Source organism: Enterobacillus tribolii (assembly GCF_003363015.1).
GTDB lineage: Bacteria > Pseudomonadota > Gammaproteobacteria > Enterobacterales > Enterobacteriaceae > Enterobacillus > Enterobacillus tribolii.
This window is the reverse complement of record NZ_QRAP01000011.1, coordinates 57,672-115,342: the sequence shown is the minus strand read 5'-3', so window position 1 is coordinate 115,342 and position 57,671 is coordinate 57,672. Positions and strand designations below refer to the sequence as shown.

Sequence of the window (57,671 nt, the reverse complement as noted above, 5' to 3'; positions counted from 1 at the left end):
CCCGCCAGCGCGCCGCAGCCCAGCGGGCTGACGTCAAGCCGCTTCAGTGTATCCTGCAAACGACTCTCATCACGGGCCAGCATTTCCACATAGGCCAGGCACCAGTGCGCGAACGTCACCGGCTGGGCGCGTTGCAGATGGGTATAGCCCGGCATAACGGCGTCCTGGTTCGCCTGCGCCGTTTCCACCAGCGCCTGCTGCAACTGCCGCACCGCCTGCAGCAGTTCACCAACCTGTTCTTTACACCACAGCTTGAGGTCCGTCGCCACCTGATCGTTACGGCTGCGCCCGGTATGCAGCTTTTTCCCCAGGTCGCCGACCTTATTGATCAGTTGCTGCTCCACCCAGCTATGGATATCTTCCGCATCACTGGCGAGAATAGCCTGTGGATTGGCGCGCACCTCTTCCAGCAACGCAGCCATCGCCTGCTCCAGTTGCTGCTGCTCGCCGGCGGTCAGCACCCCGACCGTCACCAGCGCCTTCGACCAGGCGACTGAACCCACGATATCCTGCTCGGCCAACCGATAGTCAAACCGCAGTGAGTCATTAAATTGTTTAAAACGCTGATCCGCCGCCTGACTGAACCGTCCGCCCCATAGTGCCATAGTGATGCTCCATTCTTTCTGTATGTTATTGCAGACGGGCCGCATAAGCGGCCCGTTTCAATGCTGGATGATACGACGCCTTACTTCTTCTGTTCGTTCAGCGCGCGGATGCGTGAAGAGAGAGAGAACAGGCGGATAAAGCCGCCGGCGTGGCTGTGATCGTACACTTCGTCTTCGCCGAAGGTAGCAAACTCTTCGTTATACAGGCTGTTGGCGGATTTCTTCTGAATCGCCGTTACCTGCCCTTTATACAGTTTCACCACCACTTCGCCGTTCACTTCCTGCGCTAGGGAATCTGCCGCCGCCTGCAAAGACTGACGCAGCGGCGCAAACCAACGGCCGTCATACACGACATAAGCCATTTCCAGACCCAACTGCTCACGCCATTTGAAGCTGTCACGGTCAAGCACCAGCTGCTCAATGCCGCGCAGGGCCGCGATCATAATGGTGCCCCCCGGCGTTTCATAACAACCCCGGGACTTGATGCCCACCAGACGGTTTTCCACGATGTCGATACGGCCGACGCCGTGCTTCGCGCCCAGCGCATTCAGCGTTTCCAGGCAGGCATACGGGCTCATGGTCTTGCCGTTAACGGCAACCACTTCGCCTTTTTCCACGCCGATGGTCACCAGTTCCGGCTCATCCGGCGCTTCCTGCGGGTCAACGGTCCACACCCAGCAATCTTTGTTGGAGGCATTCCACGGGCTTTCCAGCACGCCGCCTTCGGTGGAGATGTGCCAGGCATTGGCGTCACGGCTGTAGATTTTTTCCAGCGACGCGGTAGTCGGGATGTCGCGCGCTTTCAGGTAGTCCAGCAGGGCTTCACGGGAACGCAGATCCCATTCACGCCACGGCGCGACGACCTTCAGCTGCGGCGCCAGCGCGGTGTAGGTGGTTTCGAAACGAACCTGATCGTTGCCCTTGCCGGTCGCGCCGTGGCACAGCGCATCCGCGCCGAGCTTCAGCGCCAGTTCAACCTGCGCCTTGGCAATCAGCGGACGCGCCATCGACGTGCCCAGCAAATAGGTGCCTTCATACAACGCGCCGGTTTTCAGCACCGGATAAACATAGTCGCTGATAAACTCATCGCGCAGATCGGCGATGTAGCAGGCGGACGCGCCGGAACGCAGCGCCTTCTCTTCAATCCCTTCCAGATCTTCGCGCTCCTGACCGATATCGGCCACGAAGGCGATTACTTCGCAGTCGTTATAGTTTTCTTTCAGCCAGGGAATGATGGCGGAGGTGTCCAGACCGCCGGAGTAGGCCAATACAATTTTGCTGATGCCCGTCGTTTTCGTCGCCATAACAATACGTTTCCTTGATTACCGTTCTTAAAATTACGCCAGAATCCGCGTGCCGATCGCCACGCCGTTAAACAGCGCCGGCAGTTTCTCCGCATGGCGCCAGCTGGCTATATCCACCGGCCGGCCCAGCGAGCGGGCGGCCTCCAGGGCGGCATTGACCTTGACGATCATGCCATCGGTGATAATGCCCTGAGCAATAAGTTGTTCGGCCTTTTGCGCCGTCATTTCAGCAATGCGCTGGCCTTTGCCGTCCAGAATGCCGCTGACGTCCGACAGCAGAATCAGATCCGCGCCCAGCGTGGCCGCCAGCGCCGTCGCCGCCTGATCGGCATTGACGTTCATCAGTTCGCCATCGTTCGTGATGCCGATCGAGCTGACCACCGGCAGGTATCCCGCCGCCAGCAGGGTATCCAGCAACGCGGGCGATCCCGCCTTCGCCTGCCCGACATGACCAAGCTCTGCGGCGAGCGGCGTCACGCTGACCATATCGCCGTCGCCCAGCGACAGCCCCACCGCCGGAATGCCATGCGCCTTCGCACCGGCCAGCAGCGTTTTATTCGCCGTACCGGCCAGCGCGCCGGTGATGATGCCAATCTGATCCGCCGGCGTTACCCGCAGGCCGTTTTTCTTCACCACCGGCAGGTTAAGCTGCTTCATCAGCTCATCCACCAGGCACCCGCCGCCGTGCACAATCACCAACGGGCGCTGATGGCTCTGGCGATAGGTCACCAGTGCCTGAAACAGACGCTCCATCGCCTCTTCGCTGTCGAGCAGTACGCCGCCTAACTTGATGATTAACGGATTCATAACCTTCTCACTTCATCTGTTTAATTAAAAGAGTGATTGCGTTTCGTCAAAGCCAAAACGAATATTCATGCACTGTACCGCCTGCGCTGCGGCGCCTTTCAGCAGGTTATCCTCCGCAGCCACCACGATCAGATGATCGTCCTGCAACGCGAAGCCGATATCGCAGAACGGCGTTCCCGCCACAGCGCGGATAGACGGCATTTCCCGCCCGAATAACCGCACCAGCGGTTTGCCGTCGTAGGCCCGGGCGAACGCTTCCGCCACGCGCTCCGCCGTCACGCCCGTCTTCAGCCGGCAGGTGATGGTCGCCAGAATGCCGCGCGGGAAGTTCCCCAGATGCGGGGTAAAGATGACCTGCGCGCCCAGGTGCGCCGAGATTTCCGGCTGATGACGGTGCGTAAACACGCCGTAAGGCTGCAGGCTGACTTCGCAGAAACTGGTGGTCATACTGGCCTTGCGCCCGGCGCCGCTGACGCCGCTGACGGCGTTGATCACCGGCCACTGATTCAGGTCCAGCAGATCGCTTTCAATCAGCGGTTTCAGCGCCAGCTGCGACGCCGTCGGGTAGCATCCCGGCACGGCAATGAGCTGCGCCGTGCGGATATCTTCCGCCCGCCATTCCGCCAGCCCGTATACCGCTTTGTCGAGCCAGTCGGCATGCTGATGCGCAAACCCGTAATATTTTTGATAAAAATCACTCTGATTCACCCGGTAAGCGCCGGAGAGATCGAACACCGCGCATCCCGCCGCCAGAAACTGCGGCGCCAGATCGTGGCTGACCTCATGGGCCGTCGCCAGAAACACCACGTCCACGCCCTGCGCCAGCGCGGCAATGTCGTCCGTCATCGGCTGCAGCGGCAAATCAATGATGCCTTTCAGCACGGGATGCAGGTCGGAGAGCCGTTTTCCCGCATCATGACTTTGCGCGGAAACCATTAAACCGGTTATGTTCACATTGGGATGACGCTGTAAATACGCGGCGAGTTCCGCGCCGGTATAACCGCTGGCACCTATAATTAACCCGTTTAACGTCGACATAGACCTGCTTCACCTTCTTGGTTGGTGTGATAGGGTGGATTCATTCCACATGAAAATACACATTCGCGGCGGAAAGCGGTTCCGGTTTTATTCATTTTGCTCATAGTGTATTTTTATTCAAAAATAATGCATGAATATTGATACTATCCTAACCTGAGGCTGTCAACAGTGAATATGAAATTACCCCCATTTATTGAGCTGTACCGGGCGTTGATCGCCACGCCGTCCATCAGCGCCACCGACAGCGCCCTCGATCAGAGTAATGAGGCATTAATCAATTTGCTGGCAGGCTGGTTCAGCGATCTCGGCTTTCGCGTGGAAGTGCAGCCGGTGCCGGACACACGCAATAAATACAACCTGCTGGCAAGCCTGGGAGAAGGCAGCGGCGGCCTGCTGCTGGCCGGACACACCGATACCGTGCCATTCGACGATGGCCGCTGGACGCGCGATCCCTTCACGCTGACCGAACACGACAATAAGCTGTACGGCCTGGGCACCGCGGACATGAAAGGCTTCTTCGCCTTCATCCTGGACGCCGTACGCGATATAGAAGCAGGAAAGCTGACCCGCCCGCTTTACGTACTGGCTACTGCCGATGAAGAAACCACCATGGCCGGCGCACGTTATTTCTCCGCCACCACCCACCTGCGACCGGACTGCGCCATCATCGGCGAACCGACGTCGCTGAAACCGGTACGGGCGCATAAAGGACACATTTCCGAAGCCATCCGCATTACCGGGCAGTCCGGCCACTCCAGCGATCCCGCGCGCGGCATCAATGCCATTGAGCTGATGCACGACGCCACCGGCCGTCTGCTGGTGCTGCGCGATACCCTGAAAGAACGCTTCCATCACGATGCCTTTACCATTCCTTATCCCACCATGAACCTGGGGCATATCCACGGCGGCGACGCGGCCAACCGCATCTGCGCCTGCTGCGAACTGCACATGGACATCCGCCCGCTGCCGGGCATGACGCTGAGCGACGTGAACGAGCTGCTGCATCAGGCGCTGGAGCCGGTCAGCCGGAAATGGCCGGGGCGGCTGGAAATTACGCCGCTGCATGCGCCGATTCCGGGTTATGAGTGCCCGGTGCATGCGCCGCTGATTCAAACGGTGGAGAAGCTGCTGGGAGAACGCGCCGAAGTGGTCAACTATTGCACCGAAGCGCCGTTTATTCAGGATGTGTGCCCTACCCTGGTGCTTGGTCCGGGGTCGATCGAACAAGCCCACCAGCCTGACGAGTTCCTCGCTACGTCGTTTATTGCGCCTACGCGGCAGCTGATCGGGCAGGTCATCGAGCATTTTTGCCGCCGGTGACGGAGCATTATCCGGGATATGAAACACGTCGTACGCCGGCAGCTGAGGGTTATTAGTTCAGCTACTGATCGTACGGCATGTAATTAATTTTCAGATAAATAACAAAAAACAATATATTTCTATCCAAAAATGTGACATTTGACGTAGACAAGGGAACGTGGTTACTTAAAGAAAGCGCGCTACCCATTAAGGGTGAAAAAAATTTACATAATTTTGGAGAGACAGGGTCCTATGAACGAACAGTATTCAGCAATGCGAAGTAACGTCAGTATGCTGGGGAAGCTGCTTGGCGACACGATCAAAGATGCTCTTGGCGAACACATTCTGGAACGCGTGGAGACCATCCGTAAGTTGTCGAAATCTTCCCGCGCGGGAAATGATGCCAGTCGTCAGGAGCTGCTGAAAACCCTGCAAAATCTGTCCAACGATGAGCTGCTGCCGGTAGCTCGCGCCTTCAACCAGTTTCTTAATTTCGCCAATACCGCCGAGCAATATCACAGCATCTCCCCGCACGGCGAGGCGGTCAATAATCCGGAAGTCTTGTCGCGCCTGTTCACCCGGCTGAAAGACAACAAGCTGACCGACGAACAACTGCGCCAGGCGGTGGACGATCTGTCCATCGAGCTGGTGCTGACCGCGCACCCGACGGAAATCACCCGTCGTACCCTGATTCACAAGCTGGTTGAGGTGAACACCTGCCTGAGCCAGCTCGATCATGACGATCTGGCGGACTACGAGCGTAACAAGATCATGCGCCGCCTGCGTCAGTTGATTGCGCAGTCCTGGCATACCGATGAAATCCGCAAAAACCGTCCGACGCCGATCGACGAAGCCAAATGGGGCTTTGCGGTGGTGGAAAACAGCCTGTGGGAAGGGGTTCCGGCCTTTTTGCGCGAATTCAACGAACAGTTGGAAAGCTCGCTGGGCTACGAACTGCCGGTAGAAGCCGTACCGGTACGCTTCACCTCCTGGATGGGCGGCGACCGCGACGGTAACCCGAACGTCACTGCGGAAGTTACCCGCCACGCCCTGCTGCTGAGCCGCTGGAAAGCGGCCGATCTGTTCCTGCGCGATGTGCAGGTGCTGGTTTCCGAGCTGTCCATGTCGGAGTGTACGCCGGAGCTGCGCGCGCTGGCTGGCGGCGATGACGTCCCCGAGCCTTACCGTGAGCTGATGAAGCGCCTGCGCAGCCAGCTGATGGCGACGCAAAGCTACCTGGAAGCCAAGATTAAAGGCGAACGCGTTACCCGCCCCGATAACCTGCTGGTTCACAACGATCAGCTGTGGGCGCCGCTGTATGCCTGTTACCTGTCGCTGAAAGCCTGCGGCATGGGCATCATCGCCAACGGCCAACTGTTGGACACCCTGCGCCGCGTGCGCTGCTTCGGCGTGCCGCTGGTGCGCATCGACGTGCGTCAGGAAAGCACCCGCCACACCGAAGCGCTGGGCGAGCTGACCCGCTATCTGGGACTGGGTGACTATGAAAGCTGGTCAGAAGCCGACAAGCAGGCGTTCCTGATCCGCGAGCTGAACTCCAAGCGTCCGCTGGTGCCCCGTCACTGGGAACCCAGCCCGGACACGCAGGAAGTGCTGGAAACCTGCCAGGTGATCGCCGAAGCGCCGGAAGGCGCTATTGCCGCGTATGTGATTTCCATGGCGCGTACGCCGTCCGACGTGCTGGCCGTACATTTGCTGCTCAAAGAAGCGAACTGCCCGTACATCATCCCCGTCGCGCCGCTGTTCGAAACGCTGGATGACCTGAACAACGCGGAAGACGTGATGACCCAGTTGCTGAATATCGACTGGTATCGCGGCTTTATTCAGGGCAAACAGATGGTGATGATCGGTTACTCCGACTCCGCCAAAGACGCCGGCGTGATGGCCGCCTCCTGGGCGCAGTACCGTGCGCAGGAGGCGCTGGTGAAAGTGTGCGAAAACGCCGGCGTAGCCCTGACGCTGTTCCACGGACGCGGCGGTTCCATCGGCCGCGGCGGCGCACCGGCGCATGCGGCGCTGCTTTCCCAACCGCCGGGCAGCCTGAAAGGCGGCCTGCGCGTGACCGAACAGGGTGAGATGATCCGCTTTAAGCTGGGCCTGCCGGAAGTCACCATCAGCAGCCTGGCGCTGTACACCTCCGCCATTCTGGAAGCCAACCTGCTGCCGCCGCCGGAGCCGAAACAGGAATGGCGTCGCCTGATGGATCAACTGTCAGACATCTCCTGTGATATGTACCGTGGCTACGTACGGGAAAACAAAGACTTTGTTCCTTATTTCCGTTCCGCCACGCCGGAGCTGGAACTGGGCAAACTGCCGCTGGGTTCGCGCCCGGCCAAACGCCGCCCTAATGGCGGGGTAGAAAGCCTGCGCGCCATTCCGTGGATTTTCGCCTGGACCCAAAACCGCCTGATGCTGCCCGCCTGGCTGGGCGCCGGCGCGGCCCTGCAGGCTGCCGTTGATGAAGGTAATCAGGCCACGCTGGAAACCATGTGCCGCGACTGGCCGTTCTTCTCCACCCGCATCGGCATGCTGGAGATGGTATTCGCCAAAGCCGACCTGTGGCTGGCGGAATACTACGATCAGCGTCTGGTAGAGAAAGAGCTGTGGCCGCTGGGCGCGCAGTTGCGTGAACAGTTGGTGAAAGACATTAAGGTAGTGCTGACCATCGCCAATGACGATCACCTGATGGAGGACCTGCCGTGGATTGCGGAGTCTATCGCGCTGCGTAACGTCTACACCGATCCGCTCAACGTGTTGCAGGCGGAACTGTTACATCGTTCACGCTCGCAGGAGAAGCCGGACGCCAACGTAGAACAGGCGCTGATGGTCACGATTGCCGGGGTAGCGGCCGGAATGCGCAATACCGGCTAAACGCTTATCGGTACCGGGGTTTGAGGGCGAACGGAACGAATACATACGCTGAGAAGGCGATTTATTTCGTACGGTTGGCTCTCAAACCCCAGCCATATTCTGAATCAGAAGAAATATTTCGCGCCAATACGAATCTGGTTTTGTTCCCTGTGGTAAGGCTCCACGTTGCGATCCAACCAACGTAGCTCTAAATAAGGCAGCCAGTTTTGGTTAATCCGGTACCTGAACGTATTGGTGATCTCCCAGTGATAATCTTTGCCATTGCTGCTGTGAAAATCGTTTATCCGCATAAAATAGTGTGGTTCAAACGTATAGGAAAACTTGTCCGTAATAATAAAATTCCAGTAGTTGCCGATTTCATAGGTGTCATTATTATCCTGTTCGCCGTTCAGATCGGTTGAGCTGTAATTATGATGGTTATACCGGTTGCGTACGGTCAGATTAAACCAGGAGGTAAATTTATAATTAACGTCGAGATAAACGGCGCCACTGGAACCAATGCTTTTGTCGGTAATTAATCCTCCGGGCTGAATAGTTAATTTATCCGTCGGTTTGAATAACGGATACCAGCCCTCGATTTCGTTATAGCCATGTTTTAGCTCATCCTTACGTTGCAGAGTATAGGTGTTGGTGAGCATGAGGCCCGCCCCCATATCAAAATTGTAGCCAACGCGCAGCATGATCTCTTGCTGATCGGAGGCAAGGTTATAGGCCTCGCGATTTTCCACATAGGCGCCGGCAAAAACCGGGGCGGAGGCTATATAAGACAACAGCATGATGGCATTTAATTTTTTCATAACAAATCCATTTTTAACACGTAGGGAGCCGCTACCCATCAAAATGGATAGAGCGGCAATTGTTTTTATTTAATTTGTTTTAGTTAATTACAACACCTGGTTGCGTCGTTTGTTTTTTCCGTTGGCTGATTTCCTCAATAATAAAAGCAAAGCGCGTTTCATTAAGCTTATAAAAGAAACCCATGGTGAGTGCTGCAATAATGGCAAGCCCGCAGGGCCAGAGAAAAATAAGCTGACGCAGGCCAAGCAACGTGGCGTCGCTTTGGGCGATGTTGGGGACATAACCAATTTGCGTCAGCATAATGCCGGGCAGGAAACCAGCAAGCGCGGCGGAAATTTTCCGTGAAAAGGTATAACCCGTATAAACCGACCCTTCCGCACGAATTCCTGTTTTCCATTCCCCATAGTCAACCGTATCCGGGACCAGCGCCCAGTTCAGGCTGTTAACGAAGGCGGTCCCGAAGAATGCCATGCATGAGAAGCCGACAAATAAAAACGATGTTCCGCCCCAGAAAAAATTCAGCACATCGCCAATCGCCCATAACGTCAGGCCGCCGAGATAAACCTGTTTTTTACCAAAGCGTTTCACGGCGAGGGGAACCAGCAACACGCCGACCAGAATGCATCCCATGCTAAAGAACCCCATCCATGACAGCAGATGAATATCGTTGAGCACGTACTGGGTATAATAGACCTGGATTGCCAGCTTGATATTGAATGCCGCCAGCGTACACAGGTTGGCAATGCACAGCACCAGCAGGGGAGGGTTGTGGAAAATCGCGCGAAACGACTTGAGAATACTGGGTTTGTGATGATCCGGCACGATTTCAATATAACGCTCCCGTACCCCGCTAAAACACCACCACATGCTGAACACCCCGCAGGTAGAGAAAATCAGGGCGGCAATCAGGTAACCAAGCGAAGGTGAACTGCTAAAAAGCGCCTGAATCGGCATAAAACCCACGGTACACAACAGCAGGCCGATAGTCGCCCCACCCTGACGCCAGGCGGCGAGTTGCGCGCGCTCATGCGGGTTTTTGGTGATCGCGGGCACCATTGCGCCGTATGAACAATTCATCAGGCTGTAAAACAGGCCGAACAACATAAACAGTCCCGTCGCCAACGCCGTTTTGACCGTCAGCGTAAAATCTGTGGCTAAAAACTGCGCGGTAGCAACCAGCGCGACGGGAAACGACGCATAAAGAATAAAGGGTCTGAATTTCCCTTTTGCACCAATATTACGCCGTGAGTCCAGCAATACGCCGGTCAGCATATCGGTGAAGGCGGTGAAGAACTTCGCCACCAGAAAGATAACGCCGCCATAGTACGCGGGCATCCCCAGCTCATCGGTATAAAACTTAAGCAGATACAGTGTACCGATACACAGCATCAGATTTGAGCCAAAGTCACCCACGCCATAGGCACATTTTTCCCGCAGGCTCAGTTTTAGCGTCAGCGGATCATGGTCAGACATAATCGCCCTCAATAACGCCCCGCAGGGCGTTGTATGTTATTGTTATTAAGCAGTTTGTTTCCTGGCCTCTATCTCTTCTACAATACGCACGTACATCTTCTCATTGAGATTGTAGAAACAGCCCATCGCAATAATGGTGACAACGGCCAGGGCGCACGGATAAATAAAGATCAATTGACGCAGACCTTCGACGGTCCCCGCTGACTGCACCACATTAGGGACGTAGCCAATCTGGGTCAGCATCCAGCCGGGGAAAAAGCCCGCCAGCGCCTGCGACACTTTGCGGAAGAAGGTGAAGCCGGTGTACACCGTGCCTTCAGAACGCACGCCGGTACGCCATTCGCCATATTCCACCGTGTCGGAAACCAGCGCCCAGTTCAGGCTGTTTACGAACGCCGAGCCGAAGAAGGCCAGGCAAGAGAAAGCCACAAAGCTGACCGATCCACCGCCGAAGAAGTAGTTGAGCAGATCGCCTGCAACCCAAATCAGCAGGCCGCCGACGTAGACTTTTTTCTTGCCGAAGCGTCTGACCATGCCAGGCATTAAGAAAACGCCAATGAAAATACAGCCCATGCTGAAGAAGCCCATCCAGGAGAGGAGAATGGGGTCGTTCAGTACGTACTGGGTGTAATAGACCTGAATCGCCAGCTTGACGTTAAACGCGCCGAGCGTGCAGAGGTTGGCAATGCACAGAATAAACAGCGGGCGGTTGCCGGCAATGGCGCGGAAGGATTGCAGTAATCCCGGTTTCTGTGCCGCATCCGCTGGCTTAACGTCCACATAGCGTTCTTTAACCCCGGCATAACACCACCACATAAAGAACAGCCCGAACAGCGAAAACAGCGTAGCGGCGAAGATGTAGCCCAGTTGCGAATTTCCCTCAATCAGGTTCATCACCGGCACAAAACCGACGGTACACAGCAACAGGCCGAGGGTTGCGCCGCCCTGTCGCCAGGCGGCAAGCGACGCACGCTCGTCCGGGTTTTTGGTAATGGCGGGCACCATCGCGCCATAAGAGCAGTTCATCATGCTGAAAAACAGCCCGTACAACATAAACAGCACCGTTGCCATCACGGTTTTTCCGGTAATTTCAAACGGGGTGCCGATAAAGTTAGCAATGGCCAGCAGGGTGACCGGGAAAGCCGCATAAAGGACAAATGGCCGGAATTTACCTTTTGGTCCGATTTTACGCCGCGAGTCAAGCATAATGCCGGTTCCCATATCGGTAAACGCGGTGAAGAACTTGGCGATAAGGAAAATAATGCCGCCGTATGTACCCGGCAAACCAAGGACATCGGTATAAAACTTCAGTAAATAGAGCGTGCCAATGTCCAGCAGGATGTTAGAACCTAAATCCCCCATTCCATAGGCGAGTTTTTCTTTAAACGGTAAGCGCAAAGTTGCCGGATTGGCTGTATTTTGACTCATGATTATCCCTCATTTGCCCGTAAGTTTCCCTACGGGCGAGCCGTATTAGATGTTGCGTAACGAAGCAAACAGTGACGCCCACTCACTCTGCGCGCGATAAAAGACCGGAGGTTTGCCGATTGGCGCATCTACGGTAATTTCGCCACCCTGGTGAGCTTCCCCGGTCCAAACGTTGACCCAGTTATCTTCTGGCAAATACAACGTCCAGTCGTTGCGTCCCTGTTCGTGAACCGGCGCAACGAGCAGATCCTGCCCCAGCAGGTACTGATACTTCAGGGTGTAGGTTCGCGCATCACCTTCATAATGCAGGAACAGCGGACGCATGACCGGCAGCCCGGTGGCGGCATTCTGCGCTACCGCCTGCTTGAGATACGGTTTCAGGGAGGTGAAAACCGTCGTCATTCGGGCAAAGTGCGCGATAGTTTCGTTATCGCTGTCAAACTGCCAGTTATCGCCGGGCCGGTTGCCTTCGTGGGTACGCATCATCGGCGTGAAGGCGCTGAAATCACACCAGCGCAGCAGCAGTTCTTTGCTGCGTTTCATTCCATACAGCGTGGTGTAACCCCCGATGTCGCTGTGGTGCAGGCCGTGACCGGTCATCGCCAGCGATAGTGCGGCGGGGATAACAGAAGCAGGACCATCGTCCAGACTCCAGTCAACGTTCTGATCGCCCGCCCACATCATGGTGGAGTACTTCTGGCTGCCGGTATAACCGGCGCGCATAAAGAACAGGCTCTCGCCAAGCTTGCCGGTTTCCTGCAGCGCTTCGTAGTTACACTTTGCCCATAGTGCAGGCCAGGCGTTATGCATGATTTCGGCACTGACGCCGTTGTACAGGTAGGTATCGGTCGGCAGGTATTCGCCAAAGTCCGCCATCCAGCCGCCACAGCCGAGCGCAATCATGTTCTTTTTGATGACGTCTTTGAACCAGTCGTAAGCCTTCGGGTTTGTCAGATCGACCACACCGCCGTAAAACTCTCCGAATTCAACGAGATAGTCATTACCAGCAGCATCTTTTGCCAAATAGCCATGCTTTGCCGCCTCAGCGCAGAGTTCTTTATCACTGGCAACATACGGGTTGATATAAGAAAGGAACTGCACGCCCTCTTCGTTCCACTGCTTAATACGACTATCCAGCTGCGGGTAGTCGTCGCTGTTCCACTTCCAGTTCCACATTACGCGTTTGCCAAACGAGGTCATGCGGGTCCCGGACCAGTCTTGCGCCCAGATGCCGTTTACCTTCACACCGGCATTACGCATGATGTCCAGCTTCTTCTGGCAAACCTCGGTGCCGCCCTGAATACCCAGCGTAACGCCGTCGTAAACCCAGTCCGGTAACTCCGGCTGGCGGCCTAACAGCGCTGTCAGTTTTTCCAGCAGGGAGATGTAAGTGTCCGCACACTCAAAACGCAGCGTGGCGTTGTCTTCCCACAACGCCAGCTCGTGGTACGCCGGCGCGCTGAAGTCGAAATTCATGTAGCAACTGTTATCGACGTGGCAGTAATACTTTTGCGTGCTCACGAAGGTCGGCTGCGGGAAGAAGGTCCAGTAGTAGTCACCCCCTGCATTCTCTTTGCAGTCGGCCTGCCAGGTGACATAGGTGCTCTTGTTGCGGCCCACGCCCTGTTCGCTGGTCCACAGCGGGAAAGGTTTGCCGCGTAGGTCGAAATAGGAGAATTGTTCGCCGCAGCCGTAGATATGATCGTCCGGGTTGGCGGCCAGACGCAGCCAGATACGGTTGTGGTTGAGATTGTCGTTTTGCAGGTTCAGCGTCAGGCGTCCCATCTCATCGATTGAAATTTTCAGCGTCGCGTTGATGGCTGCGCCGCGGCTGAAATGCACCTGCCAGCCGTCCGGGAGTTCGCTGAGGGTTGCGTTTGTCAGCGCGATCTTTTCATTGAGTTTGTCTTTAATGCTGAAGTTGCCGCGGAACATATCAATATCGGCGACACCGGCGCCAATCCACAGGCAAGGGTTTTCTGTACTGTGACGTAATATCAGGCGCTGTTGATATGTCAGCGCGAATCCATCCTGTAACGTCGTAAGTTCTAAAGCGCTTGACCGTTGTTGTAGCGAATTCATTATAATCTCCGTAAATATAAGGTAATTCGGTAATCTGTCGGAACTCTGCTATTCACTGCCGATTAAAAAATGCAGCTGATGCGCCTCTCCTGGTGCGAGATGAATCAGGCCAACCCCGGAATTAAAGGCGTCAGGCGGGCAGGTCATTGGCTCCACCGCCAGACCGCGCCTGCCCAACTTTTCGCCCGTGTACACCTGTAACCAGGGTTGATTGCTGCGTAAAAACGTGGACATGTTTTGTGAAGGGCTGGTGATTCTGACCTCCCACGCCTCCCCGAGGGAAACGGCCTTAAGCGTATGATCGAGGGTCGTTTGCCCGATGATGCGCGGCGCAGCAAAATCCAGCCCGGCGCACGGGGTTTCACCGGACGGAAGCGTTAATTCGCAGATATCGATGCGTTGCCGGTCACAGGTCAAATAGGGATGCGCTCCTGCGCCATAAGGGGCCGCCCCGTCGCCCACATTCTGCGAGCGAATCAGCACGTGCAGCCCGCTGGCGGCGTCCAGCCGGTAAACCACGTCTGAAACCAGCGCAAAGGGATAGCCATAAGAAGGCGGCAAAAAAATCGTCAGCGACACTTCTGAAGCCGACTGATGGTTAATCTGCCAGTCGCGCCAGGCCAGAAGCCCATGTATGGCGGTATGCGAAACCGAGTCGTTAACGGCCAGTTGGAAGACCTGGCCGTTGTGCTGATAGCAGCCGTTTGCCACACGATTCGGCCAGGGAATTAACACCTTCCCCAGATGCGCCAGCGGCATCTCTTCCGGCTTGTGCGGGATAACGACATGACGGTTGCGATGTGTCAGTTCCGCCAGACCCGCGCCGACCGTCACGATTTTTGCCTGGTAGTGACCCGCCTGAAGCTGAATGGTTTTTCCGCCGCTATGCATGGCTGCTATCCTCATGGCCTATTTGGCGTTTACGTCCAGCAAACCGGCGGCAACCGCCGGAGCCAGTCCCGGAGCCAGCGGCAGACGGGGGATCACCAGACAATGCAACAGGTGGTAAATATCCTGCTTACCGTCCCAAACTTTGGTCGTCACCTGGTTGTTGGTGTCCAGCTCCTGCCACCATGAGCCGGTTTCGTAATCCATCAGATAGGTGATGCAGTAATCCCACCATTTCTGATACCAGGCTTCATACTGGCTATCGCCGGTGAGGGTATACAGGGCGTAGGCCGTGCCCATCGCTTCCACAATCGGCCAACGTACTCTTTCACGGACGATGGGCTTGCCATCCCAGTCCACCGAGTAGACAAAGCCGTCCGCGCCGTCCGGCGCCCAGGCATCGCGAATGGTGGCGTGGAACAGGCCTTTGGCATCCTCCAACAGCCAGGCGGGCGGGGTTTCAAAACGCGCTTCCAGAGCGGCATGCAGGTGCAGCATCAGACGCCCCCACTCAATCCAGTGGCCCGGCGTACCGCCGTAGGCGCGGAAGCGATGAGCGGGGTTATCTTTGTTGTAATCGCGGATGGGGTTCCACTGTGAGTCGAAGTGCTCATTGACACGATATTCGCCGCGGCGGGCAACATCGTGAATAATCACCGAAGCAATACGCAGCGCGCGATCGAGCCATTTGCGGTCATGGGTGACGTCATAAACAATCAAAAACGCTTCGACGGCATGCATATTGGCGTTACCGCCACGGTAATCTTCCGTCTGACTGAAGGCTTCGTCCCAGGATTCCAGGCACATCTGCTCGCCTTCGCTCCAGAAGTACTTTTCAATCACTTCGATAGCATCATCCAGTAACTGCCTGGCCTGCGGATGGCCGGTGGTGACCGCGCTGGCCGCACCGAGTAATACGAAGAAATGCTGATAGCCCTGCTTAGAGGCATCCTTGACGCCGTCATCGCTCACGCAGGCGTACCAGCCGCCGTAGCGTGTATCGCGTAATGCGCCATTCAGCGCCTTAATTCCGTGTTCAACCAACTGATACGCGCCGGGGCGGCCCATTGACGCAGCAACGGAATAGACGTGCAGCATGCGGGCGGTGATCCACAGATGCGTCCCCATCTCCTCCCTGACCTGACCATTGTTTCCCAGCCAGCCAAATCCGGTCGGCACTGCCGCGTTCTTGCCAAAATTGAAAATGCGGTCGGTTTCCTGCTCCAGCCAGCGATTGTGGCTCAATGTATTAAACCATTTCATTCTTTCATCCTTGTATTAACGGCGGCGGGCCATCATTTCATCGACGATATCGCCCAAACGCTGCAATTTAGGCGCGGAAACGTCGCGCAGCATCAGTTCGGTATCCGGCAAACCAATCACGGATGACCAAACGGCGCGGCCGGCCAGGAAGCCAGAGGCGCCGGCCGCCATCGCAACGCTGACTGCGCGGGGGAACAGCTTTTCATCGACGCCGGAAGAGAGAATGACCCACGGCATATTGATATGCGTATTCAGCCGTTGCGATGCGGCGAGCAGCTCTTGCTGTGTCCCCTTGCCGTAAAGCGGCATCTCGACTTTGTAGAGATCGGCGCCGCTGTCGCCCAGCTCTTTTGCCGCGTCGATAATGGCCTGTTCGCGATCGAACTTATCGCCACGACGCGGCGGACGGACTACCGGTTCGATGATGCTCACCAGCCCATTGGCATGACACATCTCATTGAACTCTTTCACCATGTCCAGACGCTGCTGGGCATCTTCATCGCTGCGCCAGAGCACCAACAGCTTGAGGGCTTTACCGCCGTCCTGCTTCACCGCCCGTGGATTGATTTTTTTATCAATAACGACGCTATCGACGGGAATACCGTTACCCGGAATAAATTCATCGGCGGCCACAATCATGGCGCAGTTTTTGGCCACAGCATTTTGTTCAACCACCTGGCGGTAGCAGAACTGCTGATCCACCAAAATGGCGGAAGCATACGGAGAGAGGATTTTCGCCGCATTCACTTTGAAGTCAGTCAAAACGCTGTCGGTAACCGGTGATTTTGCACCAGCAACAGCAAACATTAAGCGCATAGCTTCACGCTGATCGACGGCCAGCATGGCAAAACCGCCGGATGCGCGCGTAATGTCTTTGATGGTGTAGTTGTTCATTCAATTTTCCTTTATACAGTCGTTACATTTTTACTTTGGCAGTAAGCCCGGCGCTGTGACGCACCTGCTCCAAAATAGCGGTCCAGTCTTCCCGGCCCCGGCCCGCCGCGCGCGCCTGGTTATATACTTCACGGGAGGCAGCGCCGAGCGGCATCGGAACATGCAGTTGGTTCGCGACATCCAATGCAATGCCAAGATCTTTGTGAGCCAAATCGATCATGAAGGCGGGGGAAAGGTCGCCCTTCAGTACTTTATTCGGCCAGGACGTGGTGAAGTGGCCTTTGCCGGCAGGCGTGCCGCTCATTACTTTTAAGGCCACGTCGAAGGAGAGACCCAGCGCTTCACACAACGTGGCGGCCTCAGCGGAAAGGGCATTCAGGGCAATACTCATGTAATTGTTGATAAGCTTCACGCGGATCCCCATGCCCGGTCCGCCGGCGTTGATTAACTCGTTGCCCATCGCCATCAGCACCGGCGTAGCGCGCTCAACCTGTTCTGCCGATCCCCCGGCCAGCAGCAGCAACGTGCCTGCTATCGCGTGATCGGAGGTACGCCCAACCGGAACGTCCATCATGCTGAAGCCCTTATCACGCATGTCGGCAATCAGTTTGTCGGTCTGTAAGGGATGGATCGTCGACATATCGATCACCAGCGCCTGTGAAGAGAGGCTTTCGCAGACCCCCTGCTCCCCGAATAAAACGGTACGCACCAGATCGCCGTTTGGCAGCATGGTGATAACGAACTCAGCGCCTTCTGCCGCCTGCGCCGGGCTGCTGGCAGGTTGCGCTCCCTTTTCCGCCAGACGCTGAACGGCATCCGGGTTAACGTCAAAGACGCTGAGTTGGTGACCCTGCTTCAGCAAGTTACCCGCCATAGGTGACCCCATCTGACCCAATCCGATAAATGCTATCACTGCCATGACCTTCTCCTGAGATGTGGATGTCATTTCTTGTCATTAAAAATCGTTCGTTTATGTCGTTTTTTGATCGTATTTATAATTTATGGTCAAAAAATTGACAGCCGTCACTTTTTAAACATTTCGTGAAATTAAAATGATCACATCCCGAAACGCTTAAGGAATGACCATGATTCGTATTGCTTGTGTTGGTATTACCGTGATGGATCGCATCTACTACGTAGAAAATTTGCCGGCTGAAGGAGGTAAATATGTGGCGCAACGTTATACAGAAGTGGGCGGCGGGCCGGCAGCAACTGCGGCAGTGGCGGCGGCGAAGCTGGGTGCACAGGTGGACTTTATTGGCCGTGTGGGCGATGACGACACCGGAAACAGCCTGCTGGCGGAGCTGGAATCCCTGGGGGTAAATACCCGTTACACCCGGCGCTATACAAGGGCAAACTCCTCGCAGTCAGCGATCATGGTGGATGCGCACGGAGAGCGAATTATCATCAATTACCCCAGCCCGGATTTACTGCCGGATGCCGGGTGGCTGAATGCTATCGATTTTTCCCAGTGGGATGTGGTACTGGCGGATGTTCGTTGGCACGAAGGGGCAAAGCAGGCATTCACACTGGCGCGCCAGGCAGGGGTCATGACCGTGCTGGATGGAGATGTCACGCCGCAGGATATCAGCGAACTTGTGGCGCTAAGCGATCATGCCGCCTTCTCCGAACCGGGGCTGGCGCGTTTTACCAGCATCAAAGAAACCGAAAACGCCCTAAAAAAAGCACAATCGCTCACAAATGGACAAGTTTACGTAACGCGGGGCGGAGAAGGATGTGACTGGATAAAAAATAGTGTGTTACAACATCAGCCAGGATTTGCGGTGGATGTGGTTGATACTACCGGTGCCGGCGATGTCTTTCACGGCGCTCTGGCGTTCAGCCTGGCTTCAGGAAGTGTTACAGAGGAAGCTGTCAGGTTTGCCTGCGGCGTCGCGGCGCTGAAATGTACGCGTCCGGGAGGCCGCGCGGGTATCCCCGACTGTGATCAAACCCGATATTTTCTGTCACTTTTTGTATAAAATAGTAGCGCAATGGTTTTTCGAGGAAATTTCATGACTCTCACTGAGCTGACCGGCAATCCGCGACACGATCAGTTGCTTATACTGATTAACGAACGCGGTTACATGAATATCGACGAACTGGCCAGTCTGCTGGATGTTTCCACGCAGACCGTGCGCCGGGATATTCGTAAATTAAGCGAACAGGGACTAATTACACGCCACCATGGCGGAGCGGGTAAGGCATCCAGCTTGGTCAATACGGCGTTTGAGCAGCGTGAAATCTCCTGGACGGAAGAGAAAAAAGCCATCGCTGAAGCGGTGGCCGACTATATCCCGGACGGTTCAACGGTGTTTATTACCATTGGCACCACCGTTGAGCAGGTTGCCCATGCGCTGTTAAACCATAATCATTTGCGAATTATCACTAACAGCCTGCGCGTGGCGCATATCCTTTATAAAAATCCACGCTTTGAGGTGATGGTGCCCGGCGGAACGCTGCGCCCGCATAACAGCGGCATCATTGGGCCTTCCGCGACGGCATTTATTGAAAACTTCCGGGCGAATTACCTGGTAACCAGCGTGGGAGCCATCGAAAGCGACGGCGCGCTGCTGGAGTTTGATGTCAATGAAGCCAGCGTAGTAAAGACGATGATGGCCCACTCCCGGCACATCCTCCTCGCCGCCGACCATACGAAATACCATGCTTCCGCAGCGGTAGAGATTGGCAATATTTCGCAGGTGACAGCGCTGTTTACGGATGAATATCCAGGCTCAGCGCTGCACAACCTGCTTCAGTCACAGCAGGTAGAAATTGTTAAAGCCGCCGTTCCTGAATCGAATACATGAAATTTTAGCGTCATTCCCCCCGCAACCGCGGGGGAACCTGCGTAAACTCAGCCCTGCGCCGGCCGGACGCCCAGCGTGTGGCAGATCGCGTAGCTCATTTCCGCCCGGTTCAAGGTGTAGAAGTGGAAATCTTTCACGCCTTCGCGGCAAAGAATTTTCACCATGTCCATCGCAATGTTGGCCCCGACCATCTTGCGGGTTTCCGCATCATCGTCCAGCCCTTCGAACATGTTGCTCATCCAGGACGGCACGCGCACGTTGGTCATGGTGGCAAAGCGTTGCAATTGTTTGAAGTTGGACACTGGTAAGATGCCCGGTACGATTTCCGCCTCAATGCCCGCCGTGACGCAGCGATCGCGAAAACGCAGGTAGCTTTCCACGTCGAAGAAAAACTGGGTGATCGCCCGGCTGGCGCCGGCGTCGATTTTACGCTTGAGGTTAATCAGGTCTGCCTGCGCGCTTTTCGCCTCCGGGTGAACTTCCGGGTAGGCGGCGACGGAGATGTCGAAATCCCGCTCTTCACGCAGCAGGGCGACCAGATCGCTGGCATACATGTCCGGCTTGCCGCTGCCCGCCGGCAAATCGCCGCGTAGCGCCACAATATGGCGGATACCGTTTTCCCAATAGTCACGGGCGATGGTGCGCAACTCATCTTTGGTGGCGTCGATGCACGTCAGGTGCGGCGCCGCTTCCAGCCCGGTACGTTCCTTAATGTCTTTGATAATGCTGTGGGTACGATCGCGCTCGCCGGAGTTGGCGCCGTAGGTCACAGAAACGAATTTCGGCTTCAGGCCGCTCAGGCGATCGATGGACTGCCAGAGCGTTGTTTCCATCTCGCTGGTGCGCGGCGGGAAAAATTCAAACGAGACGTTAATCTGCCCGTGCAGTTCCGACAGACTTTGATTCAGCGCTTCCCGCTGGTTTGCGTGATAAAAACTCATACCCCATCTTCCTCGTGACCGTTGTGTTCGTCTTCGCCGCTTTTCGCTTTTATTTTAATGAGCGTCTATACGTTTAGACGTCTAGATAGAAATTGCCGGAAGTTGGAGGGGGAGTCAACTATAAAATGAAATTTCTGCATGATGAATGTTCATGGGGGGTGAAGGGGATTCATGTGAGGGGGATGTGTGCTGGGTGGGGGTTCCGTACGCCGGGAAGTTTGGGTGTTTATGAAGCTCCTCTGCGGGCGTACGGGCAAAGGGTGGCAGCGGCCACCCTCTGCACTCCCGCGCCTTGAGTGCGGGCCGCATCCCCCGCCCGCTTCGCGGGTCCCCTCCTTTCGCCATCGGGTCTTACGCACCGGCCCAGGAAGGGCATCCTGCCCCCTGGGCCTCGACCCGCCTCCCGGCGGGTCGTGCTAACCCGATGGCGAAAGGAGGCGGGGGATGAGGCCAAAGGCTTTCGTGCGATTATTTCTGTTTTAGATTATAAAAGCTGGGCTAAGCGGTTTAAATCTGACTGGATAGCGCCGGCGGTGACGTCGCGTCCGGCGCCGGGGCCGCGGATAACCAGCGGGTTGTCGCGGTACCAGCGGCTTTCGATAGCGAAGACGTTATCGCACGGCAGCAGCGCCGCCAGTGGATGTTCTTCGCGCACCGCTTCCACGCCGACGCGGGCTTTGCCGTTGGCGTCGAAGCGGGCTACGTAGCGCAGTACCAGTCCCATTTCCTTGGCCGCTTCCAGGCGTTGCAGCATTTGGTCGTTCAGGTCGTCGCCGTTTTCGAAGAAGTGATCGATGGAACCTTGTTCGGAACCCGGCGGTACCAGGGATTCGACGCGAACATGGCTTGGTTCGATGTCGTAGCCGGCTTCGCGCGCCAGAATCACTAACTTGCGCATGACGTCCTGGCCGGAGAGATCCACGCGCGGATCCGGCTCCGTTAATCCTTGCTGCCAGGCCTGATCCACCAGGTCGGTGAACGGTACGGTACCGTCAAACTGCAGGAACAGCCACGACAGGGTACCGGAGAAAATACCGCTGATCGCCAGAATGGTGTCGCCGCTGTCGCGCAGATCGCGCACCGTATAGTTGACGGGCAGCCCTGCGCCGACCGTAGCGTTGTATAACCAGTGGCTGCCGGTTTTTTCGAACGCATCGCGGATCTGGCGGTAATCATCGCTGCATGACGCCCCTGCCAGTTTGTTGGCGCTGATGACATGGAAGCCATAGCTGGCGAAATCGCGGTACTGCTGCGCCAGCGATTCACTGGCCGTGACGTCCAGCACGATCAAGTCATCGTACGGGTGCGCACGCATCCACAGGAACAGGTTTTCTTCTTCCATCTCCCGCGCTTCGTCGTCGAAGAACGCCAGAGCGCGGCTGGCATCCAGGCCATCGTAGTTCAGCAGGCTGCGGCGGCTGTCGACCACGCCGGCCAGCACGAATTCAAAACCGCTGCGGGCAGAAATGTTTTTTTGCTCGCGGGCGAACAGCTCCAGCCAGCGGGAACCGATATTGCCCTTGCCGAACAGAACCAGTCCGATGCGTTTTTCTGCGCGGAACAACGACTTATGCAGCCCCTGAACCAGGTTTTCCGTCGGGCCGCGACGCAGTACCGCCACCAGGCTGATGCTGTCTTCCGACTGGCAGATAAACTCTACCGGCTGATCGCTCAGTTGCTGATAGAAACGGTGGCTGTGCAGCGGATTCTTGCACACCCCGGCGCCCACCATCGCCACCAGCGCCAGCCCTTCGCGCAGTTGCAGCAGGCCGGGAAGCGCCGCTTCTTCCAGCAGTTTCAGCGCGCTGCCCACCACTTCGGCGGTATAGCAAAGCTGAATCAGGTTCCGGTCGCGGTGTGTGCCGATCGCCAGCGGGCGCAGTTGCATGCGCTTGAGTACGCGATCCACTTCCTGGCGCACCAGTGAGAAGTCATGACCGGCGGGAACGTTAAGCTCAATCAGGCAAACATCATCGTGACTGGTAACGATTTTCGCGCCAGTACCCGATGCCAGCACGCGCTCAATGCGCGTGGAGCCTTGCTCCGGCTGGTAGCTGCAGCGCAGCTGTAAATCGATGTCGCTGCCGGAAACCGGTTGCAGCGTACGGGCATGCAGCACCGGCGCCGCCAGGCGGGCCAGTTCGCTGGCCTCATCCAACCGTAACAACGGCAGCAGGCAGGCATCCTTAACTTTGCGCGGATCCGCGCTGTACACACCGGCTACGTCGCTCCAGATGGTAACGCGCGCCACGCCCGCCAATGCGCCAATCTGCGTGGCGGAATAGTCGCTGCCGTTGCGGCCAAGCAATACGGTTTCACCCGCGGCGTTGCGTGCGATAAAGCCGGTCACCACCAGGCGTTTGTTCGGGTGCTGGGCCAGCAGTTGTTGCAGGAGCGGATAGGAGCTGCCCTCGTCTACCTGAGGCTGCGCCGCGCGTTCGGCACGCAGGAATTCGCGCGCGTCCAGCCATTCGCCTTCGATGCCTTTTTGATTCAGCACCGCGGACATCAGGCGCGCCGACCAGATTTCCCCGTGACCGACCACTTCCGCGTATACCGCGTCGCTTACCGGGCCGTCCAACAGCGCGGCCAGGCGCTCCAAATCCTGGGTAAACAGAGCGATCAGGTTTTCCGCCAGCCCTTCCGGCAGCAATCCGGCAATCAAATCGCACTGGAAACGACGTAACGTCTGCTGAACCTGATACGCAGCAAGGCGGTCGCTCTGGCTCAGCTTCAGCCAGTTAATCAACTGGTTGGTACTGCTGCCCGCGGCGGAAACCACCATCATGTCGCCCGGCCGGCTATACTCCGCCATGATCCCCGCCACGCGCAGATAACACTTAGCATCTGCCAGGCTGCTGCCGCCGAATTTATGCAGTTGACGCCCCGCTACCCCTTGTAAACTCATAATTACCTCGTAGATGCCGCCCGGAACGCCTGTTCCAAATCAGCAATTAAATCATCGCTATCTTCAATACCCACGGAAATACGCAACAGGCTGTCCGAAATGCCTGCCGCTTTACGCGCCTCAGGCGCCATACCCGCGTGCGTCATCGTCGCGGCGTGGGAGATCAGGCTCTCCACCCCGCCCAGGGATTCCGCCAGTGTAAACAACTGCAATGCTTTCAGGAAATATCTCAACCGGTTTTCATCGCCATCCAGCTCAAAACTCAGCATCGCGCCGAAACCGGACTGCTGGCGGCGGGCAATCTCATGCCCCTGATTTTCCGGCAGCGACGGGTGGTAAAGCTTTTTCACCAGCGGCTGCGTTTGCAGGTAATCCACGATTTTTTGCGCATTCTGCTGCTGGAGCTGAATGCGTGGCGTCAGCGTGCGCAACCCGCGCAACAGCAAGTAGCTGTCAAACGCGGCGGCCGTTACGCCGATGTTGTTCGCCCACCAGGCCAGCTCCGTCGCCTGTTCGGGATCTTTGGCAATCACCGTACCGGCGACCACGTCGGAGTGTCCGTTCAGATATTTGGTGCAGGAGTGCACCACGAAATCCGCCCCCAGCTTCAGCGGCTGTTGCAATGCCGGGCTGAGGAAGGTGTTATCCGCCACGGTCAGGGCGCCGGCGGCTTTAGCGGCGGCGCAGATCGCGGCGATATCCACCACGCGCAGCAGTGGGTTGCTCGGCGTTTCCACCAGCACCAGCTTCGGCTTTTGCTCCAGCGCCGCGGCCAGGGCGCGGCTGTCGCCCTGATCGACGAACAATACCCGGTACACGCCGCGCTTCGCCAGGCTGTCGAACAGGCGATAGCTGCCGCCATAACAGTCGTGCGGCGCCACCAGCAGATCGCCGGGCTTCAGGTAGGTAACGCACAGTAAATGGATCGCCGACATACCGCTGCTGGTCAGCACGGCGCCGGCTCCCCCTTCCAGCTCGGCCAGCGCGCGCTGCGCCACGTCGCGGGTCGGATTGCCGCGCCGCGAATAGTCATGCGCCCGCGGCTGATTGAAATCCGTGAAGTTATAGGTACTGGATAAATGAATGGGAGGAACCACGCAGCCATACTGTTCATCGTCATTCAGTCCGCTGCGCACGGCGAGGGTAGCCTGCTTATACGTCACGTTATTTCTCCGCAAAGGGGGTCAGAATGGAAATAGAGAGTAATCGCTTTTTGATGCGGACGTCAATACATCTGGACATCTAAACTTCTTTACGTATAGATTGAGAATTTCTGCAAGAGCCGCTAAAATTGTGTCAGTTTGAATGGCAAAAAGGTCGTGAAAGTCGGAGAAATTCTGGAAAAAGTGATATCAAACAGACTCTCTCCACACTTCCTTAGTGAAAAACGTAAAAATCGGGCATAATCGGCCGGTTTTTAGAATTTTATTTTTCCAGACAAGTTAAGGTGTCCCATGGCTGCTGAATGGAACGGCGAATACATCAGCCCTTATGCTGAGCACGGCAAAAAAAGCGAGCAGGTAAAAAAGATCACGGTTTCAATTCCACTGAAAGTGCTGAAGATCCTGACCGATGAGCGCACCCGCCGCCAGGTGAATAACCTGCGTCACGCCACTAACAGCGAATTATTGTGCGAAGCGTTTCTGCACGCTTTTACCGGTCAGCCGTTACCGAACGATGATGATTTGCGCAAGGAACGCAGTGATGAAATCCCCGAAGCGGCCAAAGTGCTGATGCGCGAGATGGGGATCGATCCGGAAACCTGGGAATACTGAGTTTTCGAACGACCAACAAAAAAGGCACCACGTGGGTGCCTTTTTTCTGACCGGAAAGAATTACTTCTTGCCAACCATGTTGAAACGCTTGTTGAAGCGCTCAACGCGGCCGCCGGTGTCAACGACACGCTGCTTGCCGGTGTAGAACGGGTGGCAGTTGCTGCACACGTCCAGGTTCAGGTCGTGGCCCACGGTGGAGTGGGTCTTGATTACGTTGCCGCAAGAGCAAGTTGCAGTGATAGCAACGTAGTTCGGGTGAATATCTTTTTTCATGGTAAACCTCTGTATAAGGCCGCGTCGCTATCCAGCCCTGTTCCGCCAAACACCACGCGAGTTGATAATTAAGGTTTGATACGAATACATATCAAAGGTGGCGGATCATACAGAAATTCACAACCGCCTGCAATCAGATCCGTGCATTCCTGCATGGGTCGCGACAGTGTACACTACCCCGTTAATCCCATCGTCACCCTAATCAACCGGATAGAGAGATGCCCGTTGTTCACGTAGCCTTGCCCGTGCCCCTGAACCGCACCTTCGACTACCTGCTGCCGGCGGGCGTCATTCCCGTGCCGGGCTGCCGGGTCAGCGTGCCGTTCGGCCCGCGCAAGGCGATCGGCATTATCACCGGCTGGAGCGAACACAGCGAGTTTCCGGCGGATAAGCTCAAATCTATCGGCCATATCCTCGACGATGCCCCGCTGTATTCCGAACGCATGTGGCGCATGCTGCGCTGGGCCGCGGACTACTATCATCACCCGCTGGGTGAAGTCCTGTTTCACGCCCTGCCGGTCGGCCTGCGCGAGGGCAAACCCGCGCACCACGCCCAACGCTGGCGCTGGGTGATTACGGAACAGGGAAAAACCGCGCCGCCGGACGCGCTGCCCAAGCGGGCGATAAAACAACGGCAGGCGCTGGAGATTCTGCAACGCCAGCCGATCTACCGTCATCAGGCGGAGGAGTTCGGCCTGACCGATCAGATTCTGAAAAACCTGTGCGCCAAAGCGCTGGCTGAGCTTCAGGCTCAGGATGTCGAACACCGCGACTGGCGGCCGGACTTCGCCGTCAACGGTGAACGGCTGCGCCTGAATACCGAACAGGCCACCGCCGTCGGCGCCATTCGCAGCGAAGACCAACAATTCAACGCCTGGCTGCTGGCCGGCGTAACCGGCTCGGGAAAAACCGAGGTTTACCTCAGCGTGATCGAAAACGTGCTGGCGCAGGGGCGCCAGGCGCTGGTGCTGGTGCCGGAAATCGGCCTGACGCCGCAAACCATCGCCCGCTTTCGCGAGCGTTTCAACGCGCCGGTAGACGTGCTGCATTCCGGGCTGAACGACAGCGAGCGCCTGACCGCCTGGCTGCGCGCCAAAAACGGCGAAAGCGCCGTGGTGATCGGCACCCGCTCCGCGCTGTTTACGCCGTTTGCCCGCCTGGGCGTCATCATTATTGATGAAGAGCATGACGCCTCCTATAAACAGCAGGAAGGATGGCGCTACCATGCCCGCGATCTGGCGGTCTTCCGCGCCCATCAGGAAGGCATTCCCATCGTGCTCGGCTCGGCAACGCCGGCGCTGGAAACCCTGCACAACGTGAATCTCGGTAAATACCGCCAGCTCCGCCTGACCCGGCGCGCGGGCAACGCCAAACCGGCAGCGCAGCACCTGCTGGACCTGAAAGGCCTGCCGCTGAAAGCCGGGCTGTCGCAGCCTCTGATCCAACGCATGCGCGAGCATTTACAGGCCGGTAATCAGGTGATCCTGTTCCTTAACCGCCGCGGCTACGCGCCGGCGCTGCTGTGCCATGAATGCGGCTGGATTGCCGAATGCCCGCGCTGCGATCACTACTACACCCTGCACCAGCAACAACGACACCTGCGCTGCCATCACTGCGACAGCCAGCGACCGGTGCCGCACCAGTGTCCGCAGTGCGGCTCCACCAACCTGGTGCCGGTCGGGCTGGGCACGGAACAGCTGGAGCATGAACTGGCCCCCCTGTTTCCCGACATCCCGCTGACGCGCATCGATCGTGATACCACCAGCCGCAAAGGCGCGCTGGAGCAACAACTGGCGGAAGTGCATCGCGGCGGCGCCCGCATTTTGATCGGCACCCAAATGCTGGCCAAAGGCCACCATTTTCCCAACGTCACGCTGGTCGCCCTGCTGGACGTCGACGGCGCGCTATTCTCCGCGGATTTCCATTCCGCCGAACGCTTCGCGCAGCTTTATACCCAGGTTTCAGGGCGCGCCGGACGGGCCGGCAAGCGCGGAGAGGTGGTGCTGCAAACGCACCACCCGGAACACCCTTTATTGCAGACCCTGCTGAATCAGGGATACGACGCTTTTGCCAAACAGGCGCTGAAAGAGCGTCAGAGCGTCTTCCTGCCGCCGTTCACCAACCATATTCTCCTGCGCGCGGACGATCACGATAACCGTCACGCCGGCGTGTTTCTGGAGCAGATCCGCGCATTGCTGGATATCCCCACAAAAGATGAAGCGCTGTGGCTGCTGGGGCCGGTTCCCGCCCTGCAACCCAAACGCGGCGGGCGTTACCGCTGGCAACTGTTGCTACAGCATCCGTCGCGGGCGCAGTTGCAACAGACGGTGAAACAATTACTGCCGCAGATCACCGCATTACCACAGACAAGGAAGGTAAAATGGTCCCTGGATGTTGACCCGACCGACAGCTAAACACGACCAAATACATCGCCAAAGTAAATTTTCAGAGTGAATGAATTGCGATCCCGATCTAAAAAATCCATTTATGTCACATTTCTGATGAAATTAAGGTAACAATCCCAAGTCCGAATCTGGTTAAAATGTGATCCGTATAATAATTTTTTTCAACGGGCATGATAACTGTCTCAGATAACGTGCCTGCTGACCTGAATTTGCATTACCCGTCAAGGATGACACGCAAGGAGAATCGCGTTGGAAGATAAGAGAAATATGTCCGCTGCAACCATGAAGGATGTTGCTGAAAAAGCCGGCGTATCCACTGCCACGGTATCCCGGGCATTAATGAATCCGGAAAAAGTCTCTGCTTCCACCCGTCAGAAGGTGGAACAGGCGGTCATGGCCGTCGGTTATTCTCCCCATGCGCTTTCCCGCAGCGCCAGACGCAACGAATCCCGCACTATCCTGGTGATCGTACCGGATATCTGCGATCCCTTTTTTGCCGACGTGATCCAGGGGATCGAGCGCACCGCCGCGGAGCATGACTACCTGGTGCTGTTGGGTGACTGCGCCCAGCAGAGCCAGCAGGAAAAAACCTTCGTTAACCTGATCGTCACCAAGCAAATCGACGGCATGCTGCTGCTCGGTTCCAACGTTCCGTTCGACGCCAGCAAAGAAGAGCAGCGCAACCTGCCGCCGATGGTGATGGCCAACGAGTTCGCCCCGGAGCTGGAATTACCCACCGTTCATATCGACAACCTGACGGCCGCCTTTGAAGCCGTGCTGTATCTGTATGAGCTGGGGCACCACCGCATCGGCTGCATCGCCGGGCCGGAGCACATGCCGCTGAGCAACTATCGCCTGCAAGGCTACGTTCAGGCCCTGCGCCGCTGCGGCATCGCGGAAGACAAGAGCTACGTGGCGCGCGGCAACTTTACCTATGAAGCAGGCGCACAGGCGCTGGCGACGCTGATGTCGCTGCCTCAGCCGCCGACGGCAATCTTCTGCCACAGCGACGTAATGGCGATCGGCGCCTTGTCGCAGGCCAAACGCATGGGCCTGCGCGTGCCGGAAGACGTGTCGCTGATGGGCTTTGACGACATCAAACTGTCGCAGTACAGCGATCCGCCGTTAACCACGGTGGCGCAGCCGCGTTATCAACTCGGCCGTGAAGCCATGCTGCTGCTGCTTGAACAGCTGCAAAGTCATTCTGTACAAAGCGGATCGCGTTTGTTAGAAAGCGAATTAGTTATCAGGGGAAGTACTTCTGCACCCAAACGCTAGTTAAATCAGAATGAGTTCAGTAACATGTCACCTTCTTTTCAATATCGCGACGCAGTGAATCAACAGTGGCACAACGAGACTATGTGAGCCGTGGACGCTCAGGCGGCGCAAAGCGTAAGAGCAGCGGCCGCAAAACCAAACGCTCTGCGCCCGGCGCATCAAAAACCATGATAGTGCTGGCCCTTGCGGTGCTGGCAACGTTTGCCGCCGGCCTGTATTTCCTGATGCATCACAAACCGGGCGCAGACAGCGTTCCGCCGGTACAAACGCCTCATACCGGCAACGGCCTGCCGCCCAAGCCCGAAGAGCGCTGGCGTTACATCAAAGAGCTGGAAAACCGTCAGGTCGGCGTAGCCACGCCCACGGAACCGACGGCTGGCGGGGAAATCCGTTCCCAGACCCAGTTAACGGATGAACAACGCCAGCTGCTGGAACAAATGCAGGCTGACATGCGTCAGCGTCCGACCCAACTGTCTGAAGTTCCTTATAACGATCCGGCGCAAAATACCGGCCGGCGTCAGCCCGCGGTGCCGGTAACTCAGCAACCGGCCCAGACGCCGCCGGTGCAGAACACCGCACCGCGCCAAAACACGGCGGGAACGCAGAGCAACCCGGTACAGGCCACGCAGCCAAGCCAACAGCGCCAGGCGCAGCAGCAGCAGCAGCAGCAAAAACCGAAACCGGCGCCGGTCACGAATGCAACAGCCCAGCAGCAACAGACAGCGGCCAAACCGCAACAGGAAAAGCCGCAGCAGGAAAAATCGCAAAAATGGATGTTGCAGTGCGGTTCATTCCGCAGCGCCGATCAGGCAGAATCCGTGCGCGCCCAGCTGGCGTTCGAGGGTATTGAAAGCCGCATCACCTCCGGCGGCGGCTGGAACCGTGTCTTGCTTGGCCCTTACAGCACGCGTGCCGCGGCCGACAAGATGCAGCAACGCCTGAAAGGCGTGGGAATGTCCAGCTGCATTCCTCTCGCCACCGGGGGTTGAAAAGCATAAAACTCTCCCCCATTTACTGACGATAAGCCCCGCGACCCACGCGGGGAACTCTTTTCGTCAGCAACGGGGGTCTGCTCGTGACAACAATAGTAAGCGTACGCCGCAACGGTAAAGTCGTCATCGGTGGTGATGGCCAGGCAACCTTGGGTAACACCGTCATGAAAGGCAACGTGCGCAAAGTACGCCGCCTGTACAACGACCGCGTCATCGCCGGCTTTGCCGGAGGAACGGCGGACGCCTTTACCCTGTTTGAACTCTTTGAGCGTAAACTGGAACTGCATCAGGGCCACCTGGTGAAAGCCGCCGTCGAGCTGGCCAAGGACTGGCGTACCGATCGCATGCTGCGCAGGCTGGAAGCCCTGCTGGCGGTAGCCGATGAAAACGCCTCCCTCATTATTACCGGCAACGGCGACGTCGTGCAGCCGGAAAACGATCTTATCGCCATCGGTTCCGGCGGGCCTTACGCCCAGGCAGCCGCACGCGCCCTGCTGGAAAACAGCGAGCTGGGCGCCCGCGAGATCGTGGAGAAAGCGTTGGGAATTGCAGGCGATATCTGCATCTACACCAACCACTTCCACACCATTGAAGAATTAGACTCCAAAGCGTAAGGACCCTGAACATGTCTGAGATGACTCCACGCGAAATCGTCAGCGAACTCGACAGCTATATCATCGGCCAGCATCAGGCTAAGCGCGCTGTCGCCATTGCCCTGCGTAACCGCTGGCGCCGTATGCAGCTCAACGAAACCCTGCGCCACGAAGTGACGCCGAAAAACATTCTGATGATCGGTCCGACCGGGGTGGGTAAAACCGAAATCGCCCGCCGCCTGGCCAAGCTGGCTAACGCGCCGTTCATTAAAGTAGAAGCCACCAAGTTCACCGAAGTGGGCTACGTAGGCAAAGAAGTCGACTCCATCATCCGCGATCTGACTGATTCGGCGATTAAAATGGTCCGCCTTCAGTCCATCGAGAAAAACCGCTACCGCGCTGAAGAGCTGGCGGAAGAACGCATTCTGGACGCGCTCATCCCGCCGGCAAAAAACAACTGGGGCCAGGCGGAGCAAAGCGCCGAGCAATCTCCGGCGCGGCAGACCTTCCGCAAAAAGCTGCGCGAAGGCGAGCTGGACGATAAAGAGATCGAAATCGAAGTCGCCGCCGCTTCGCCGATGGGCGTAGAAATCATGGCGCCTCCGGGCATGGAAGAGATGACCAACCAGCTGCAGTCCATGTTCCAGAACCTGGGCGGCCAGAAGAAAAAAGCCCGCAAGCTCAAGATTAAAGAAGCGCTTAAGCTGTTGATCGAAGAAGAAGCCGCCAAACTGGTGAATCCGGAAGAGCTGAAGCAGCAGGCTATCGACGCCGTTGAGCAGCACGGCATCGTCTTTATCGATGAGATCGATAAAATCTGTAAACGCGGCGAATCCTCCGGGCCGGACGTTTCACGTGAAGGCGTGCAGCGCGATTTACTGCCGCTGGTGGAAGGCTGTACGGTGTCGACCAAGCACGGCATGGTAAAAACCGACCATATCCTGTTTATCGCCTCCGGCGCTTTCCAGATCGCCAGCCCGTCAGACCTGATCCCCGAACTTCAGGGTCGTCTGCCTATCCGCGTTGAGCTGCAGGCGCTGACCACGGAAGATTTTGAACGTATCCTGACCGAGCCGAGCGCATCGCTGACCGAGCAGTACCAGGCGCTGATGGCGACCGAGGGCGTCAGCATCAGCTTCACGCCGGACGGCATCCGCCATATTGCCGAAGCGGCCTGGCAGGTGAACGAAACCGCAGAAAACATTGGTGCGCGCCGTTTACATACCGTGCTTGAGCGCCTGATGGAAGAAATCTCTTTCGAAGCCAGCGATATCAGTGGAAAATCCATCACCATTGATGCGGAATACGTGCGAAATCATCTGGATGAGCTCGTAGCAGATGAAGATCTGAGTCGGTTTATCCTATAATTCATATCAGGAACCGTCCCTGCGGTTATACATTGTTAAGGGAGGCGCTGGCCTCCCTTTTTTATTCCTATAATAATCAATAAATTACTCTTTGATGTTATAGATATCGAAGTTGACATGGTGATATTCTGCGCACAATTACGCATATTCACCCTAACACTGAACTGGAACATGAGCTCATCAACCCCGATCAGCCGAACCCAAGCCTGGCTGGAAAGCCTGCGGTTACGCACGCTCCCCCTGGCGCTGGCCTCTATTATTACCGGCTCTGCCATCGCTTTCTGGCAGCACGCTTTCAAAGCGGACGTCGCGTTGCTCGCCCTGCTTACCGCCGCCATGCTGCAGATTCTGTCGAATCTGGCTAACGATTACGGCGACGCGGTTAAAGGCAGCGATACGGAAGAGCGTATCGGGCCGTTGCGCGGCATGCAAAAAGGGGTCATCACCCAGCCGCAGATGAAACGCGCCCTGATGCTGACCGTGCTGCTGACCATCATTTCAGGCATCGCGCTTATCGCCGTGGCCTGCGAAAAGCCGGAAGACGTGTTCGGCTTCCTGATACTGGGCCTGATGGCTATCGTCGCGGCCATCACCTATACCGTCGGCACCCGTCCCTATGGCTACATGGGGCTGGGCGATATTTCGGTGCTGGTTTTCTTCGGCTGGCTGAGCGTGGCGGGAACGTACTACCTGCAGGCCAACGTCTTCAGCAGCGTGGTTATGCTGCCGGCCACGGCCTGCGGCCTGCTGGCCGTGGCGGTGCTCAACATCAATAACCTGCGCGATATCGAGAACGACGCGCAAAACGGCAAGAACACGCTGGCAGTCCGCCTGGGGCCGGTGCGCGCCCGCTACTATCATGCCGCTCTGCTGATTGGCGCCGTGGTCTGCCTGGCCTTGTTCGCACTGTTCAACCTGAAAAGCTGGAGCGGGTGGCTGTTCGTCCTGGCCATTCCGGCGCTGCTGCGCCACATCCGCTACGTCCTGCACGAGCAAACGCCCGCCGCCATGCGCCCTATGCTGGAAAGCATGGTGAAGTGCGCGCTGCTCACCAACCTGCTGTTCGCCATCGGCGTAGTTCTGAGTTAATGGTCTCCGGCGGACAACAAAATGTGCGCCGGAGCCGAAGAAACTTCTGCCTTAACAACTGGCGGTTTTGCAAACAGCCTCACTAAGGGGATATACTAACAATCCCTGCGGCCATCATCAGACGTCGATCCTATGAAATACGATACTTCCGAACTGTGCGACATTTACCATGAAGAAGTGAATGTGGTTGAACCTCTGTTCTCCAATTTTGGCGGACGTACTTCGTTTGGCGGGCAAATCACCACGGTGAAATGCTTTGAGGATAACGGCCTGCTCTATGAATTGCTGGAAGAGAACGGCCGTGGGCGCGTGCTGGTGGTCGACGGCGGCGGTTCAGTGCGTCGGGCGCTGATCAACGCAGAGCTGGCGCGCCTGGCATTACAAAACGAGTGGGAAGGCATCGTCGTTTACGGCGCGGTGCGCCAGGTTGACGATCTGGAAGAGCTGGACATCGGCATTCAGGCCATGGCCGCCATTCCTGCCGGCGCCGACAGCGAAGGCATCGGCGAAAGCGACGTGCGCGTCAACTTCGGCGGCGTCACCTTCTTCTCCGGCGATCACCTGTATGCCGACAACACCGGCATCATTCTGGCGGAAGAGCCGCTGGATATCGAGTAATCACTGCCGCACAATCACAGATAACAATAAGGCGCCGAACGGCGCCTTGTTTTCGTTTACGCTACGCGTAATAACTTAGTTTACTTCATCCATTTTGCCCAACAGCGTGCGCAGGCGCTCCTGCCAGGCCGCCTGCTCTTCCTTCAGTTGCGCATTTTCGCGCACCAGCGACTCACGGTCGCCCGCGGCATGCTGAATGTCCTGGGACAATTGGTTGTTCTTCTCTTTTAGCTCTTCAATTTCCATCTGCAACAGCGTGATGGTGTCAATCGCCTGCTGAACTTTTGCTTCCAGTTTCTCAAATACTTCAAATGACATTCTTCAGTCCTCTCAATCTAGCCAGGCGTACATCCGCAACCGCGGGAAAACGTTCCCGCGCCGAAAATATCCGCGCCCAGTAATCAGCGCCCCAAAATGACCTTACGGCCAGCTTCTGCTACCGATTGTATGTAGCGTATTCCCTACTGTCTAGCGCGATACCGGCGCATCGGGCAAACGACTGTAACAAATATCCCCCGCCGCGCTATCGGTTTAGCCTTAAAACGCTATCGGCGGGTTCCCGAATGTTGAGCTCCGGTTACAACCAACGGGCAAATTGTCAGATCGCTCACACTCTTGTTTGCGCCCAATTGCGCCACAACGCGCATTTCCACTCATTAATTTGACGAACAACACACAATTTGATTTCGGTATTTCTCGTTTTCGCGCATTAACGATAAATTTACATAACTCCGGCGAACCGCTTCGCCGGAATAATAACTACCCTACAAATAATTGTGTTAGGACATCATCATGAGCCAAACCGCAAGTTCAACGTTAAAAGGGCAATGCATCGCGGAATTCCTCGGCACGGCGCTCCTGATCTTTTTCGGCTGCGGATGCGTTGCAGCCTTAAAGCTTGCCGGCGCAAGCTTCGGCCAGTGGGAAATCAGCATCATTTGGGGCTTGGGCGTCGCCATGGCGGTTTATCTGACCTCCGCGATTTCCGGTGCACACCTGAACCCTGCCGTGACCATCGCCTTATGGCTGTTTGCCTGTTTCGACAAGCGCAAGGTCGTTCCCTACATCCTGTCTCAGATCGCCGGCGCATTTTGCTCGGCGGCGGTAGTCTATACCCTCTACTACAGCCTGTTCATTGATTTCGAGCAGACGCACAACATGGTGCGCGGCAGCGTGGAAAGCCTTGAGTTAGCCGGCGTTTTCTCCACCTACCCGAACCCGCACATCGCCATCGGTCAGGCTTTCCTGGTTGAAGCCATCATCACCGCCATCATGATGTGCCTGATCCTGGCGCTGACTGACGACGGCAACGGCGTTCCGCGCGGCCCGCTGGCGCCGCTGCTGATCGGTATCCTGATCGCGGTAATCGGCGCCTCCATGGGGCCGCTGACCGGCTTCGCCCTTAACCCGGCGCGTGACTTCGGGCCCAAGCTGTTCGCCTGGCTGGCCGGATGGGGTGAGGTTGCCTTCACCGGCGATCGCAGCATCCCCTACTTCCTGGTGCCGATTTTCGGTCCCATCGTCGGCGCATGCCTGGGCGCCTTCGGTTATCGCTCGCTGATTGGCCGCAACCTGCCTTGCGACGTCTGCATCCTGGAGGATGAAACATCCTCTTCAACCACCGAGCGTAAGGCTTAATCCCGTAGCCGGCGGCACTGACCGTCGGCTATTATTTTTTTAGTTATTCGTTTTGCCTATTCATTTGCAGGATTACCGTTATGACGACAGAAAAGAAATACATTGTCGCGCTCGATCAGGGAACCACCAGCTCACGTGCCGTGGTGCTTGACCACGACGCCAATATCATCAGCGTTTCACAACGAGAGTTCACGCAAATCTACCCCAAAGCGGGCTGGGTTGAACACGACCCGATGGAGATTTGGGCGACGCAGAGTTCCACGCTGGTAGAAGTGCTGGCCAAGGCGGATATCAGTTCCGACCAAATCGCCGGCATCGGCATCACCAACCAGCGGGAAACCACCATCGTCTGGGAGCGTGAAACCGGTAAACCGATCTACAACGCTATTGTCTGGCAGTGCCGCCGCACCGCGGACATCTGCGAGCAACTGAAAAAAGACGGGCTGGAAGAGTACATCCGCCACAACACCGGCCTGGTCGTCGACCCTTACTTCTCCGGCACCAAGGTGAAGTGGATTCTGGATCACGTTGAGGGCGCGCGTGAACGCGCCAAGCGCGGCGAACTGCTGTTCGGCACCGTGGACACCTGGCTGGTGTGGAAAATGACCCAGGGCCGCGTTCACGTTACCGATTACACCAACGCCTCGCGTACCATGCTGTTCAACATCCACGAGCTGGACTGGGACGAGCGTATGCTGCAGGTGCTGGACATTCCGCGCGCCATGCTGCCGAAGGTTCGCCCTTCGTCTGAAGTGTATGGACAAACCAACATCGGCGGTAAGGGCGGCACCCGTATTCCCATCGCCGGCATCGCGGGCGACCAGCAGGCGGCGCTTTACGGCCAGCTGTGCGTTCAGCCCGGCATGGCGAAAAACACCTATGGCACCGGCTGCTTCCTGCTGATGAATACCGGCACCGAAGCGGTGCAGTCGCAGCACGGCCTGCTGACCACCATTGCCTGCGGCCCGCGCGGTGAAGTCAACTACGCGCTGGAAGGCGCGGTCTTTATCGGCGGCGCGTCCATTCAATGGCTGCGCGACGAATTGAAGCTGATTAACGACGCCGCAGACTCCGAATACTTCGCCACCAAAGTGAAAGACAGCAACGGCGTTTACGTCGTGCCTGCCTTCACCGGCCTGGGCGCCCCGTACTGGGACCCCTACGCCCGCGGCGCGATCTTCGGCCTGACGCGCGGGGTAAACAGCAATCACATCATCCGCGCCACGCTGGAGTCCATCGCCTATCAGACCCGCGACGTGCTGGACGCCATGCAGGCCGACGCCAACACCCGCCTGCAATCGCTGCGCGTTGACGGCGGCGCGGTAGCCAACAACTTCCTGATGCAGTTCCAGTCCGACATTCTGGGCACCCGCGTCGAGCGCCCCGAAGTCCGCGAAGTTACCGCGCTGGGCGCGGCCTATCTGGCCGGTCTTGCCGTCGGTTACTGGAGCGACCTGGAAGAGCTGCGCAGCAAAGCGGCCATTGAGCGGGAGTTCCGCCCCGGCATCGAAACCACCGAGCGTAACTACCGCTACAGCGGCTGGAAAAAAGCCGTGGCGCGCGCTCAGGCGTGGGAAGATCACGACTAACGCCCGGAGTGGCTGAAAACGCAGAGGCCGGGTTGAAACCCGGCCTTTTTTTATTCCTGGCGCGTCATCATTCAGGCCCTCGTTCCATTTTTGTGCGGCCGTTCTTTCCCCTTGTGGTAGAATCCCGGCCCATCACTTTTTCCATTCTGTTCCACGGGTTCCTCATGAAACGCGAATTAGCCATCGAATTTTCCCGCGTCACCGAAGCGGCGGCGCTGGCCGGCTACAAGTGGCTCGGACGCGGCGACAAAAACGCCGCCGACGGCGCGGCGGTCAACGCCATGCGCATTATGCTCAACCAGGTCAATATCGCCGGTGAAATCGTCATCGGCGAAGGCGAGATCGATGAAGCGCCGATGCTGTACATCGGCGAGAAGGTCGGCTCCGGCTCCGGCGATCAGGTCGATATCGCCGTCGATCCCATCGAAGGCACCCGCATGACTGCGATGGGCCAGGCCAATGCCCTGGCGGTGATGGCGGTGGGCGACAAAGGCACCTTCCTGCGCGCCCCGGATATGTATATGGAGAAGCTGGTAGTCGGCCCGCAGGCCAAAGGCGTGATCGACATGAATCTGCCGCTGGCCGAAAACCTGCGTAATATCGCTGCGCGACTCGGCAAGCCGTTGACGGAGCTGACCGTGATTACGCTGGCGAAGCCGCGCCATGACGCCATGATCGGCGACATGCAGACGCTGGGCGTGAAGGTGTTCGCCATTCCTGACGGCGACGTCGCCGCCTCTATCCTGACCTGCATGCCGGAAAGCGAAGTGGATGTGATGTACGGCATCGGCGGCGCGCCGGAGGGCGTGGTGTCCGCTGCGGTGATCCGCGCGCTGGACGGCGACATGCAGGGCCGTTTGCTGCCCCGTCACCAGGTCAAGGGAGATACCCCGGCCAACCGCGCGATCGGCGAGCAGGAGCTGGCGCGCTGCGCGCAAATGGGTATTGAGGCAGGCAAAGTGCTGCTGTTGGGCGACATGGCGCGTAATGACAACGTGATATTTTCCGCCACCGGCATCACCAAAGGCGATCTGCTGGACGGCATCTACCGTAAAGGCAACATCGCCACTACGGAAACGCTGCTGATCCGCGGCAAGTCACGCACCATCCGCCGCATCCGCTCCACCCATTATCTTGACCGCAAAGATCCGCAAATCGGTGAAATCATTCTCTGATTCCTCCGCAGAAACAAAAAAACCAGCGGCGTCAAACCCGCTGGTTTTTTTCATATCTTCCGGCAAGGCCTAAACCGCATGCCCCTGGTGCTGCATCTTATGCGCCAGCGGCAGCCAGCACAGCAAAATCATCACCGCCATCGCGCTCATCAGCATCCCCACGCTGAACTGGCCGGTTTGCGGCAACGTCGCGGAGAACCAGGCCATCGCGCCCGAGCCGACGTTTTGTAATCCGCCTACCAATGCCCCGGCCGCACCGGCCAAAAACGGGAACGGCTCCATCGCCCCGGTGGTCGCCAGCGGAAACAGCATGCCGGCGCCGAAGAAGAACAGTGCTGCGGGCACGATCAGCGTCCAGATATTCATGATGTCAAACCAGGAAGGTATCCACATCAGCGCGCCGGCCAGCAGGCAGCACGTCACCGCATGCCACATCAGCGTAGAAAAGCTTTTCCCCTGCCGCCCGGCATACCAGGCGCCGAAGAAAGCCGCCGGCACCGGCAAGATGAACAGCACGCTGACCACCACGCCGCTCAGCCCCAGTACGCCGCCCAGCAGCACGCCGGCGCAGGCTTCAAACACCGCCACCCCGGCCAGCCCGCCAATCAGCATCACCAGATAGCAGCTGAAAGCGCCGTTGCCCAGCAGCGTCCGGTAGCTGGTCAGCATTTTTCGCCGTTCGGTCTGAACCGGGCGGGTTTCCGGCAGCCAGCGATACATGGAAAACGCCACGCCGGCGCATAACAGCAGTAAAAACGCATAACAGGCACGCCAGTTGATGGCGGCATCCAGCACGCCGCCGATCAGCGGCGCCAGCAACGGGCTGACCAAAATGCCCATGTTCAGCAGGCTGTTGGCATAACGCAGGGACGTTCCCGAATAGAGATCGCGCGGCATCGTGCGCGCCATCACGCCGGCAACGCCGGTTCCCAGCCCCTGTAACGCATTCGCCGCCACCAGCGTATGCAGGTTCGGCGCCAGCAGCGCCAGCGTCGCGCCGGCCATGAAGATAACCATGCCCAGCAAGATCACCGGCCGGCGCCCCACACGATCGGAAAGGGGGCCGTAAAAAAGCTGTGAGGCGCCATACGTCAGTAAATAGGCCGCCATAACGCGCTGAACAGCACCGGTACGTACGTTCAGGTCTTTTGCCATGTCCGCGATAGAGGGAACATAGATGGTCTGCGCCATTTGTCCGACGGCCACAAGCAAAATCAACATGATCAGCAGGTGAAAATTTTCTAGTCTTCTCATTATATTATGTAGGCGGTGTCTATTTTTTTAGCAAAAAAAATCGTAGTCTTGATATCAGTCAGATATATCAAGTTATATATTCGGGCATAATGTAACAGAATAAATTTCTCCTGCTATTTCCTACAGGATTTTATCCCGCTTTCTATTGACACCTTTTAGTGCCAGGTATGTAAAGCCGCGCTGACAGTAGCGAAAATCACTACAAAAAGCGTAAAGGAGCAGCACATATTAATTTATTCACCAAATGAATATAAGAACTCTAATACATACCACCACAAGGACTAGTGTGCATGAAGACACCAGAATTGATTTTGTTGCAATTGAAAAGCCTGGGACCCCAGTCAGCCAAAATGCTGGCCGATCGTATTTCCATTACCACGATGGGAATTCGTCAGCACCTCCAGCAGTTGGAGCAGCGCGAGCTGGTTTGCTACGAGGAGTCCCGCACCAAGGTCGGACGCCCCACGCGTTATTGGTCGCTGACCAGCAAAGGGCATGCGCAATTTCCCGACAGGCATCAGGACCTTTCACGCGTCCTGCTGAATGCTGCCAATAAACTTTTCGGGGACGAAGGCGTCGAACGCCTGATTGACGTACGCGAAAACGATCTCTACCAGCGTTACGCCGAGGAACTGAAAAAATACCCCGAAGGCACGGAGCGTTTCCAGGCGCTGGCCCGTCTGCGCCAGAACGACGGCTATATGGCCGATCTGGAAACCAGCGACGGCGCCTGCATTTTGGTAGAAAACCACTGTCCGATCGGCGTGGCGGCCACCACCTGCGGGCATTTATGTAACTCGGAGCTTAAACTGCTGGGACGTTTGTTAGGCCCGAACTACCAAATTGAACGTATCGAGCATATCATTGCCGGATCACGCCGTTGTGCATACCGCATCACTCCACGGGAGCAATAGATATGGCCGAATGGGTCACGGGCAACATCACTCAGGTCCGACACTGGACCGATAATTTGTTCAGCATTACCTTACAGGCGCCGGTGCGCCCTTTCACCGCGGGGCAGTTTGCCAAGCTGGGAATGGATATCGGTGGCGAGCGCGTCCAGCGCGCTTATTCCTACGTTAATGCGCCCGGTGACAATGATCTCGAGTTTTATCTGGTTACCGTACCTGACGGTAAGTTAAGTCCCCGCCTGCATGCGCTGCAAGCCGGGGATTCGCTGTTAATCACTGAAGAAGCCGCCGGTTTCTTCGTCCTTGAGGAAGTGCCGGACAGCCAGACCCTGTGGATGCTGGCAACCGGCACCGCCCTTGGCCCTTATCTTTCTATTTTGCAGGAAGGACGCGATCTCGATCGTTTCGAGAACATCGTGCTGGTACATGCGGCGCGCTATGCGCGCGATCTGAGCTACCTGCCGCTGATGCAAAGCCTGCAACAGCGCTACCAGGGCAAACTGCGCATCCAGACCGTCGTCAGCCGCGAAGACGCGGCCGGATCGCTGACCGGACGCATTCCGGCGCTGATTGAACAAGGTGAACTGGAAGCCGCCGTCGGGCTGACGATCTCGGCGGAACACAGCCATGTGATGCTGTGCGGCAACCCGGAAATGGTGCGCGATACGCAGCAGGTACTGAAAGAAACCCGCCAGATGCGCAAACACCTGCGCCGCAAGCCGGGCCATATTACCAGCGAGCATTACTGGTAAACGATTTCAGGGCGCGGCGTGGCTACGCGCCGCGCCCGCGGAAATTTACTGTTTCGGTTTCTTTGCCGAAGCGATTTTCGCCCTGAGTGCCCAAAAACGCACCGCAGTCGATCGCCATCATCACCAATATCAGCGTCGGAATAAAACGCCCGATCCCCCATTGCCAAATCGGCGCCAGCATGCCCCAATTGCCCGCCATCATCAGCCAGGCAACCACCAGCAACAATCCCCACCAGCCGGACTTACCGCGATCGTGCAGACGTTTCGCCAGTACCGCTGTCGTCGGCCACAGCAGAAACACCAGGAAAAAAGCCGCCGACTGCATGGAAATCAGTTGGTATTGCGCCAGTGCGAATGCGGCCGTCATTAGCACCATCCAGGCCAAAACCCAGATCCAAAAGTCCCGCCGCCCAATCCGGCCGCGAAAAGAAAAACACCATTGCTGGAGGGTCATGACTTTCCCCGCTGTTACCCATAAGTTGTGCCTGAACGTGATGATTTCGCCAAAATTTTTCGTCAGGATCGCGCGGAGTTTACCCGATCCCGCCGCAGCGGGAAAATTCGGCGGTCAATTTTGACAAGCGCCCCCCGAAAACGCTTTAATCAGTTAACCGGAAAACGCTAATCATGCAAAAATAATGATGAAAATCCTCTGTGCCGCTCTTTCCCTGATGCTCTTGTCGGTCAGCGCCCCCGCTCCGGCAGAGGAGAGTATCGGCCACGATCCGGGCCACACCGTACAAAATGAGCCGGCGACCGCACCTTATCTGCTGCCTAACGCGCCAACCTTCGATCTGACGCTGGTAAAATTCCGCGCCCGATACAATCAGGATAATCCCACCCTGCCCATCGGCGAGTACCGCGCCATTTCACTCAGCGGAGAGGAAACCAGCATTACCCGCGCCGCCGTCAAGATTGATGAAACGCTATACTCTTCGGTGGCGTTGGAGAAAGGCACCGGGAAGATCAAAAGCCTCCAGCTCACCTATCTCTCTCCCGGCGACGACGATAAGTCGTCGCGGACGCTGGCCGTCAACTATATGGCCGCCATCATGCGTGAGTTCGCAACCGCCATGACGCCGGAGCAAAGTGTGGCTAAAGTGATGAAATTGCTGGAGGCAGGTAAAGGCCGGCGTTACTTCTCCGTGACTGACGGCGCACTGCGCTATGTCGTGTCAGATAATGGAGAAAAAGGTGTTACTTTCGCTGTTGAACCGATTAAGCTGTCTCTATCCGGAAACGCGGGTTAAACAACGTTTCATGATGGAAGGCAATATTCAGAACAGATTAAGTTCCTATACTGCTCTGCATGCATCATGCCGACAGGGCAGTCACTTTTTACGAATACACGTTCCCGAAGCGGAGGAAATAAAATGCGTCATCCATTAGTCATGGGTAACTGGAAGCTGAACGGCAGCCGCCATATGGTTCACGAGCTGATCGCTGCGCTGCGCAACGAAGTCAGCACCGTTGCCGGTTGTGAAGTCGCAATCGCGCCGCCGGCCATTTATCTGGACATGGCCAAACATGAACTGGCCGGCAGCCGCATCGCGCTGGGCGCCCAGGACACCGGCACCAACGTTTCCGGGGCTTTCACCGGTGAAACCTCCGTTGAAATGCTGAAGGACGTTGGCACCAAATACGTCATCATCGGTCACTCCGAGCGTCGTACTTATCACAAAGAGAGTGATGAGTTCATCGCCGAGAAATTCGCCGTAATCAAAGAAGCCGGCCTGGTTCCGGTACTGTGCATCGGTGAAACCGAAGCAGAAAACGCGGCCGGAAAAACCGAAGAAGTGTGCGCCCGCCAGCTGGACGCCGTGCTGAAAACCATGGGCGCTCAGGTCTTTAAAGATACCGTTATCGCCTACGAACCCGTTTGGGCCATCGGCACCGGCAAATCCGCAACGCCTGCGCAGGCACAGGCCGTGCATAAATTTATCCGTGACCACATTGCCAAACATAACGCGGAAGCGGCGGCAAGCGTCATTATCCAGTACGGCGGCTCCGTTAACGCATCTAACGCGGCGGAACTGTTCACCCAGCCGGATATCGACGGCGCCCTGGTCGGCGGCGCTTCCCTGAAGGCTGATGCCTTCGCGGTAATCGTTAAAGCTGCGGCGCAAGCCAAACACAAAGCCTGATCACCGCCTGGATGATCGGAATGACAAACACCGCCTTCCCGGCGGTGTTTGCGTTTACAGGGTGTTATCAGTGACGGATCAGCGTTGCGTAATCTGATCGAAGATCCCACCCGTCGCGAAGTGTTCCTGCTGCGCTTTTTGCCATCCGCCGAATTTCTCATCCACCGTGAACAGCTTCAGCTGCGGAAACTGGGCGGAAAATTGTTTGGCGATCTTTTCATCACGCGGACGATAAAAGTTTTTTGCCGCAATCGTCTGGCCTTCCGGCGAATAGAGGTATTGCAGGTAAGCCTCCGCCACCTTACGGGTATCGCGTTTGTCCGCCACCTTATCCACCACCGACACCGTCGGTTCCGCCAGAACCGACTCACTCGGCGTGACAATCTCAAACTTGTCTTTACCCAGCTCATGCAGCGCCAGCAGCGCTTCGTTTTCCCAGGCGATCAGGACGTCGCCGATACCGCGTTCAACAAAGGTATTCGTTGCCCCGCGAGCGCCGGAATCCAGCACCTCTACGTTTTTATACAGCGCTTTGACGAATGCCTGCGCCTTGCCTGCGTCGTTATTATTTTGGTCCAGGGCGTAACCCCAGGCGCCCAGATAGTTCCAGCGCGCGCCGCCGGAAGTTTTCGGGTTGGGGGTGATCACGGAAATACCGGGCTTAATCAAATCGTTCCAGTCATGGATCTGCTTGGGGTTTCCCTTACGCACCAGAAAAACGATGGTGGACGTGTAAGGTGCGGAGTTATCCGGCAGACGCTTGATCCAGTTTTTATCAATTCGCCCGCGCTCGGCAATGGCATCAACGTCATAGGCCAGCGCCAGCGTCACCACATCAGCCTCAATGCCGTTAATCACCGATGTCGCCTGTTTGCCGGAGCCGCCGTGCGACTGGCGAATGGTTACCGTGTCGCCGGTTTCCTGCTTCCAGTGCTGACTGAATGCGGCGTTGTATTGCTGGTACAGCTCGCGCGTCGGATCGTATGACACGTTCAGCAACTGAATATCCTTCGCCAAAGCACCACCAGCAACCAACAACAATGACAGTCCGATACCCCATTTACGCATAGCAATTTTCCCCAGTCTCATAACGTTATTGTGATAAGCGATTGATTAAGAGACTGCCAGAAAGCGCCGCGGTCGCTAAAGAATAAAAAAATCGTATTTATTCCGTTTTTGACTAATCAGCCGGAAAGCAGCAACGAGAAATATCAGCAGGTAGCGTCGATGGGAAGAAGGGAAGCAACGGAAAAGCATCTGTTACAGTAAACAAACGGGTATAGCGGCCCATCCCGCTATACCCGTCTTTTTGCCCCTGCGCGCTCGCAGGAACATGTCATTTAAGAACGAATTAATACAGCTTTTTCGCTGTTTCCAGCCAGTCTTTCTTAAACGGACGCTTCATGTTTTCAACGGCGTCGATGATGTCGTGGTGAACCATTTTCTCGTTCTGGATACCTACGCAGCGACCGCCGTAGCCTTGCAGCAGCAATTCGATAGAGTACGCGCCCATGCGCGAAGCCAGAATACGGTCATACGCGACCGGCGCTCCGCCGCGCTGAATGTGGCCCAGAACGGTGGCACGGGTTTCGCGGCCGGTTTCATTCTCAATATAGCGCGCCAGCTCATCGATATCACAGATGTGCTCGGTAATGGCCACGATGGCGTGTTTTTTACCTTTCATAATGCCGGCCTTGATCTCACAGACCAAGTCTTCACGGTTGAATTCCACTTCCGGCAGCACGATGAACTCACACCCGCCGGCAATCGCCGCAGCCAGGGTCAGGTCGCCGCAGTAACGGCCCATCACTTCTACGATGGAGATACGCTGGTGAGAGGAAGATGTGTCGCGCAGGCGGTCAATGGCTTCAACCACGGTTTCCAGCGCGGTGAAGTAGCCGATGGTGTAGTCGGTGCCCGCAACATCGTTGTCGATGGTGCCCGGCAGGCCGATGCAGGGAAAGCCCATTTCCGTCAGGCGCTTGGCGCCGAGGTAGGAACCGTCACCGCCGATAACCACCAGCGCATCCAGACCAAACTTTTTCATATTTTCCACGGCCTTTTCGCGCACTTTCTCGTCACGGAACTCCGGGAAACGGGCGGAACCGAGGAAGGTACCACCGCGGTTAATCATGTCAGAAACGCTGGAGCGGTCCAGTCTTTCCATACGGCCTTCATACAGACCCTGGTAACCATCGTGAATACCGTAGACTTCCAGACCTTCACTGAGCGCCGCACGCACTACACCGCGAATAGCAGCGTTCATACCCGGCGCGTCACCACCGCTCGTTAAAACACCGATTTTCTTGATCATGACTACCTCTGAGTTCAGGATGCTTTATCTTAAAATTATTCAGGCCGCTAAATATGTCTGGTACAGAAAATGAACATTCAGCGCTTTTACTGTCGGATAGTATATCAAAAAACCCGAGCTGAATTGATTCAGGTCAGTCTATTTTGCGGTAAAAAAAATCACAGCACATCTTGGATAAAACGCATTTTAGCCTTTTAGGCCTTAAGCATAGCCCGCTTTTATCCTATCCAACGGCCTCTTTTATCATCCGGTACAACCGAGCGGGGATCCTGATGAATGATCACGTCCGCGCCGGGAAAATGCTGTAACAACCGGCTTTCCACATTTTCGGCGATACGGTGCGCTTCAAACAGCGGCAGCGTGTCTTCCATTTCAATATGCAGCTGAATAAAGCGCGTCGGCCCGGACTGCCGGGTCTTCAGATCGTGCGCGCCGGTTACGCCCGGACAGTTGCGCACCACCTCGATGATGGCATTGCATTCGTCATCGCTCAGCGCGCGATCCAGCAACGACTGCACGGCTTCATACCCCATCCGCAATGCGCTGTACAGAATATAAACGCCGATCCCCAGCGCAAACAAGGAGTCTGCACGCGTAAAGCCGTACCAGCTCAGGCCCAGCGCAACCAGAATGGCGCCGTTCATCATAACGTCTGACTGGTAATGCAGCATATCGGCACGCACCGCCTGGCTGCGGGTTTTACGCACCACCCAACGCTGAAACGTGACCAACACCATCGTCACCAGCAGTGCCACCACGGTAACCCCGACGCCGACGCCGGGATCGTTCATCGGTTCCGGCGACAACAGGTGCTGAAAGCCGCTCAGAAACAGAAACAACGCGGAACCGGAGATAAACATGCTCTGGGCCAGCGCCGCCAGCGATTCCGCTTTGCCGTGCCCGAAGGTGTGCTCTTCGTCTGCCGGTTGCAGGGAATAACGCACCACCAGCAGGTTGGTCAGCGAGGCGGCGATATCGACCAGGGAATCAACCAGCGCCGCCAGCAAACTCACTGACCCGGTATGCCACCAGGCCAGAATTTTGATCACTAACAGCACCGAAGCTACGCCCGTCGCCGCTAACGCCGCGTGTCGCACTAGGCGGCCGTATTGCTGTTCCATTGTACTTATCCTTACTGACATCGTGAGGGGCGTAAGTATAACGAATTATAGGCGGGGGGACAGTGAAGAGGAGGCCGGAAGGCGTTGCCGGAGAAGAGAAAAATGTTACTTTCGTCCTTAACAGCAAAGGAGAGCGTTATGACACAGCACCATTTCACCATCCACATCACCACCGCGGATGACGCCGGTGACATCCGGGAAGTTGAAACCCGGGCATTCGGTTTTGAAAAAGAGGCGAACCTGGTTGCCGAGTTACTGGCTGATGAAACGGCGCGTCCCATGTTGTCCCTGCTTGCCAGGCATGACGGAAAAGCCGTCGGCCATATTCTCTTTACCCGCGCTACGTTCAAAGGCCGCACCGACGCGCCGATGATGCATATTCTCGCCCCGCTGGCCGTCATCCCCGAATATCAGAAAATGGGGGTCGGAGGGTTGCTTATCCGTTCAGGAATCGAACATCTGCGGGAGATGGGCAGCAAGCTGGTCTATGTGCTGGGCCATCATGATTATTACCCGCGCCACGGTTTCATCCCCGGTGCGGGCAATCTGGGGTATCCGGCGCCGTATCCCATTCCGGAAGCGGTGAAATCCTGCTGGATGGTGCAAAAAATAACGCCGGAAGAGGTCGTAGCGCGCGGAGACGTTCAGTGCGCGCAGAGCCTGATGAAACCGGAACACTGGCGTGAGTGACCGCTCACTAAACCGGACGGGACAAACGGCGCCCCGCCCGACATGTTATCAAACGAACGGCGCTAACGGATCGGCCTGAAGGAAGGCCTTTTCTTTATCTGCCTCCGGCGGATAGATCAACGTGTTGGTGATGGAAACCTTGATTTTTTTCGCCTCGTCCTGGACCGATTTTACGTTCTGCTGCCATGTTTCGGTGTAGACCGCCCCCCAGGCCCCCAGATCCACGCAGGTGACGTAACCAGGCTGGCGGTAAGGCAGCGGCGCAATGCCAGCCAGCGCGGCGGCGGCGTTATTGCCGGCAAATTTCCCCATCGGAATCGCGTGCTGGCAGGTCATCAATGCATGACGCCCTTCTTCATCACACACCGCATAAGCCACATCGCCCGTGGCATAAATGTCTTCCTGACCAATCACCTTCAGGTTGTCATCGACGTGCAGGCGCCCACGGGCGTCTTTCTCTCCCGCAATACGGGCGGTTAAAGCACTGGCATTGACGCCGGCGGTGAGGATCACCGACAGGGCGGGAATAAACGTCCCGTCCGTCAGCAGCACGCCGTCCTGTTGTACGGCCTCCACGGTGCTGTTCAGCCGCCACTCCACGTCCAGCGCCTGCGAGGCGCGGGTAATGACGCTGCGCATTTCATCGCTGAAACGCCCGCCGATTTTATCGCCTCGTTCAACGACGATCACCCGGATATCGGCATTTTCGCCCAGCACGGCGCGGGCGCGCGACGGCAACTCCGTCGCCAGTTCAATGCCCGTCAACCCGCCGCCGCACACCACGAAAGTGTTGCGGGCGGCGCTTGATTCGCGCCCGGCCAGATCGTGCAGATGACGATCGAACCGCCCGGCAGACTCAGCCTGATCGATGTCAAAGGCGAACTCTGCGGCACCGGCAATGCCGGCACGGTTCAACGCACTGCCGCTGGCCAGAATCAGTTTGTCGAAGTTCAGGACTTCTTCGCGTCCGTTCTCACCGGTATACGTCACCCGGTGTGCCGCATCGTCAATATCCGTTACCGTACCGGCCACAAAGTGAACGCCGGTGGCGGCAAACAGCGGCAGCAGCGGAGAAACCAACGTTTCAGGATTGTTTTCATAGAAGCGGGGACGAACCCGCAATTCAGGCTGCGGAGCTATCACAGTAACGGTGATATCCGCGCGATTCTGGCTTGACGCAATCCGCGCCGCGCTAAGGGCTGACCACATACCGGCAAAGCCGGCGCCAACGATGACGATGTTCTGGTTCATGCTTACCTCGGGTTCTTTTTTTATACCGCACTCAATACTAAGACTATATCAATCCTAGATTGATGGAGTAAATCATTTTGAACACCGGAATAATAAAGTTTATTCATCTTCATGATTTTTAATAAATTAAATATCAAATCAGATATGATGAGATAACGAATGCACGACATCAATATGAGACAATAAAAATCCGAGTTAAATCTCACATATGCCACCATGGCCGCTTTGCGCAAAGATAAATCGACGCCGGACATCAGGATGCCTATACTAAGATGCAATTAATCCCAGATAACGACAAGCGACCGGTTTCGGAGTCAAGGTATGAGTTTTTTCAGTTCTGGCGTCGAATATGGCGTTCACAGCCTGATGTGCATGGTGGACGCCCGCGGCAATACGCAGGAGATGAACGTGCGTGAAATCGCGGAGCTGCACGGCATTCCGTATGTTTTTCTGGGTAAACTCTTCACCCGCCTGGCCAAAGCCGGACTGGTGGAAAGCACCGAAGGGCGCGGCGGCGGATTTCGTCTTGCCCGGCCGCCGGAAGAGATCACCGTGCTGGACGTGGTTCACGCCATCGACGACAGCAAAAAGCTGTTCGAATGTCGCGAAATCCGCCAGCGCGTCGCCGTGTTTAACGATGAGCCGCCGGCCTGGGCCTGCGATTCCCCCTGCAGCGTGCGGGCCGTCATGGACACCGCCCAACAGCGCATGGAAGAAGCGCTCGCCCAGCATACGATTCTGGATCTGACCCGGAAGATGCTTAAGAAAGCGCCGGATACCTACGTTGTCGAGGTGCAGGACTGGCTGAGTGAACGCCGGGGCGGCAAGCCTCAGGAAGGCTGAAGCCGTTCTTCACCGCCGGACAATGCAGCCATCCAGCTTTCATGTAGGCCACAGAACCAAAACCGCCTCAGCATGCAAACACATGATGAAGCGGCCGTGAATTAAATTATGCTAAATTTTCAGCCACAACGCGGGACGGACGCCGCCGATGCATCTGCCATCGCCATGAATTGGTCATAAAAATCGCCGTTAAGGTATTTTTTTAACGTACATTCAGCCCACGTTATTTCTCTATAAGCGTCATGGTAGGGACGTTGTTCTATAACATACTCAGTAAATAATTAATGCTCTATTATCTTGTCTGTCAAACACTCGCCATTTGTTTCTGCCGAATGATATTTTATCTCCTGGCTGCATATTTATTTAACCCTCCGTGTAATAAATAAATCTCGTTCGGGCCTCTCCAGTCAGCCAAGTTTCCACAGCTAATAGCAGGATCAGTAAAGCGTCGTCACTTCCCATTCGCTATTTTTATCCCACAAAATAAATCCCGCGTTGTATATTCGGGCGGCTGGCATAATGCCCTTCTTCTTTTTAGATGGGGATTCTAAAGTGATGGTGAAGTTATAAGCCTTCCCTATTTCGAACTTATAACCAAAATCAGTAATACACTTATCGCTAGATACAGGCATGTTGAGGTCATACTTCACTATGCCGTTGCTATCATTACCGACTTCCTCTATACGAATCGTAATAATTCGCTCATCGTCTTCAGGCTGAACGGTAACACAAACATTATTGGCGACAGTGGTTACGGGTGCTCTGTAATGCTTTGCTCGCGGATCTCCAGAGTGAAAACAGCCTGAAACCAAAAAGGCTAACGCGCAGACCAGAAGCGTTTTTTTCATCGTCATGACCTCTGCCTCAGAAATTGAGAAAGTGTGTATTCATATTTTTTGCTTATATCTTTGTCTGTTACACCTCTGAAGTTCACCGTTGGCCCAATAGCCGACAGCCATGCCTTATATCCAAAGCGCTTTAAATACCAATAATCTGAAATAATAGATGTCTGCTGTTCCATGCCATATTCTTTCAATCGTTTCTTACCATCAAGGCGGTAGGTGTAATCAACAAGCTTACTAAACAGCCCACGGGTTCTAACCCACATTCCCTTTTGATGCTGCCAGACATGCCCCATTTCATGAAGAAATGTATGCTGATCATCAATTGCAGCTAACGAAAAATCAGGCCAATACTTTTCTTTTCTAAACCACAACTCACCGTTCGGAGCCATTGCGTACTCGCTGGGCTGTAAACCAAAAGGAAAGTAGCTGTCACAGTGTACAATCACCTTCTCATAGTTAACGGAGCCAGCAAATATCTCCCGGGCTAACATCTTCTCCCCAAACGTCATAGGGCGCTTTATCCCTTCTTTAACTTTCTCTCCCACAATACAGCCTCTTTTTAATCCTTTGGAGGCCACATAGTAATGCTCAGGAAGAAGTTTATTATCGGGATTGCTCTTACCATGAGCAGAAATATTCTTGCTGACTGGTTTAAGGTTCCCGCTATGCAAAGCTCCTGCCGGTCACCGCGTTTTTAGACGTTAAGAGACGGTAGGCTTCATGCATTGGCGGAAGATCACAGGAGTCGAACCTGCCCGGGACCGCTGGCGGCCCCAACCGGATTTGAAGTCCGGCCGCCCCACCGGGGACGATGATCTTCCATCGGGAAATTTCAGGCCGGCAAGTATAACGCGAAATACCCCTGATGCTAAGCCCCCCGGGCAGGTTTCACGATTCACCAGACAAAACGAAATCCCGTTTTATTTTTCATCAACTGGTTTTGTTATCCTGCACTGGTCAATGAACGACAGTTACTCATTGCAGGAGAAATTATGTCTAAGAATGTTGCTGTGCTGTTGGCACAAGGGTTCGAGGAAGCGGAAGCCATCATTGCCATCAATACGTTGCGACGCCTGGAAATTCCGGTTACGACCCTTGCCTGCCAAAACATGCTTGAACTGAAGAGTCAGCATCAGATCCGTATGTTTGCCGACGCCTTGCTGGAGCGGAAATCCGATCAGCTGTTCGACGCGGTGATCTTACCCGGCGGCTGGGAGGCCGTGCTGAATCTGGCTAAAAACCCGCAGGTGACCGAGTTCCTGCGCCGCCACGACGAAGCCGGGCGCCTGATTTGCCCTATCGGCGCCGCCATTCAGGTGTTGGCCGCCGCGAACCTGATTAAAGGACGCCGCTACGTCTGTACCGACGATCTCAGTCAGGATATCGAAGAGGGTACCTATGTGGAGAGCAACGTCGTGGAAGATGGAAACCTGATCAGCGCCAAAGGACCCGGCGTTGCGTTTGACTTCGCCTTCACCGTCGGCTGGCGTCTGAACAACGACAGCGAACAAACCGCTCTGCAGCTCGACGCCATCTCTTACAGCCACTGGCGCCCAAACTAAAGTACAGATGTTGATACCCCATAGACGTAGAGCATGAATATCTACGTCTATTTCCCCTCATCAATACATTAGTCTCGCTTTCTAATTACCAAGATCACATTAATTACAAAACGTAATTTCAGAACGAAAAAACACAATAGTGAACGGTACTTCTTCGGCTGTACAACAGAGACATCTGTTTATCCCGGAGATCGCCATGAACCATCATATTTTGTCCAGGCGGGAAAAAATCGGCTATGGCCTGGGCGATGCCGCCAGCCATATTGTGTTTGATAATGTCATGTTATACATGATGTTTTTTTACACTGATATTTTTGGTATCCCAGCCGGCTTCGTCGGCACCATGTTCCTGCTGGCCCGCGCGCTGGACGCCATTTCCGACCCCTGTATGGGGCTGATTGCCGACCGAACCCGCACCCGCTGGGGGAAATTCCGCCCTTACGTGCTGTTCGGCGCTATTCCGTTCGGTATCGTCTGCGTGTTTGCGTACAGCGCGCCGGACCTCAGCCCGGGCGGTAAAATGATCTACGCCGCCGTGACGTATACATTACTCACACTCATGTATACCGTAGTAAATATTCCTTACTGCGCCCTCGGCGGCGTGATTACCGCCGATCCGGCACAGCGGATTTCCCTGCAATCATATCGCTTCGTGCTGGCAACCGCCGGCGGCATGCTAAGTACCGTACTGATGATTCCCCTGGTCAACCTGATCGGGCGCGGCGATCAGGCCGCAGGCTATCAGGGCGGTATCGCCGTCCTGGCCGCAGTGGCGGTGGTTATGTTGGCGATCTGCTTTGCCACCACACGCGAACGCATCAGCGATGATGGCGCCCCGCAAGGCAGCATGCGCGAAGATTTGCGGGACATCGTGCGCAACGATCAGTGGCGTATCGTTGGCCTGCTCACCCTGCTCAACATTTTAGCCGTCTCCGTACGCGGCGGCGCCATGATGTACTACGTCACCTATATTCTCGGCAATACGGCGGTCTTCGCCGCTTTCCTCGCCACCTACTCCGTCGGCAACCTGATCGGCAGCGCTGCCGCCAAGCCGCTGACCGACCGCAAATGTAAGGTCAGTGTCTTCTGGTGGACGAACGCCATACTGGCGGTGCTGAGCATCGCCATGTTCTGGGTCCCCATCGGGGCGCATATCACGATGTTCATCTTTATTTTCATCATCGGCGTGCTGCATCAGCTCGTCACCCCTATCCAATGGGTAATGATGTCCGACACCGTCGATTACGGCGAATGGAAAGAAGGCAAACGCCTGACCGGCATCAGCTTCGCCGGCACCCTGTTCGTGCTTAAGCTGGGCCTGGCGCTGGGCGGCGCCTTGATTGGCTGGATGCTGGCCGGTGCCGGTTACCAGTCCGGAGCCGCCACGCAGAGCGATGCCACTCTTGCCATCATCATCGCTCTGTTCACCCTGGTGCCCGGCACCTGCTATCTGCTGAGCGCCGTTATCGCCGCCCGCTACTACACGCTGCGCACGCCGTTTATCAACCGCATTCTGGCAGAGCTGGCCGCAGGGGCCAGACGCAACCAAACTGAATTTATGCAATCATCCGAGGAGTTACGCCATGAAAATCAGTGACGGCAACTGGCTGATCCGGGAAGGATTAACCCTTCTCCATCCACTGTGCTATTTCAGTTCGGAGCAACGGAACGGGGAAGTGCTGATCTATGCGACCCCGCGCGACGCTTCCTCCCGGGCCGGTCAGTTGGATACCCCGTTATTCACCCTGCGCCTGTTTTCTCCGCAGGAAGGCGTCATCGGGGTACGCCTCACCCATTTCGCCGGGCAGGTTGAACGCGGCCCGCATTACCCGCTGATGCCGGATGCCGGCTATTGCGCACGCGCAGAAGAAGACGAAAATCACGTTTACCTGCGCAGCGGCAACCTGAGCGTACGGGTTGCCAAAACGGGTGAATGGGCGCTGGATTTCCTGCGCGACGGAGAGCGCATAACCGGCAGCGGCCTGAAATCCGCCGGTTATGTCCAGGACGGCAACGATGGCAAGACCTACCTCTACGACCGCCTCGATCTCGGCGTGGGGGAAACGGTCTACGGGCTGGGAGAACGCTTCACTGCCTTCGTCAAAAACGGTCAGACGGTGGACAGCTGGAACCGCGATGGCGGCACCAGCACCGAACAAGCCTACAAAACCATCCCGTTTTATCTCACCAATCGCGGTTACGGCGTATTGGTCAACCACCCGGAATGCGTTTCTTTTGAAGTCGGTGCGGAGAAAGTCTCAAAAGTACAATTCAGCGTGGAGGGGGAGTACCTGGAATACCTGGTATTTGACGGCCCGACGCCCAAACAGGTGCTGGATCGCTATACCCGCCTGACCGGTCGTCCGGCCCTGCCGCCCGCCTGGTCCTTCGGCCTGTGGTTGACCACTTCATTCACCACAAACTACGACGAAGAAACGGTTAATCACTTTATAGACGGCATGGCCGAACGTCGCTTACCGCTGCACGTTTTCCATTTCGACTGTTTCTGGATGCGCGCTTTCCGCTGGTGCGACTTCGAATGGGACCCGCAAACGTTCCCCGATCCGGCCGGCATGTTGCAGCGCCTGAAGGCGCGCGGCCTGAAGATCTGCGTGTGGATCAACCCCTACATCGCGCAGCTTTCGCCACTGTTCTCTAAAGGAAAGGAAAAAGGTTATCTGCTCAAACGCCCGGACGGCAGCGTCTGGCAGTGGGATAAGTGGCAACCCGGTCTGGGGATCGTAGACTTCACCAATCCGGCGGCCTGCGATTGGTATGCCGGCCACCTGCGGCGGCTGATCCGCATGGGCGTCGATTGCTTTAAAACCGACTTCGGCGAACGCATTCCAACCGACGTGGTATGGTTTGACGGCTCCTGCCCGCAAAAAATGCATAACCATTATGCTTTTCTCTACAACCAACTGGTCTATAAGCTCTTACAGCAAGAACTGGGGGAAGCGCAGGCCGTATTGTTCGCCCGCTCCGCCTCGGTCGGCGCTCAACAATTCCCCGTACACTGGGGCGGCGATTGCTACGCGACCTATGAATCTATGGCAGAAAGCCTGCGCGGCGGCCTTTCCCTCGGGTTATCCGGCTTTGGCTACTGGAGCCATGACATTGGTGGCTTTGAAAATACCGCCCCGGCCCATGTCTATAAGCGCTGGTGCGCCTTCGGTTTACTTTCCAGCCATAGCCGGTTGCACGGAAGCAAATCTTACCGGGTACCGTGGGCCTACGATGAGGAAGCCTGCGACGTGGTACGCTTTTTCACCGAATGGAAATGCCGCCTGATGCCTTACCTTTATGCCGCCTCAGCGCAGGCCGCCGGGCAGGGCACGCCGGTAATGCGCGCCATGATGCTGGAGTTCCCCGACGATCCGGGCTGCGAATATCTGGATCGTCAATACATGCTCGGCGACAGCCTGATGGTCGCACCGGTGTTCAGCGAAAGCGGCGACGTGCGCTTTTACCTGCCGCCGGGGCGCTGGACGCATCTGTTCAGCAATCAGGAACTCAGCGGCGGCTGGCATCGTGAGTGCCACGGCTTCAGCAGCCTGCCGCTCTATGTACGCCAGGGTACGTTACTTGCTCTGGGTCAAAACACGCAACGCCCGGATTATGACTATACGGAATCTCCCTGTTTCCATCTGTTTGCATTGGGGGAAGGGGAACAAGCCCGGGCTATCATTCCCGCCGAAGATGGCAGCGCCTGTTTCCGGATTGATATCACCCGCCGGGGCGACACCCTGCAGGTCGACACCAATGGAAGAGCGCACGCGTGGAGCCTTTGCCTGCGTAATATTGCAAGCCTCTCTTCCGTACAGGGTGCGAACGCTGAATCCGGTGAGCAGGGCATCATGATTTATCCGCAGGACGCCAGCGCAAATCCCCCCCGTAGTATCACTATTCACCTGTAATCCTCCCTACCCGACAGACACATTGATGTGTCTGTCGGTAATTCAGCGTTATTGCGGCAATAAAGCTATCAGACCACTTATTAAAACGAAATATAAAGCTTTTCTCATATTTTATCTCCCTCCCCCCCACAATCATTCATATAAAAAATGTATTAGCTCATAGCACTTGCAATGAATATATACACATATAATCACCCGCGTGATTTCAGACCAATTAAGTGACTGAACACACAAATTTTAATATTTCTTACAATTGGAAGTAAAAAACGTGATCGATTCACCATTGCTGTATGACACAAACAATAAGATGTCATACAGCAATAAAAAGATATCACTCCTTTATGACAATAAAATTTTCCGCACGGAGCTGAATGATGAAAATACCCGCTTTTACCCGTACGCTTGCCTGTTCCGCCTTGCTGGCATTATTCGCAAGCAGCGCAAACGCCGCACCGGAGAAAGTCACGCTAAAACTGGCGCATAATCTGGAGCGCAGTCACGTCGTACATCAGGCATTTGAAGAGATGGCGAAAGAGGTTAAAACGCTGTCCGGTGGAAAAATGACGATCCGTATTTATCCCAGCAGCCAAATGGGCAGCGCCCGCGAAACGCTGGAATTACTGCAAAACGGCGCTCTGGATATGACAAAAGGTTCCGCCAGCGATCTGGAATCTTTCGATAATATCTATGCCATTTATAATCTCCCCTACCTGTTCCGCGATCAGCAACATTTTAATAAGGTTGTGTTCGGCCCGGTGGGTAAAGAGATTATGGAATCGACCAAAAGCAAAGGCTTTGTTGCCCTCTCTGCTTACGTCGCCGGTACGCGCAGCTTTTATGCCAAAAAGCCCATCACCAAACCGGAAGACCTGAAAGGGCTAAAAATCCGCGTTCAGGCCAGCCCCACAACGTTGAAAATGGTCGAACTCATGGGTGGCTCCCCCACGCCGGTCCCGTTCGGTGAGGTGTATACCGCCATGCAGCAAGGCGTGGTGGACGGCGCAGAGAACAACGTGCCTTCCTGGGTGCAAACCCGCCATATCGAAATTGCCAAATTCTTCTCCGAAGATGAGCACACCTCAATTCCGGACTTTTTGGTGATCTCAACCAAGACCCTGGAAAAACTGTCGCCTGAACAACGTGAAATTCTGGAAAAAGCCGCACGAGGTTCTGAGGTCTATCAGCAGAAACTGTGGGAAAAAATTGATCATGAATCCCGTGAGCAGGCCAAATCAATGGGTGCGACATTCGTTACGGTTGATAAAGCCCCGTTCCGCGCCGCAGTGAAACCTCTGTTTGACGATTTCAGCAAAGATCCCAAACAGGCTGAGCTGCTGAAAAAGTTTGAAGCCGCCGCCGAATAATCATTAACGCGGGCGTTTTCCGCCCGCTTTTTCCGGGATTACGCCATGATTCTCGACCGCATTAAACTGGCGGTGGATCGCCTTATTGCCGCCTTTTCCATCCTGGTGATGATCGCCCTGGTGGTTTGCGTGGTATGGCAGGTATTCAGCCGCTACGTATTGAGTCAGCCCAGCACCTTTACCGACGAACTGGCCCGCTACCTGATGATCTGGGTCGGCTTGCTGGGTGCCGCCTACACCGTTGGCGCTCAGCGCCATCTCGCGATCGATCTGCTGTCGCTTTCGCTTCCGGAACGCAAGCGCGTAGCCGTCAGCATTTTTATCAACCTGAGTATCTTTCTGTTCGCCGCGCTGGTAATCGTCACCGGCGGCCTGAAGTTAATCGCAAAAACGCTGGCAACGGCCCAGGTTTCCGCCGCGATGCAGATCCCAATGGGTTACGTTTATATCGTGCTGCCGCTCAGCGGCGCAATCATCATGTTTT

51 protein-coding genes, 1 tRNA gene and 1 pseudogene (2 of these 53 cut by a window edge) are annotated in these 57,671 nt (G+C 56.2%); 26 read left to right on the top strand and 27 right to left on the bottom strand.

All coding sequences use genetic code 11. The features are described 5' to 3' along the window. The 4 genes from argH to argC form a co-directional block, all read right to left on the bottom strand. A protein-coding gene (gene argH / locus C8D90_RS19105; protein WP_115460060.1) for an argininosuccinate lyase crosses the window boundary here: on the bottom strand, window positions 1-605 show its beginning. The gene continues 769 nt to the left of window position 1, outside the view; the window shows 605 of its 1,374 coding nt (coding positions 1-605); it begins with the start codon at window positions 603-605; its stop codon lies beyond the left edge, outside the window. Between the two features lie 80 nt (window positions 606-685). Further along, a complete protein-coding gene (locus C8D90_RS19100; protein ID WP_115460059.1) occupies window positions 686-1,909 on the bottom strand; it encodes an argininosuccinate synthase in 1,224 nt (407 codons plus the stop codon). Between the two features lie 33 nt (window positions 1,910-1,942). Further along, window positions 1,943-2,716 (bottom strand): acetylglutamate kinase, encoded by a 774-nt coding sequence (gene argB, locus C8D90_RS19095; RefSeq protein WP_115460058.1) that lies wholly within the window; start codon window positions 2,714-2,716, stop codon window positions 1,943-1,945. A gap of 24 nt (window positions 2,717-2,740) precedes the next feature. Next, window positions 2,741-3,754: an N-acetyl-gamma-glutamyl-phosphate reductase gene (gene argC / locus C8D90_RS19090; RefSeq protein ID WP_115460057.1), complete on the bottom strand. Its 1,014-nt coding sequence runs from the start codon at window positions 3,752-3,754 to the stop codon at window positions 2,741-2,743. A 174-nt stretch (window positions 3,755-3,928) separates the two neighbouring features. Here argC and argE point away from each other — a divergent pair, with 174 nt between their 5' ends. Both argE and ppc read left to right on the top strand, forming a co-directional pair. Next, window positions 3,929-5,074 (top strand): acetylornithine deacetylase, encoded by a 1,146-nt coding sequence (gene argE, locus C8D90_RS19085; RefSeq protein WP_115460056.1) that lies wholly within the window; start codon window positions 3,929-3,931, stop codon window positions 5,072-5,074. 231 nt (window positions 5,075-5,305) lie between these two features. Next, window positions 5,306-7,942: a phosphoenolpyruvate carboxylase gene (gene ppc / locus C8D90_RS19080; RefSeq protein ID WP_115460055.1), complete on the top strand. Its 2,637-nt coding sequence runs from the start codon at window positions 5,306-5,308 to the stop codon at window positions 7,940-7,942. 104 nt (window positions 7,943-8,046) lie between these two features. Here the strand turns inward: ppc and ompL are convergent, their stop codons facing one another. The 8 genes from ompL to yihU form a co-directional block, all read right to left on the bottom strand. Next, on the bottom strand, window positions 8,047-8,739 hold the full coding sequence (gene ompL / locus C8D90_RS19075; RefSeq protein WP_115460054.1) for a porin OmpL: 693 nt from the start codon (window positions 8,737-8,739) through the stop codon (window positions 8,047-8,049). A 79-nt stretch (window positions 8,740-8,818) separates the two neighbouring features. Further along, window positions 8,819-10,213 (bottom strand): MFS transporter, encoded by a 1,395-nt coding sequence (locus C8D90_RS19070; RefSeq protein ID WP_115460053.1) that lies wholly within the window; start codon window positions 10,211-10,213, stop codon window positions 8,819-8,821. Between the two features lie 45 nt (window positions 10,214-10,258). Further along, a complete protein-coding gene (locus tag C8D90_RS19065; RefSeq protein ID WP_115460052.1) occupies window positions 10,259-11,641 on the bottom strand; it encodes an MFS transporter in 1,383 nt (460 codons plus the stop codon). Window positions 11,642-11,686: 45 nt separating this feature from the next. After that, window positions 11,687-13,723 carry an alpha-glucosidase gene (locus tag C8D90_RS19060; RefSeq protein WP_115460051.1) on the bottom strand — a complete coding sequence of 679 codons (2,037 nt, stop codon included), beginning with the start codon at window positions 13,721-13,723 and terminating at the stop codon, window positions 11,687-11,689. 48 nt (window positions 13,724-13,771) lie between these two features. Further along, entirely contained in the window at window positions 13,772-14,629 is an 858-nt protein-coding gene (locus C8D90_RS19055; RefSeq protein WP_115460050.1) for an aldose-1-epimerase, read from the bottom strand. 3 nt (window positions 14,630-14,632) lie between these two features. Next, entirely contained in the window at window positions 14,633-15,874 is a 1,242-nt protein-coding gene (gene yihS / locus C8D90_RS19050; protein WP_115460049.1) for a sulfoquinovose isomerase, read from the bottom strand. Between the two features lie 15 nt (window positions 15,875-15,889). Beyond that, window positions 15,890-16,768: a sulfofructosephosphate aldolase gene (gene yihT, locus C8D90_RS19045; RefSeq protein ID WP_115460048.1), complete on the bottom strand. Its 879-nt coding sequence runs from the start codon at window positions 16,766-16,768 to the stop codon at window positions 15,890-15,892. Window positions 16,769-16,790: 22 nt separating this feature from the next. Continuing rightward, the gene (gene yihU, locus C8D90_RS19040; protein ID WP_115460047.1) at window positions 16,791-17,687 is read right to left on the bottom strand and encodes a sulfolactaldehyde 3-reductase; all 897 of its coding nucleotides are present in this window, start codon (window positions 17,685-17,687) and stop codon (window positions 16,791-16,793) included. Window positions 17,688-17,853: 166 nt separating this feature from the next. Here yihU and C8D90_RS19035 point away from each other — a divergent pair, with 166 nt between their 5' ends. After that, window positions 17,854-18,750, top strand: a complete 897-nt coding sequence (locus C8D90_RS19035) for a sugar kinase (RefSeq protein ID WP_115460046.1) — start codon at window positions 17,854-17,856, stop codon at window positions 18,748-18,750. A gap of 33 nt (window positions 18,751-18,783) precedes the next feature. Continuing rightward, a complete protein-coding gene (locus C8D90_RS19030) occupies window positions 18,784-19,578 on the top strand; it encodes a DeoR/GlpR family DNA-binding transcription regulator (protein ID WP_115460045.1) in 795 nt (264 codons plus the stop codon). A 47-nt stretch (window positions 19,579-19,625) separates the two neighbouring features. Here C8D90_RS19030 and metF read toward each other — a convergent pair whose 3' ends face one another. The 3 genes from metF to metB all read right to left on the bottom strand — a co-directional run bounded on the left by metF (window position 19,626) and on the right by metB (window position 24,590). After that, window positions 19,626-20,519: a methylenetetrahydrofolate reductase gene (gene metF / locus C8D90_RS19025; RefSeq protein WP_115460044.1), complete on the bottom strand. Its 894-nt coding sequence runs from the start codon at window positions 20,517-20,519 to the stop codon at window positions 19,626-19,628. A 484-nt stretch (window positions 20,520-21,003) separates the two neighbouring features. After that, window positions 21,004-23,427 carry a bifunctional aspartate kinase/homoserine dehydrogenase II gene (locus C8D90_RS19020; protein ID WP_115460043.1) on the bottom strand — a complete coding sequence of 808 codons (2,424 nt, stop codon included), beginning with the start codon at window positions 23,425-23,427 and terminating at the stop codon, window positions 21,004-21,006. Window positions 23,428-23,429: 2 nt separating this feature from the next. Then, window positions 23,430-24,590, bottom strand: a complete 1,161-nt coding sequence (gene metB, locus C8D90_RS19015) for a cystathionine gamma-synthase (RefSeq protein WP_115460042.1) — start codon at window positions 24,588-24,590, stop codon at window positions 23,430-23,432. Between the two features lie 291 nt (window positions 24,591-24,881). Between metB and metJ the strand changes: the two genes are divergently transcribed. Then, window positions 24,882-25,202 (top strand): met regulon transcriptional regulator MetJ, encoded by a 321-nt coding sequence (gene metJ / locus C8D90_RS19010; protein WP_115460041.1) that lies wholly within the window; start codon window positions 24,882-24,884, stop codon window positions 25,200-25,202. A 60-nt stretch (window positions 25,203-25,262) separates the two neighbouring features. On the opposite strand, the gene rpmE is transcribed toward metJ, so the two are convergent. Then, window positions 25,263-25,475 carry a 50S ribosomal protein L31 gene (gene rpmE / locus C8D90_RS19005; protein ID WP_115460040.1) on the bottom strand — a complete coding sequence of 71 codons (213 nt, stop codon included), beginning with the start codon at window positions 25,473-25,475 and terminating at the stop codon, window positions 25,263-25,265. A 218-nt stretch (window positions 25,476-25,693) separates the two neighbouring features. On the opposite strand from rpmE, the gene priA reads away from it, so the two are divergent. The 7 genes from priA (at window position 25,694) to rraA (ending at window position 33,817) form a co-directional block, all read left to right on the top strand. After that, window positions 25,694-27,889, top strand: a complete 2,196-nt coding sequence (priA, locus tag C8D90_RS19000; RefSeq protein ID WP_115460039.1) for a primosomal protein N' — start codon at window positions 25,694-25,696, stop codon at window positions 27,887-27,889. 240 nt (window positions 27,890-28,129) lie between these two features. After that, window positions 28,130-29,158 carry a DNA-binding transcriptional regulator CytR gene (cytR, locus tag C8D90_RS18995; RefSeq protein WP_115460038.1) on the top strand — a complete coding sequence of 343 codons (1,029 nt, stop codon included), beginning with the start codon at window positions 28,130-28,132 and terminating at the stop codon, window positions 29,156-29,158. A 65-nt stretch (window positions 29,159-29,223) separates the two neighbouring features. Continuing rightward, window positions 29,224-30,147: a cell division protein FtsN gene (ftsN, locus tag C8D90_RS18990; protein ID WP_115460037.1), complete on the top strand. Its 924-nt coding sequence runs from the start codon at window positions 29,224-29,226 to the stop codon at window positions 30,145-30,147. An 86-nt stretch (window positions 30,148-30,233) separates the two neighbouring features. Then, a complete protein-coding gene (gene hslV / locus C8D90_RS18985; protein ID WP_115460036.1) occupies window positions 30,234-30,764 on the top strand; it encodes an ATP-dependent protease subunit HslV in 531 nt (176 codons plus the stop codon). 11 nt (window positions 30,765-30,775) lie between these two features. Further along, window positions 30,776-32,110, top strand: a complete 1,335-nt coding sequence (gene hslU / locus C8D90_RS18980; protein ID WP_115460035.1) for an HslU--HslV peptidase ATPase subunit — start codon at window positions 30,776-30,778, stop codon at window positions 32,108-32,110. A gap of 171 nt (window positions 32,111-32,281) precedes the next feature. Continuing rightward, a complete protein-coding gene (locus C8D90_RS18975; RefSeq protein ID WP_115460034.1) occupies window positions 32,282-33,199 on the top strand; it encodes a 1,4-dihydroxy-2-naphthoate polyprenyltransferase in 918 nt (305 codons plus the stop codon). Between the two features lie 132 nt (window positions 33,200-33,331). Beyond that, window positions 33,332-33,817: a ribonuclease E activity regulator RraA gene (gene rraA / locus C8D90_RS18970; RefSeq protein WP_115460033.1), complete on the top strand. Its 486-nt coding sequence runs from the start codon at window positions 33,332-33,334 to the stop codon at window positions 33,815-33,817. A gap of 75 nt (window positions 33,818-33,892) precedes the next feature. Here rraA and zapB read toward each other — a convergent pair whose 3' ends face one another. Beyond that, window positions 33,893-34,135, bottom strand: a complete 243-nt coding sequence (gene zapB / locus C8D90_RS18965; RefSeq protein WP_115460032.1) for a septal ring assembly protein ZapB — start codon at window positions 34,133-34,135, stop codon at window positions 33,893-33,895. 474 nt (window positions 34,136-34,609) lie between these two features. On the opposite strand from zapB, the gene C8D90_RS18960 reads away from it, so the two are divergent. The 3 genes from C8D90_RS18960 (at window position 34,610) to glpX (ending at window position 38,219) form a co-directional block, all read left to right on the top strand. Beyond that, the gene (locus C8D90_RS18960; RefSeq protein ID WP_115460031.1) at window positions 34,610-35,455 is read left to right on the top strand and encodes an MIP/aquaporin family protein; all 846 of its coding nucleotides are present in this window, start codon (window positions 34,610-34,612) and stop codon (window positions 35,453-35,455) included. An 80-nt stretch (window positions 35,456-35,535) separates the two neighbouring features. Beyond that, the gene (gene glpK, locus C8D90_RS18955) at window positions 35,536-37,044 is read left to right on the top strand and encodes a glycerol kinase GlpK (protein ID WP_115460030.1); all 1,509 of its coding nucleotides are present in this window, start codon (window positions 35,536-35,538) and stop codon (window positions 37,042-37,044) included. A gap of 164 nt (window positions 37,045-37,208) precedes the next feature. Continuing rightward, window positions 37,209-38,219: a class II fructose-bisphosphatase gene (gene glpX, locus C8D90_RS18950; protein ID WP_115460079.1), complete on the top strand. Its 1,011-nt coding sequence runs from the start codon at window positions 37,209-37,211 to the stop codon at window positions 38,217-38,219. A gap of 69 nt (window positions 38,220-38,288) precedes the next feature. On the opposite strand, the gene emrD is transcribed toward glpX, so the two are convergent. Next, on the bottom strand, window positions 38,289-39,473 hold the full coding sequence (gene emrD / locus C8D90_RS18945; protein WP_115460029.1) for a multidrug efflux MFS transporter EmrD: 1,185 nt from the start codon (window positions 39,471-39,473) through the stop codon (window positions 38,289-38,291). A gap of 290 nt (window positions 39,474-39,763) precedes the next feature. Here emrD and C8D90_RS18940 point away from each other — a divergent pair, with 290 nt between their 5' ends. Together C8D90_RS18940 and fpr are read left to right on the top strand one after the other, a co-directional pair. Then, complete coding sequence (locus C8D90_RS18940; RefSeq protein ID WP_115460028.1) at window positions 39,764-40,387, top strand: helix-turn-helix transcriptional regulator; 624 nt, start codon at window positions 39,764-39,766, stop codon at window positions 40,385-40,387. 2 nt (window positions 40,388-40,389) lie between these two features. Continuing rightward, a complete protein-coding gene (gene fpr, locus C8D90_RS18935; protein ID WP_115460027.1) occupies window positions 40,390-41,136 on the top strand; it encodes a ferredoxin--NADP(+) reductase in 747 nt (248 codons plus the stop codon). 22 nt (window positions 41,137-41,158) lie between these two features. Here the strand turns inward: fpr and C8D90_RS18930 are convergent, their stop codons facing one another. After that, window positions 41,159-41,590, bottom strand: coding sequence for a DUF805 domain-containing protein (locus C8D90_RS18930; protein WP_115460026.1), 432 nt, complete (start codon window positions 41,588-41,590; stop codon window positions 41,159-41,161). Window positions 41,591-41,774: 184 nt separating this feature from the next. Here C8D90_RS18930 and C8D90_RS18925 point away from each other — a divergent pair, with 184 nt between their 5' ends. Further along, window positions 41,775-42,386: a DUF1454 family protein gene (locus C8D90_RS18925; protein WP_115460025.1), complete on the top strand. Its 612-nt coding sequence runs from the start codon at window positions 41,775-41,777 to the stop codon at window positions 42,384-42,386. 123 nt (window positions 42,387-42,509) lie between these two features. Further along, complete coding sequence (gene tpiA / locus C8D90_RS18920) at window positions 42,510-43,280, top strand: triose-phosphate isomerase (RefSeq protein ID WP_115460024.1); 771 nt, start codon at window positions 42,510-42,512, stop codon at window positions 43,278-43,280. 78 nt (window positions 43,281-43,358) lie between these two features. Here the strand turns inward: tpiA and C8D90_RS18915 are convergent, their stop codons facing one another. The 3 genes from C8D90_RS18915 to fieF all read right to left on the bottom strand — a co-directional run bounded on the left by C8D90_RS18915 (window position 43,359) and on the right by fieF (window position 46,715). Then, window positions 43,359-44,348: a sulfate ABC transporter substrate-binding protein gene (locus C8D90_RS18915; protein ID WP_115460023.1), complete on the bottom strand. Its 990-nt coding sequence runs from the start codon at window positions 44,346-44,348 to the stop codon at window positions 43,359-43,361. A gap of 283 nt (window positions 44,349-44,631) precedes the next feature. Beyond that, complete coding sequence (gene pfkA / locus C8D90_RS18910) at window positions 44,632-45,594, bottom strand: 6-phosphofructokinase (RefSeq protein WP_115460022.1); 963 nt, start codon at window positions 45,592-45,594, stop codon at window positions 44,632-44,634. Window positions 45,595-45,812: 218 nt separating this feature from the next. Beyond that, window positions 45,813-46,715: a CDF family cation-efflux transporter FieF gene (gene fieF / locus C8D90_RS18905; RefSeq protein WP_115460021.1), complete on the bottom strand. Its 903-nt coding sequence runs from the start codon at window positions 46,713-46,715 to the stop codon at window positions 45,813-45,815. 138 nt (window positions 46,716-46,853) lie between these two features. Between fieF and C8D90_RS18900 the strand changes: the two genes are divergently transcribed. After that, window positions 46,854-47,405 (top strand): GNAT family N-acetyltransferase, encoded by a 552-nt coding sequence (locus C8D90_RS18900; protein ID WP_115460020.1) that lies wholly within the window; start codon window positions 46,854-46,856, stop codon window positions 47,403-47,405. A 48-nt stretch (window positions 47,406-47,453) separates the two neighbouring features. Here the strand turns inward: C8D90_RS18900 and C8D90_RS18895 are convergent, their stop codons facing one another. Then, on the bottom strand, window positions 47,454-48,656 hold the full coding sequence (locus C8D90_RS18895) for an NAD(P)/FAD-dependent oxidoreductase (protein WP_115460019.1): 1,203 nt from the start codon (window positions 48,654-48,656) through the stop codon (window positions 47,454-47,456). A 321-nt stretch (window positions 48,657-48,977) separates the two neighbouring features. Here C8D90_RS18895 and C8D90_RS18890 point away from each other — a divergent pair, with 321 nt between their 5' ends. Next, window positions 48,978-49,499, top strand: coding sequence for an RrF2 family transcriptional regulator (locus C8D90_RS18890; protein ID WP_115460018.1), 522 nt, complete (start codon window positions 48,978-48,980; stop codon window positions 49,497-49,499). A gap of 119 nt (window positions 49,500-49,618) precedes the next feature. Here C8D90_RS18890 and C8D90_RS22535 read toward each other — a convergent pair. From C8D90_RS22535 to C8D90_RS18870, 4 genes and pseudogenes are all read right to left on the bottom strand, one after another. Continuing rightward, a pseudogene (locus C8D90_RS22535) lies at window positions 49,619-49,765 on the bottom strand (DUF6273 domain-containing protein); the annotation flags it as partial. A gap of 171 nt (window positions 49,766-49,936) precedes the next feature. Further along, window positions 49,937-50,353: a putative T6SS immunity periplasmic lipoprotein gene (locus C8D90_RS18880; RefSeq protein ID WP_230473058.1), complete on the bottom strand. Its 417-nt coding sequence runs from the start codon at window positions 50,351-50,353 to the stop codon at window positions 49,937-49,939. Continuing rightward, entirely contained in the window at window positions 50,350-51,015 is a 666-nt protein-coding gene (locus tag C8D90_RS18875) for a type IV secretion protein Rhs (RefSeq protein ID WP_312026912.1), read from the bottom strand. Before C8D90_RS18875 ends, C8D90_RS18880 begins: the two co-directional genes overlap by 4 nt. Window positions 51,016-51,070: 55 nt before the next feature. Continuing rightward, a tRNA-Sec gene (locus C8D90_RS18870) sits at window positions 51,071-51,165 on the bottom strand. 171 nt (window positions 51,166-51,336) lie between these two features. Between C8D90_RS18870 and C8D90_RS18865 the strand changes: the two genes are divergently transcribed. The 5 genes from C8D90_RS18865 to C8D90_RS18845 form a co-directional block, all read left to right on the top strand. Then, window positions 51,337-51,906, top strand: coding sequence for a DJ-1/PfpI family protein (locus C8D90_RS18865; RefSeq protein ID WP_115460017.1), 570 nt, complete (start codon window positions 51,337-51,339; stop codon window positions 51,904-51,906). Window positions 51,907-52,102: 196 nt separating this feature from the next. Further along, window positions 52,103-53,503: a glycoside-pentoside-hexuronide family transporter gene (locus C8D90_RS18860; protein WP_115460016.1), complete on the top strand. Its 1,401-nt coding sequence runs from the start codon at window positions 52,103-52,105 to the stop codon at window positions 53,501-53,503. Next, the gene (yicI, locus tag C8D90_RS18855; protein ID WP_115460015.1) at window positions 53,490-55,823 is read left to right on the top strand and encodes an alpha-xylosidase; all 2,334 of its coding nucleotides are present in this window, start codon (window positions 53,490-53,492) and stop codon (window positions 55,821-55,823) included. Before C8D90_RS18860 ends, yicI begins: the two co-directional genes overlap by 14 nt. 374 nt (window positions 55,824-56,197) lie before the next feature. Continuing rightward, complete coding sequence (locus C8D90_RS18850; RefSeq protein ID WP_115460014.1) at window positions 56,198-57,187, top strand: TRAP transporter substrate-binding protein; 990 nt, start codon at window positions 56,198-56,200, stop codon at window positions 57,185-57,187. 45 nt (window positions 57,188-57,232) lie between these two features. After that, window positions 57,233-57,671 carry the 5' portion of a TRAP transporter small permease gene (locus C8D90_RS18845; RefSeq protein ID WP_115460013.1) on the top strand. The gene runs 65 nt beyond the window's last position, so the window shows 439 of its 504 coding nt (coding positions 1-439); it begins with the start codon at window positions 57,233-57,235; the stop codon falls past the right edge of the window.

Excerpts from the sequence above, each read along its gene's own strand:
- glpX (WP_115460079.1), top strand. The coding sequence starts at position 37,209 with ATGAAACGCGAATTAGCCATCGAATTTTCCCGCGTCACCGAAGCGGCG.
- yihS (WP_115460049.1), bottom strand. The coding sequence starts at position 15,874 with ATGAAATGGTTTAATACATTGAGCCACAATCGCTGGCTGGAGCAGGAA.
- C8D90_RS18850 (WP_115460014.1), top strand. The coding sequence starts at position 56,198 with ATGAAAATACCCGCTTTTACCCGTACGCTTGCCTGTTCCGCCTTGCTG.
- zapB (WP_115460032.1), bottom strand. The coding sequence starts at position 34,135 with ATGTCATTTGAAGTATTTGAGAAACTGGAAGCAAAAGTTCAGCAGGCG.
- pfkA (WP_115460022.1), bottom strand. The coding sequence starts at position 45,594 with ATGATCAAGAAAATCGGTGTTTTAACGAGCGGTGGTGACGCGCCGGGT.
- priA (WP_115460039.1), top strand. The coding sequence starts at position 25,694 with ATGCCCGTTGTTCACGTAGCCTTGCCCGTGCCCCTGAACCGCACCTTC.
- C8D90_RS18915 (WP_115460023.1), bottom strand. The coding sequence starts at position 44,348 with ATGCGTAAATGGGGTATCGGACTGTCATTGTTGTTGGTTGCTGGTGGT.
- C8D90_RS19060 (WP_115460051.1), bottom strand. The coding sequence starts at position 13,723 with ATGAATTCGCTACAACAACGGTCAAGCGCTTTAGAACTTACGACGTTA.
- argB (WP_115460058.1), bottom strand. The coding sequence starts at position 2,716 with ATGAATCCGTTAATCATCAAGTTAGGCGGCGTACTGCTCGACAGCGAA.
- C8D90_RS18925 (WP_115460025.1), top strand. The coding sequence starts at position 41,775 with ATGATGAAAATCCTCTGTGCCGCTCTTTCCCTGATGCTCTTGTCGGTC.
- C8D90_RS19035 (WP_115460046.1), top strand. The coding sequence starts at position 17,854 with ATGATTCGTATTGCTTGTGTTGGTATTACCGTGATGGATCGCATCTAC.
- rraA (WP_115460033.1), top strand. The coding sequence starts at position 33,332 with ATGAAATACGATACTTCCGAACTGTGCGACATTTACCATGAAGAAGTG.
- emrD (WP_115460029.1), bottom strand. The coding sequence starts at position 39,473 with ATGAGAAGACTAGAAAATTTTCACCTGCTGATCATGTTGATTTTGCTT.
- metF (WP_115460044.1), bottom strand. The coding sequence starts at position 20,519 with ATGAGTTTTTATCACGCAAACCAGCGGGAAGCGCTGAATCAAAGTCTG.
- yihU (WP_115460047.1), bottom strand. The coding sequence starts at position 17,687 with ATGGCAGTGATAGCATTTATCGGATTGGGTCAGATGGGGTCACCTATG.
- hslU (WP_115460035.1), top strand. The coding sequence starts at position 30,776 with ATGTCTGAGATGACTCCACGCGAAATCGTCAGCGAACTCGACAGCTAT.
- C8D90_RS18860 (WP_115460016.1), top strand. The coding sequence starts at position 52,103 with ATGAACCATCATATTTTGTCCAGGCGGGAAAAAATCGGCTATGGCCTG.
- C8D90_RS19065 (WP_115460052.1), bottom strand. The coding sequence starts at position 11,641 with ATGAGTCAAAATACAGCCAATCCGGCAACTTTGCGCTTACCGTTTAAA.
- C8D90_RS19100 (WP_115460059.1), bottom strand. The coding sequence starts at position 1,909 with ATGGCGACGAAAACGACGGGCATCAGCAAAATTGTATTGGCCTACTCC.
- tpiA (WP_115460024.1), top strand. The coding sequence starts at position 42,510 with ATGCGTCATCCATTAGTCATGGGTAACTGGAAGCTGAACGGCAGCCGC.
- ppc (WP_115460055.1), top strand. The coding sequence starts at position 5,306 with ATGAACGAACAGTATTCAGCAATGCGAAGTAACGTCAGTATGCTGGGG.
- argC (WP_115460057.1), bottom strand. The coding sequence starts at position 3,754 with ATGTCGACGTTAAACGGGTTAATTATAGGTGCCAGCGGTTATACCGGC.
- C8D90_RS18930 (WP_115460026.1), bottom strand. The coding sequence starts at position 41,590 with ATGACCCTCCAGCAATGGTGTTTTTCTTTTCGCGGCCGGATTGGGCGG.
- glpK (WP_115460030.1), top strand. The coding sequence starts at position 35,536 with ATGACGACAGAAAAGAAATACATTGTCGCGCTCGATCAGGGAACCACC.
- C8D90_RS19020 (WP_115460043.1), bottom strand. The coding sequence starts at position 23,427 with ATGAGTTTACAAGGGGTAGCGGGGCGTCAACTGCATAAATTCGGCGGC.
- C8D90_RS18895 (WP_115460019.1), bottom strand. The coding sequence starts at position 48,656 with ATGAACCAGAACATCGTCATCGTTGGCGCCGGCTTTGCCGGTATGTGG.
- C8D90_RS18900 (WP_115460020.1), top strand. The coding sequence starts at position 46,854 with ATGACACAGCACCATTTCACCATCCACATCACCACCGCGGATGACGCC.
- fpr (WP_115460027.1), top strand. The coding sequence starts at position 40,390 with ATGGCCGAATGGGTCACGGGCAACATCACTCAGGTCCGACACTGGACC.
- ompL (WP_115460054.1), bottom strand. The coding sequence starts at position 8,739 with ATGAAAAAATTAAATGCCATCATGCTGTTGTCTTATATAGCCTCCGCC.
- C8D90_RS18940 (WP_115460028.1), top strand. The coding sequence starts at position 39,764 with ATGAAGACACCAGAATTGATTTTGTTGCAATTGAAAAGCCTGGGACCC.
- rpmE (WP_115460040.1), bottom strand. The coding sequence starts at position 25,475 with ATGAAAAAAGATATTCACCCGAACTACGTTGCTATCACTGCAACTTGC.
- C8D90_RS18975 (WP_115460034.1), top strand. The coding sequence starts at position 32,282 with ATGAGCTCATCAACCCCGATCAGCCGAACCCAAGCCTGGCTGGAAAGC.
- yicI (WP_115460015.1), top strand. The coding sequence starts at position 53,490 with ATGAAAATCAGTGACGGCAACTGGCTGATCCGGGAAGGATTAACCCTT.
- C8D90_RS18960 (WP_115460031.1), top strand. The coding sequence starts at position 34,610 with ATGAGCCAAACCGCAAGTTCAACGTTAAAAGGGCAATGCATCGCGGAA.
- yihT (WP_115460048.1), bottom strand. The coding sequence starts at position 16,768 with ATGAACAACTACACCATCAAAGACATTACGCGCGCATCCGGCGGTTTT.
- argE (WP_115460056.1), top strand. The coding sequence starts at position 3,929 with ATGAAATTACCCCCATTTATTGAGCTGTACCGGGCGTTGATCGCCACG.
- C8D90_RS19070 (WP_115460053.1), bottom strand. The coding sequence starts at position 10,213 with ATGTCTGACCATGATCCGCTGACGCTAAAACTGAGCCTGCGGGAAAAA.
- C8D90_RS18890 (WP_115460018.1), top strand. The coding sequence starts at position 48,978 with ATGAGTTTTTTCAGTTCTGGCGTCGAATATGGCGTTCACAGCCTGATG.
- fieF (WP_115460021.1), bottom strand. The coding sequence starts at position 46,715 with ATGGAACAGCAATACGGCCGCCTAGTGCGACACGCGGCGTTAGCGGCG.
- C8D90_RS18865 (WP_115460017.1), top strand. The coding sequence starts at position 51,337 with ATGTCTAAGAATGTTGCTGTGCTGTTGGCACAAGGGTTCGAGGAAGCG.
- C8D90_RS19030 (WP_115460045.1), top strand. The coding sequence starts at position 18,784 with ATGACTCTCACTGAGCTGACCGGCAATCCGCGACACGATCAGTTGCTT.
- metJ (WP_115460041.1), top strand. The coding sequence starts at position 24,882 with ATGGCTGCTGAATGGAACGGCGAATACATCAGCCCTTATGCTGAGCAC.
- C8D90_RS19055 (WP_115460050.1), bottom strand. The coding sequence starts at position 14,629 with ATGAGGATAGCAGCCATGCATAGCGGCGGAAAAACCATTCAGCTTCAG.
- C8D90_RS18880 (WP_230473058.1), bottom strand. The coding sequence starts at position 50,353 with ATGACGATGAAAAAAACGCTTCTGGTCTGCGCGTTAGCCTTTTTGGTT.